Consider the following 57,493-nt stretch of genomic DNA (forward strand, 5'->3'; position numbering starts at 1 on the left):
CTCATATTTTTGCCGCGGGTGGGGCCGTTGTCTAGTTGGTGGGGGTGGGGTGCGTGTCTACTTTTGAATAAGCCTCATACATCTGATCGAGTGCTGAATAAAAATTTTGTTCTTGTGTGAAAGACTTGTCAACCATTGAACTTACTTGTTCAACATCCCCAGTCTGTAATGCGTAGTTTCGCATGTCATTCCAGTAGTTGATGAATAGAAGCATGGCTTCGGTGCTTTCAACGTTCATGCCTTCCGGAGCAACCGGTTTGGGCACGTTCTGGGCGGGGCCGTGCTCATCAGCAGCACGGTACTCACCTTCGGGTGCTTTCGAGCCGCCTGAATAATTGGTCTCTTCTGCCTTGGCGGTTTCCTCAGTGGCGCTCGCTGTGCTTGAAGCTACTGCGGAAGTCGTGGTGCTTGAACCTGGTTCGGGAACCGAGCCTGTTGCCTGAGCACTGCAACCTGTAAGAGCTAGTAGGGCGATAGCTGTTAGGGCGAGCTTGCGGGTGGAAGTGTGTTTCATAAGGGTCTCCTGGTGACATCTTTGTGACTAGGTCTTATGTGTGTTTATAGTGCTGGGTTTGTGCCATGGCAAGAGTTTCGGCCTGCTTGCCTGGTTTTTGACAGTAGATTACGCCGAAGATGGCTAGTTATCCACAGGTCTTGTGTCTGACGTGGGCTAATAGGCCTACAGTTTGCTTTGAGAAGTTAGTTTTATGGGGATCTGCCTTTTAGTGCACTGATCGATAGATTATTCCAGTAGTCCTAGGAAAATACTTGAGGAGTGTCTATGAGCCAAGAGGCGCCTGAATGGAGCACCCATCAACTTGTTGTGTATGCCCTCCAACCTGCCAATAGGTGTGAGGTGCATACAGACCTTGAAGAATGCGGAGATAGATTAGCTGAGTATTACAGGGTTGATAGCGAAACAGGTCAGTGTATGACTGATGGCTGGGTATTTCTAGGCGGCATGTACTACATTGCAGACGAGCTTAGAGCCGAAGCTTTATGCCGTCGCCTTTGGGGCCTGGGAATAGCAGAGGCTTATCACGATGAGACAGATGACGTCTACTACACAGAGTGGGAATAGCCGACACCCGGGCGGAAGGTTTTATCTTTAAAAGTCAGGTTCTACTTCAGAAAAACCTTATGCTGCATATATGAGCAATAAACAGGTTCTCCCTCTCGGGCTATACGAAACTCTTAAAACCCGCAGGACACTCTCTCAGGAACTTCCACCTGAAACTGAGTGGGTCGAATCAGAGATTCTAGGTGAGGATTCTGAGCATATTTCTTCTCTTGCTCGTTATGTAGCGCAGCAGGTCACGGCCAAACTTGAGCAGACCGAAGCTAATGAGCGTATCGCTTTGGTTAACACACTTCTTGCACAGCTAGAGGGTGCATCATGCCCTGATGAAGTGTTTGAGCTGGAGAACTCAAAAAATACTGGCTCTTTGGTGCAACTTACAGAACTTAAACCCCGCCATCAGGGAAAGCCATCGAACCGTCCCAGCACTCCACTGAGCAGCGTTGCACTTTTAACAAATAACCCCAAAGAGCCCCAGCTCGGTGAAGAAATAAAGAAAGAGCTTGAAAGTGCCGATAGGGTCGACTTGCTCTGTTCCTTTCTCAAACTAACGGGTGTTAACGTCCTTGCGCCTCAACTAGACATTCTTAAAAGGCGAGGCATCCCCTTCCGCGTCATTACCACCACATATATGGGAGCGACAGACCGTAAAGCGGTCGACAAGCTTGTTCAAGAATACGGCGCAGAAGTCAAAATTAGCTATGAAAAGAACTCAACACGTCTCCATGCAAAAGCCTGGCTATTTCACCGAAACACAGGCTTCTCCACTGGCTACGTGGGAAGCTCAAATCTCTCACACGCGGCACTTACGGACGGCCTCGAATGGAATGTGAGAATATCCAATACCGTTACCCCCGGCATCCTTGGGCAATTTAACGCCGCATTTGAAAGCTACTGGGAATCGCACCAGTTTGAAAGTTACACAGGGTCAGACAAAGACCGTGAGAAACTCGACAGATCGTTAGAGCAAGCGACGATAGGAACGGGAGCTTCAGCCCGCCCAAATCTTCAAATTAACTTTTCATATGTAGATGTTCACCCCTACCCGCACCAGGCTATTATGCTGGATGAGCTTCAGGCAGAGCGCCAGAAAGGGCATCACCGTAACCTCGCCGTGGCCGCCACGGGTACAGGTAAAACGATTTTTTCAGCTCTTGATTACAAGAGACTCTGTGAAGAATCCGGGAAAAAATTACGTCTCCTTTTTATCGCCCACCAAGCAGAGATTTTGAACCAGTCTCAGAGCGCTTTTGCCACCGTTATGCGTGATGCTAACTTCGGTGAACAGTACTTTGGGGGAGTAGTCCCTGAACATAATGAACAGGTCTTTGCCACAGTTCAAACCCTTGCAAGCACAGGCACCGAACGCTTCACACCTGACCATTTCGACGTCGTTATCGTTGATGAGTTCCACCATGCTTCAGCCCCCACCTACCAGAAAATTCTTAGTTACTTCCAGCCTCAGGAACTGCTGGGCCTGACAGCAACTCCTGAACGCACAGACGGCAAAAATGTTGCTGCTGAATATTTTGACGGACGTATTGCTACCCAGCTTCGTCTTTGGGACGCGCTTGAAGCTGACCTGTTGGTCCCCTTCCACTACTACGGCATCAACGATGCAACAGACCTTAGTGGGCTCACATTTGAGCGGGGAAGCTATCGTGACAGCGAACTATCACAGTATTACCTCGCCAATAAAAGACGAGTAGCGCTTATCTTGCAACAAATTGAGGAAAAAATAGCTAACCCTCGCAACATGCGAGCTATTGGTTTTTGCGTCGATAGGGAACACGCGCGCTACATGGCCGAAGAGTTTTGTAAGGCTGACATTTCAGCTACTTATCTTTTGGGTGACGATAGCGCAGAACGACGTCGAGAGGTTATTGCCCAGCTGAAAGACCCAGAACATGAACTCACCACAGTCTTTACGGTTAACCTCTTCAACGAAGGCGTAGATATCCCTGAGGTCGATACCTTATTGATGCTCCGTCCTACTCAATCGCCGACTCTCTTCCAACAGCAGCTTGGCCGTGGTTTGCGTAGGTCTCCTGATAAAGCTGTCCTGGTTGTACTGGACTTTGTGGGCAACCAGGCTAAAGGGTTCAGATTTGACCTAAAAATGCGTTCTCTGACTCGTGCAGGCGTTCTAACACCTGGCGAGGTCGAAAATCCTCATCTGCCTCCAGGGTGCAGCATTCAGCTTGATAAGAAAACTCAAGAGCAGGTGCTGAGAAGTATCAAAGAGGCCCTCAATCCCAAGATAGAAGTACTGACCGACAATCTTAAAATATTTGCTGAGGAGCAAAAGAGAAAGAATTTTGAAGTTGTCGTTACCGAGCTGCTAGAACCCTACCTTGATAGGTACGGCCTGGAACTTGCTCATATCTATGGGCGGAAGACCAAGAACGGTAAAGGGCTAACTTTTACTTTCTTACTGGATCAAGCGGGACAAATACCTAAAATATCTGGGCTGTATGAAAAGGGCTCGGTAACTGAACATCTTTCGAACCGAATTAAATCTTTAGCTAATGTCAATGATGAAGAGCGAATTGACGTTTATCAAAGGTTGCTGACGACCGATATATGGGAAGAAGACCTTAGCATGCGCGAAAGGCGTTTTGCGTGGATGCTTCTCTTTTCATTCTGGCCTAAGGGCAAGATACGGAGCGGTGAAGAGAAGTTCACGCTTGACCAGGGGCTGAGTGAGCTCCGTCAGCATCCGTACTTTATTCAAGAGCTCATACAGATTTGGGCGTATCGTCTTGGGACGGATAGACACGCGCCTCAGCGGCTATCTACCATATCGCCTGATATTCCTCTCAGCACCCATGCCTATTATTCGCGTGAGGAAATCTTTGCAGCTATAGGCCTTCATGAGAACGAAAAGAAATCGGTGCCAGCCGGTGCAGTACAGGGCGTCTATGAATCACGCGCAACAGATACTATTGCTCTGCTTGTTAACCTCAGTAAGTCTGAGAAGCACTTTACTCCTGAAACGATGTATAAAGACTATGCAGTGACCGAGAGCGAATTTGCCTGGGACTCCCAGAACTCAACCGCTCCTGATAGTCGTTTGGGAAAGATTTACCAGCATCATGGAGAGCTGGGCCAAATGCCCTTACTCTTTGTGCGTTATACCAAAGAGGACGGAATTGGTACCGCACCGTATTTGTTTGTAGGCCCTGTAAATTACCGTTCCCATAGCGGTTCAAAGCCGATGCATATTAAGTGGGAGCTTGAACGGCCTATGCCGGCCGACCTCTTTGCGCTGGCCCGTTCTACGGCCTAGTTGCCGACCGGCGTCCGTTCCTCGCCTACACTTTGTACCGGGTTCTGCCCACAAAAGGCTCTCTTGGTGGGCACCACCCGGTACAAACCTCCACGAACCCTTTGGCAGGGGGCCGGGGTGCGGCGTCCACCCGCTAAACTAGACCCCATGCGTTACACCTATCTTGGCCCGTCGGGCACCTTTACCGAAGCAGCTCTTCTCACCGTCCCCGGCGCGCCTGACGCTGAACGCATCCCCGCGACGTCCGTACCCGCGGCCCTCGACGCCCTGCGCGATGGCAGCGCCGACGCCGCCATGGTGCCTATCGAAAACTCCGTTGAAGGTGGCGTCACCGCAACCTTGGACGCTATTGCCTCGCTCGATGGGTCCCTGCGTATCGTCCGGGAGGTGCTGGTGCCCATTACCTTTGTGCTGGTTGCCCGTCCCGGCACCACCTTAGAGAGCGTCAAAACTATCTCAACCCATACGCATGCCTGGGCGCAGGTGCGCTCCTGGGTGGCTGAGAACAAGCCCAGCGTGAACTACCTGCCGGGCTCGTCCACTGCGGGTGCCGCCCTGGGGTTGCTGAATGAGAATCCCGGCTACGAGGCCGCTATCTGCTCGCCCGCTGTGGCCCAGGCCCACCCTGAGCTGCAGGTGCTGGCTCACAATATTGGCGATAACAAGAACGCCGTGACCCGTTTCGTGCTGGTTGCCCGTGACGCCGAACCCCCCGCACCCACTGGCGCAGACAAAACCACCCTGGTCATCCCGCTGCCCCAGGACCGCCCCGGCGCCCTGCTTGACCTGCTTGAACAGTTCTCAACCCGGGGAATCAATCTCTCCCGCATTGAGTCTCGACCCACCGGCGAATTTCTGGGGGCCTACTTCTTCTCTATCGACATCGACGGCCACCTCTACGACGCCCGCGTGCGTGATGCCCTGCGCGGCATCCACCGGGTCTCACCCGGTGTGCTCTACCTGGGCTCCTACCCGCGAGCCGATAAGCGCCTGGCAGCGGTAGACCCCATGCACGATGAGGCTTCTTTCAACGCCGCCCGCGACTGGGTCGAAACCCTCTTCCCCGGCGGACGGCCCGAAAGCCTCAAGCACAACATCTAGAGCCTCAGTAGCCGCTGCCACCAGAGGCGCTGCTGCTCTACCAGCTCATCACGGGCATTCACAAAATCACTGAGCGAACGAATCTGCATGTCATCGGGGTAAACTTGCACCTTCACCGCGGCGGGGAGCACCTGGGCATGAAAATCGCTCACCTCACCCAGAACGTCCCCGTCCACCTCAACGGGGAGGCAGGTGTTGGGGAAGTAGACGCGGACGTCCGTGCCCACAAAATGCTCCACCACCGGGTAACGCACGCGGGCGGGGCGCAAGATAAACTGCGCCGCCATACGAACCCAGCTGCCCAGGTTACGCGGGGTTAGCACAATCACCTCAAGCTGCCCGTCAGAGAGCTGAGCGGTCTGCGCCAGGCTCACCCCGCCCTGAATCTTGCCCGTATTAGCCACCAGCACAGCCCGAATCTTACGGCGAATCGGCGTACCGTTATTGACCGTAATCACCGCCGGTCGGAGGCGGGTAAACATGTGCCGGGTGCTGGCCTCAACATAGGCTAGCCAGCCGATACGAGCCTTCAAATCTTCGCGAGCATCAGTCATAATCTGGGCGTCGAACCCGGCCCCGCCCATGACCACAAAATTAACGGGGGGCAAATCCTGCTCACCCTTCATATCCATACGAATCATATCGATGGTGCGGCTCTGCCCGTGTAGGGCAATGTTGATGCAGGCGTGTAAGTCGTTCACATCCATATCGAGGTTGCGCGCCAGCAAATTACCGGTGCCCAGGGGCACAATGCCCAGGGGGACGTCCGTACCCGCCAAGCCGTCCGCAACCGCGCGCACGGTGCCGTCACCGCCCACAGCCAGAACAACCTCAGCCCCGTCAGCCATAGCCTGCTGAGCCAAGCCAAAACCGGGGTCGTCCGCCTCTGTCTCATAAAACCTAGCTTTGGGCCAGCCTGCCAACCCCAGCTCCGCGGTAATCATACGAATGATGGAGTCGGCCCGATCCTTGGTAGGGTTATACACCACCGCAACCTGCTTCGGCTCACCCGGCTCTAACATACGGTGCAGGGGCCGGTAGACAGGGAAAAGATCAGGGCGCTCCCGCCTGCCCCTCCGCACAGAAAGAGCCACTCCGCCCAGGGCTAGAGCAGAAGCAGCAGCAACAGATACACCGAGAGTCGAACGCGAAACCATATCACCAGCATACTGAAGAAAACCACGCGCCACCGCCCGGCGTCCGCGCGCCTGTCATCGCAGCGACAACTACGGTAAATTTAGAGGCATGATTGACATTAACCTCCTGCGTGAAAACCCCGACGCCTTCCGCGCCTCCCAGCGCGCTCGCGGCGCTGACGAAACCGTCATCGACCAGATTCTCGAAGCGGATGCCACCCGCCGCACCTCCATCAACGAGTTCGAGAAACTGCGCGCCGAACAGAACGTCTTCTCCAAGAAAATCGGCAAGGCCGCCAAGGAAGAAAAGCAGGCCCTGCTCGCTGAGGTTAAGGAACTCTCCCAGAAGGTCTCAGAAGCCAAGGCTGCCGCCGACGCCGCTGCCGCCCGCCAGGAAGAACTGGTCGCCGGCGTAGGCAACCTGATTATTGACGGTATTCCTGCCGGTGGCGAGGACGACTATGTGGTCGTCAAGCAGGTAGGCGAACCCCGCAACTTCGAAGCAGACGGCTTTGAACCCCGCGACCACCTTGAAATCGGCGAACTGGTTGACGGCATCGACATGGTGCGTGGCGCCAAGGTTTCAGGCTCCCGCTTCTACTTCCTCAAGGGCCACGTAGCCCGCCTGGAGCAGGCCCTCATGTGGATGGCCCTCGACCAGGCCACCGCCAACGGCTTCACCATGCTCACCACCCCCACTCTGGTGCGCCCAGAAACCATGAACGGCACCGGCTTCAACGTTGAACATGACGACGAAATCTACCGCCTTGAGCGCGACGACCTCTACCTGGTCGGTACCTCCGAGGTGGCTATCGCTGGCTACCACGCCGACGAAATCATCGACTTCGAAAAGGGGCCCAAGAAGTACCTGGGCTGGTCCTCCTGCTACCGCCGCGAAGCCGGCTCCGCCGGTAAGGACACCCGCGGCATTATCCGCGTACACCAGTTCAACAAGGCCGAAATGTTCGTCTACTGCCCCGTCGAGCAGGCAGAAGACATGCACGCCAAGATGCTGGCCTGGGAAGAAGAGATGCTGGCTAAGTGCGAGCTCTCCTACCGCGTGATCGACACCGCTGCGGGTGACCTGGGCTCCTCCGCCGCCCGCAAGTTCGACTGTGAAGCCTGGGTCCCCACCCAGGGCGCCTTCCGCGAACTGACCTCAACCTCCAACTGCACCACCTACCAGGCCCGCCGCCTGAACGTGCGTGAGCGTATGCCCGACACCGTTACCGCAGACGGCAAGACCAAGAAGGGCGGCACCCGCACCGTCGCCACCCTCAACGGCACCCTGGCCACCACCCGCTGGCTGGTCGCAATCCTCGAAACCCACCAGCAGGCCGACGGCTCCGTCCGCATCCCCGAGGCCCTGCGCCCCTACATGGGCGGCCTTGAGGTCATCCCCACCGTCGCTCAGTAGCTTATTTTTGGTTCCCCACGAGATACTGTTTGTACTTGTCAAGCAGGGTTTCGTGGGGAATTTTTGTGTTAATGAACGGGGGGCTTAGACCGCATCCCTTGAAAAGTTCGTCTAGGCGAACTTATGATGGTTGCACACACCAGACCATGAACAGGGCTTCACCGACTACAACGGCGTAAGTCAGAAGAACGCGCATCTCCAACGAAGGAACAACGCACCCATGAACAAGGCAACCCGCACCTCCCACACCCGCCGCCTCAGCCACCGCATGCTCGCTGCCAGCGGGGCACTCGCCCTGGGCGTCCTCACCGCCTGCACCCCAGGCGACGGCAGCGACACTACAGCGCAAAACGATACCCCCACCGTCATCGCCACCTTCACCGTGCTGGCAGATATGGCGCAGAACGTGGGCGGCGAACACATCACCGTAGAATCCCTCACCAAACCCGGCGCCGAAATACACGACTACGACCCCACCCCGTCCGACGTGAAAAAGGGGGCGGACGCAGACCTTATCCTCGCTAACGGACTAGGCCTGGAAGCATGGTTTGAACAGTTCTTACAGGACACCGACGCCCAGAGCGTGACCGTATCCGAGGGCGTACAGACCATCAACATCGCTGAAGCAGAATCCGCCGGTAAGCCCAACCCGCATGCCTGGATGAGTCCGCTAGTAGCACAGACTTACGTCGATAACATCGCAGACGCCTTTGCGGAGCTAGACCCCGATAACGCGGACGCATTCCGAGCCAACGCTGAGACCTACAAGAAGCAGCTACAAGCCGTCCACGACGAGCTAGTGGCAGATCTCTCCACCGTACCCGAAGGCAAACGGGCCCTGGTGACCTGCGAAGGAGCCTTCTCCTACCTAGCAGCAGACGCCGGGCTCACCGAAAAGTACCTGTGGGCGGTAAACTCAGACGGCGAGCCGAGCGCCTCCCGGGTAGCTGAGGTGGCTGTTTTTGTAGAGGAGAACAAGGTTCCCGCCGTGTTCTGCGAGTCCACAGTGTCGTCGAAAACCATGGAACAGGTAGCTCAAGAATCAGGCTCAACCTATGCAGGTGCGCTCTGCGTCGATTCGCTCTCTGAAGAAGGCGGAGACGTGCCCACCTACCTGGACCTGATTCGCTATGACGCAGAAACCATTGCAGATGCGCTCAGCAAGTAGCCCCGGCATATAACAAAACCTGGTAGATTCCCGCCCACTGACCTGCGGCTGCCGGCGCAGGACGCGGCCCCACCCAGGAGACCCGCAACCTGCCTTCCGGCGCCGCGTCCATAACTTCAAAAGAAACTGAGCAGCGTTAGAGTACAAGAATGAGCCTTTTAGATATCCGAGATGTAACGGTTACCTACGGCGACGTGCATGCTCTTCGGGGGGCGCACCTGGCAGTAGACGCCGGGAGCGTGTGTGGCTTGGTAGGCATGAATGGGTCGGGTAAGTCCACACTTTTTAAGGCGATCATGGGCGTTGCTCCCGCCAGCGGGTCGGTCATGATTGACGGTATGACCCCAAAAGCAGCGCGGAAAGCTGGCGTGGTGAGCTATGTGCCCCAACGGGAGGAGATTGATTTCTCGTTCCCCGTATCTGTCCGTGATGTGGTAGCACAAGGACGGTACGGGCGGCTGGGCTTCGCCCGACGGCTCCGGGCCGAAGACCACGCCGCTGTGGATAAAGCCCTGGAAAGGGTAGAACTCACCGACCTGGCCCACCGGCAAATTGGCAACCTCTCAGGTGGCCAGCGCAAACGAGCTTTTGTGGCACGCGGACTGGCACAAGGAGCTAAACTCCTGCTACTCGATGAGCCCTTCGCAGGGGTCGATAAACGGAGCGAAACCATGCTGGTAACCCTCCTGCGGGAACTACGGGACGCCGGGGCAGGGATCCTGATCTCAACCCACGACCTAGCCAACCTAGCAGACCTAGCAGACACCGCCGTCCTGCTCCGCAACCAAGTGCTGATGGCAGGAGACCCCGCCACCGTGCTCGCCCCCGATAACCTGGTGCGGGCCTTCGGCATGAACCCACTGACCCCAACCCAGGAGGGCAACCGTGCTTGACGTACTCCTAGAACCGCTGACCTATGGCTTTATGCAACGCGGATTCTTGGTGACAGTGATTGCCGCCCTCGTCTGCGCCCTGCTGTCCTGCTGGCTGGTGCTCATGGGCTGGTCGCTCATGGGCGACGCTATCTCTCACGCCGTCCTGCCCGGGGTGGTGCTCGCCTACATGGTGGGTGCGCCCTTCGCCGTGGGGGCGGTGATTGCCGGTTTGCTTGCAGTTGCCCTCATCGGGGCGGTGCGTGGTAGCGGGCGCATCAGGGAGGACGCCGCCATCGGCATCGTTTTTACGGTGATGTTCGCGCTGGGGCTGGTACTGATTTCCGTGACACCCTCCCAGACGGACCTGCACAGCATACTCTTTGGCAACGTGCTAGGGGTGTCCTGGGCTGAAGTCGCCCAAATCGCGGTGTTGGCGGTACTGGTAGTCACCGTACTCATAATCAAACGCCGCGACCTGGTGCTCTACGCCTTCGACCCCGGCTACACCCACGCCATTGGTCTGAGCCCGCGGCTGCTGGCAGGGATCCTGCTGGTGGCGCTCGCCCTGACCTCGGTACTCGCCTTGCAGATTGTGGGCGTGGTGCTGGTTGTCGCCATGCTGGTAATTCCCGGCTCCACAGCGCGTTTGCTCACCGACAGATTCAGCACCATGCTGGCGATCTCTGCCGGTGTGTCCCTAGCCGGTGCCCTGGTGGGGCTCTACGCCAGCTACCATCTAGACGTCTCCGCCGGTGGTGCGGTAGTAATCGCCTTAGGCACCTTCTTCGGCGCAGCCTACCTATGTGCCCCGCGCCATGGCCTGCTGGCTCGACGCCAGGCAACCGCTCAGGCGTCCAAGGGCTAGGCGTCCAGGGACGAGGGAAGCGCTCACCGGCACCTCCTCACAGGACGGGCAGGCCACGACGAGACCGCCCTGCACTCCTGCCTTCTACAGGTAAGAGACATACACGGCGGCAGCTGCACCCGCATCGAGGGAGAGCTCAGAATCATTAGGCAGAGCCAGATTCACGGCGGAACCCTGCCCCGCCTCTGCACTGTTAACAGCGGTAACTTCCAAGCGCGTACCCGGGGCAATGCCATGCCCCGCAAAGAACCGCAAAAGCTGGGGGTCGTCGTCCGAAATACGCTCTACCAGCACCCTGTCCTTCGGCGAACAATCAAGAAGGGTATGCGGGGCAATGGACTCTACCTCACCCGTGGGGGAGGGGATCGGGTCGCCGTGCGGATCGCGGGTTGGGTGCCCCAACAGGGCGTCAATCCGTTCAATCATTAAATCCGAGACGGCGTGTTCCAACACCTCCGCCTCATCGTGTACCTGATCCCAGGTGTAGCCCAGCGTCTTCACCAGAAAAGTCTCAACTAGGCGGTGGCGGCGCACCATCGACACCGCATATTCCCGTCCCTGCTCTGTCAGCTCAATTGTCCCGTATCGCTGGTGCTCCACCAGTCCGGCGGCAGCAAGCCGCTTCACCGCGTCCGATACCGACGACGGACGCAACCCTGCCCTCGCCGCAATGACAGAGGTAGATGCAGGTTCGGTACCGTGCTCGGTAATGCCCCAAATAATTTTGAGGTAGTTCTGGGTACTGTTAGACAGCTTGGCAAGAGACATACATACAAGTTTAACCTCCACTTCTGTACTGGCCCGACCCGGTAGATTCGCGAACTGCGGGGTTTCTTTCGAACTGCGGATATTCTTCCGCGTCTCGAAAGAAACCATGCAGTTCACCCTACGGACGCCCCCGCTGGGCGACCCTTCACCCCCTGCTCACCTTGCCTTAACCCGGCTTTTGTATAGTCTGGTCTACACGAGAGAAAAGAGACACCGATGATTTCAGAGATTAAAGACATGCAAACCCTGCCGCTGCGCCGCTCTGCCTGGCAGAAAGAAGAGGGTGCCAAGTACCTGGTTGCTATCGACGTTGATGGCACCCTAGTCAACCACGACGGGGCGATGAGCGAGGCCGTCAAAAAGGCCGCGCAGGATGTCGTGGACGCGGGCCACCACGTGGTCATTTCCACCGGACGCTCCCTGGGCGCCACCCTGCCCATCGTTGAGATGATTGGGCTGACGCGCGGCTACGCGGTGAGCTCCAACGGCGCGGTTACCCTCAGTATCGACCCCTCCCTAGAAGCTGGCTACCGCATTATCGACAAGGTCAGCTTCGACCCCTCCAACGCCATCACCCTGCTCAAGGCCAAGCTGCCGCACGCGTCCTTAGCCCTGGAAGCACCCGACGGAACGGTCTATGCCACCGATAACTTTGAGGACTGGTCCTTCGGCGTGAACACCGTGAAGACCACCCGCACCGAGATGGCCGCGATGAAGTCGGCCGTGCGCGTGGTGGTCTGCTCACCCACAGACACCCCCGACGATTTCAAACGCGCTATCTACGATTCGGGCCTGCACGGGGTTAACTACGCGGTGGGCTGGAGTGCCTGGCTGGACGTAGCAGCGCACGGGGTGTCGAAGGCAACCGCCCTAGAACAAATCCGCCGCAAGCTGCGCGTGGACCCCCGCCACACCATCGCCATCGGCGACGGCCTCAACGACAAAGAAATGATCCACTGGGCCGCCCGCGGCGTGGCTATGGGCCAGGCCCTGCCCGAGGTGGCGGAGCTGGCTACGGACGTCACCGGCTCGGTCTACGAGGACGGCACAGTGCCGATCCTGCGCGACCTGCTCTAAGTAAGGCAGAGCGGCACCGGCTGGCCCGTCATACCCGTTGAAATAATGCGCTCATCTCTGGTGCTGCTCGCCCCGCTTGCTATGGTGGTCTTACATCTGACCCGGAAGAGAAAGGGCCACCGTGACCACCTCTGTACCAGCTAAAGGCCTGCTGCTCTACGACCCCGACTGCGGCATCTGCCAAAAAGCTGCCAGAGTACTCACTCACCTCGGGCTAGAAGCCCAGGTGCGCCCCGGCCACTACGACCGCCTAGAAGAGCACGGCGTCGATTTTGAGCGCTTCATGCGCCAAATCCCCTTCATCACCCCGACCGGCCAGGTGGCCTACGGGGCGCTCGCCATCGCCCTAGCCCTGGCCACCAGCCGGTACGCGCCCGTGCGGGTGGCGGTGTCCGCCCTGAAGAACCCCCTGCTGCGCCCGCTGGCTGAGCGAGTCTACCTGCAAATCTCCACCAACCGCTCCACCGCCTGCCAGCTCAAGCCCTAACGGCTTGACGGCAGAGAGAAGCCCAGCATGCTCGCAGTCCTTGAAGGGTTTACCATCATCGCGGTCGTGGTGGGTGTAGGCTACCTGGTCGCCCGCCTTGACATTCTGCCGCCTAACTCCGGGCTCTCCCTCAACCGTTTTGCCTTCTTCGTAGCCCTGCCCCCGCTCATGTTCGTGACCATGGCCGGGGCTGACCTGCACGTTATCTTCTCTGGCCGCCTTCCCGTGGCTATTTTGAGCTTCGCTACGGTCGCCCTGCTTTTTGCCGTTATCGCCAGGTTCCTGCTCAAAAAGGACGCCGGCACCGTCACCGTGGGCGCCGCAGCCAGCGGCTATATCAACGCCAACAACATGGGCCTGCCCGTAGCAACCTACATCGTGGGCGACGCTGCCCAGGTAGCCCCTATCTTGCTCTTCCAGCTCCTGATCGCCGCCCCCATCGTGCTTTCAATCCTGGATGCCATCTCCCACGGCTCGGTCTCCATGAAAGCCGTTGCCACCCAGCCCATCAAAAACCCGCTGATTATCGGTTCAGCCCTGGGCCTGCTGGTCAACGTGTTCAACCTGCAGGTTCCCGATGTGGTCATGGAGCCCTTCCGCATCTTGGGCGGTGCGGGCGTACCTCTGATCCTGGCGGCTTTCGGCATGTCACTGCGGGGCTCCAAGGTGCTCGATACTCCCGGCCAACGCTTTGAAACCGTGCTTGCCGCCAGCTTTAAGAACCTTCTAATGCCGCTGGTTGCCTACCTGCTGGCCCGCTACGTTTTCCACCTCAGTGAGAGCGATATCTTCGCAGCCACCATTCTTGCAGCCCTGCCCAGCGCCCAGAACATGTATAACTACGCGGTGCGGTACAACGTAGCAACCACGCTCTCCCGCGATATCGTGCTGCTCAGTACCCTGGGCGCTATGCCCGTGATTCTGGTGATTTCACTCCTCTTGCACTGACAGTTTGCCGGTGCCCGGCCTACTGCTCCTGCCCCTCCAAGCCCTCAAGCAGCTCGGCGATGAGCTCGCGAGAAGCCAGCTCCTCATGCCAGTAGGACCGCACCAGGGTCTTACTCACCGCCTGGGAGGTAATTCCCAGAGCCTGGGCAACCGCCTTTTGCTGCCCGCGCACACCGGGCACGAGCAGGTCAAGCACCCGCCACTCGGCTTCGGTACGGGCGGACGCCACCCGGTAGAGCAGGCGTAACAGGCCGGTTACCTGGTCGGCCCGGACGCCCTGCCCTTCAGCGTGCACACAGATACCGCGCGGTGGGGCACCGGTCTGGGCCTGCTCCACGGCCGACCGGGACAGACTCAAGGCAGAGCCCGAACACTCCGGGGTAGAAACCGCCCCCAGGGCCGCTGCGAAGCGCGGCCGCACCAGCTCGCCGGCGCCGATGCCCACCCAAAACCGGGCAAAGCGGGCCCCGAGCAGGGCGGCGGCCAGGGCGTCCTGGGCATTATCGAACGCCCCCTGCACCTCATCAGGGTAGGTGCGGGTAAAAGCAACGGCAGGGGCCAGCCGCTCTAGACGGTTCTCCAGGTCGGCGAGGTGCTCCTGCACCGAACCCTGGGACGAGCGGGCAATGAAGGTCAGTACAAACATGCTTCTCAGTATGCCCTAGAGTCACCGGGCAGAAAACTAGCCCTCACCCCAGAGCAGGGTTTCGGCGTCCACCCCGGCAAGGAAGAGCTGCTCCTGTAGCGGCTGGGCGCACTCAATCGGCAGCCGGACGCTACTGCAGGTCAGGTCATAGCCCAGATAGGCGGTGGCAGTATCGAAGCCGGATAAATCGCGCCCCAACTCCCGGCACAGATGCACCACCTGTTTGAGATCGGGCGCCGACCCAAAGACCCAGAAATAATCGGGGCTCGTGAGCTGGAACAGCCCCAGGGGCGCACCCGCACCCGACTGATCCCGCACCCGTACCCAGCCGCCTGCCGGGTCGAGGTCGCCGGGGCCGTCCTGCGGGGCTAGAGGGTCAAGCGTCCAGGCCCGGGTGCGCTCTAGCCAGTCGGGCAGCTGGGGCATATAGAGGGTGTCGCCCTCCCCGCCCCAGGGCGTAGCGTCAAAACTGCGGGCATACATGGCAGACCAGAACTCGCTACTGCTACACGAAACCCCCACGCTGTTGAGCTGGGCCGGGTCGCTCGGCGCCGCAAACTGGCCGTGCTCGGCGTCCTCGGGGCTGGACGCTGCCAAATCAGCCAGGTAGGCCTGATCCCAGTAGGTGGGCCTGGTAGCATACCCCTGCTCGCGCAGGCGCTCGTCGATACGCTGCAGGTAGCGGGGCTCGCCCAGGGCCACGGTCTGCCCGTCAAAGTGAAAGAGATAGGGGGAACGCTTACGGTGGGTGGGGGAGAGGGGCATGCTAACTCCTAACGGTGGGGGTATCGGGGCGGACGCCCGCCTCCCCCTCATCGGGGAAGGGCAGGGCTGCCCGCTCAAGGCGGATAAAGGCACCCAGCAGGGCTAGCGCCTCGGGGCTGGTGGGCAGAAAGTCGGTAAACCGGGTTGAACACACCACTACCGCCGCCCACATGCCGCGGGACAGGGCAACATTCAACCGGTTGGGCGAGAGCAGAAAATCGGTTCCGCGGGGGCTATCACCGGCACTCGAAGCAGCCATCGACACCAGCACCACCGGAGCCTCCTGCCCCTGGAACTTATCAACCGTACCGACGCGCACACCCCCGCCGTCGGCGTCCGCTAGCCCCGCCTCCAGCAGGGCCGCCCGGATCGTATCAACCTGGGCGTTATAGGCTGCCACCACAATAATGTCTGAGGGGGCCAGGGGCGCTGCCTGCTCGGGGGCAGCCAGGTGGGGAGTCCACAGGTGCCCCAGGAAGCCGCGGGCCAAAGCCACAATCTCATCAGCCTCTTCGACTGAAGCCGTTGAGTTACCCCGGTGTTCTATCGTGCGCAGGTAGACCCCGGGCTCCCACCCCTCCAGGTGCCTCTCGGTGCCCGAAGGAGCGGACGCCAGCCGCCCCTCATACGACAGGGCCGAGACCGGGGCGCACAGGGCAGGGTGCATACGCCAGGTGACATCGAGAAAATAGCCAAACTCTTCGGGTAGCACCGTACGGCCCGCTGAAAGCCAGCCCAGGGCAGACTCGTCCACCGGGTAGGGGTGGGTGCCCTGCGTGACCTGGGGTAGCTGGGCGGGGTCGCCCAGGAGCAGCAGGTTCTTGGCCGAACGGGCCACCGCCAGCGTATTGGCTAAGGAATACTGGCCCGCCTCGTCAATGACCAGAAGATTAAGCCCCTCAAACCGGAACTTGCGGTCAGAGGCAAAATCCCAGGCCGTGCCGCCAAAAATACGACCACCGGGTTCATCCATAAACCTGGAAACATCGGGGTTGCGAACCTCGCGCCAGGGGAAATTCGGGGTCTGGCTCTTGCCCGCCCCCTTAGCGATCTGGTCAGGGTCTACGCGTCCGTTACTGATGCAGCCCAGCAGCATGTTTTCAACCACCGCATGAGACTGGGCAACAATACCCACCTTCCAGCCCGCAGCCACAAGACGGCCAATCACATGAGAACCCACGAAAGTCTTGCCCGACCCCGGAGGGCCCTGCACCGCCACATACGACCGATCGAACTGGCTCACCGCCTGATAAATAGCCTGCACCGTCGCAAGAGAACCGTGCGTCTCTACAAAATCCTGCGGACGCGGCAAAACACCGCCCCCAACCAGTCGAGGCGGAACGCGACGAATCATATCGGTACCCGCCGATGCCGGTAACTCAGGTAGCACCCGGGCGGTACGCGCCGCCAATTCAAGTAGAGCCTGCTCCTGGGCCTGCGTCGGAATAGGCTGCCCGGGAGTGAGCGCCATCGGTAGATGTGAGTAGGTTTCAGGTGGCTCACCGTCTGAGGTCTTCAAACTCTCCCGCACCGTAATCCGCACCAGGTTAGGCTGACCCGCCTCATGCTCCGGAATCTCCTCTAACTCCACAATCTCGGTATTAAAGGCACCGGCCCACTCAGCCTCCACCGGCAGTACCCCTTCATGCAGAGCCGCATAGGTTAAAGCCTGCTGCCGAGCCTCCCGCTCCAAAAAAGGCGGAAAAGGGCGCGTATACATGGCAAAGAGGTTGCTAGCGCCCACCTTCACCGACGAGCCCGGAGCGACCCTCGCCACCCCGCTCAGCAAACGCACCGTGGACCGTGCCCGCTCCGGACGATGCCAATCGGCAACCACCTGCAATCGCCCCAGCAAAACCACATCACGGGCGTCCTCCCAATCCTCACGGGGAGCCGTAAGCCGATTGAAATGATCCCACCAGAACTGACGGCGCTCGCGACGATGGTAGCCCGTCGCCGTAGCCACCATAGCAACAGCTTGCTTCTGCGGCTCCAATTCGCCACCGGTGTCCAGGGCCTCAACAAACCGGCGTAGAACCCGCTCGGTATCTGTCTCGTCTTCAGCCCTACCCGCCTGCACCAGCAGCTCGTTCAGATCAGCCAGGGGAGCGGGCTGCACCAGCTCATCGTCGACCGATCGGCCCGCCAACCCCAGTAACCAGGCGCGTAACTGAGATAGAGACAGACCCGTGCGATACAGACTACGAGCAAGTGCAGAGCGCATAGCTTCGGCCTGCTCAGCACGCCCTTCCTTCTCGGCCTGTACCACATCGGCAAAGGCCGTCACCGGAATATCAGGGGCAGGCTCAAGCCCCTGAGCGTAGAGGGGCTCAATAGCGGTCAGTGCCCGGGTGCCCTCGCTCAAACGCATCGACCGGCGCAGCACCTCAGAAAGGTCAATGAAAACACCCTCCCGCTGCATATCGGTGAGATAAGCTTCGCCAATCCCGTGCATCGACGCTAACTGCTGAAGAGCAGCTATAACAGACGCCCCAAAGTAGTAGACCCGCAAACCGGGGTTCAGCTGGCGCTGATGGTGCAGCATACCGAGAAAATCGGCTAACAGCCGCCCTTCCGCCGCCCGGTCAGACGCCCAAAACTGGCTAAAGAGGGGCTCCTCGCCAGGCTGATCAGCAAGGTGAACAGCACCTAAGGTATAGACCAGCCCCCAAGCTAACTCGGGGTGGGCTGCCTTCCCATCGCGCCAGAGTGGGTCAGACCGCAGACTTATAAAAAGGTCGCCCGCGCTCGCCCGAGGGAGCATCCGTAAGGAGTGCCGGGGCAGGAGCTTGTACGAGACAGTATGTTCCTGCCCCTCCCGCTCTACCACCACTGCTCCGTCAGGCTCCGACACGCCGGTCTGTAGGGCAGCCTGCTCTGCATAGCGGTGTACGAGAGCCGGAAGCTGAGGCTGGCCTGCCAGGGCCGCCAGCTCGTCAATACTCTGAACACCACAGCGCTCGTAGATAGTCTGACGTGACTTCGCCGTCATACCCGAAGTCAGGAGCATATCTCGGTGCTCTCGTACCATCACCTGGCAGGTATCACAACGCCCGCACCTGGTAACCTCTGGGCTACCGGCTTCTATAAACCAGCTCACCGGGGCAGCCCCTGGCTCCCGATGGGCGGTGAGGAGCTCTATAAGACGCTGCCGCTTCTGCTCGAATACCGGTGTAAGGGTAGCAAGCTCGTGTAGGGACTCCACGTTATTGCCCAGAATGAGCGAGACGTAGGGGTCACAGGGGATCCCCTCTCTATGCAGCTGGTCGGCATAGGCAGCGACCTGAAGGAGAGCCGGGACCCGAGCCGTACGTGCCAGTTTAGTATCAACTACCCGGTAGCTCCCATCTGGCTGCTTTACAAGGAAGTCGGCGCGCCCGTGAAAGGAACCGTCAAAGAAGCTGGCCTGGAAGACAACATCTGCACCTGCCCTCAGCACTTCGAGAGTTTCTTCCCGTTTTTCTTCGAGAGCCTGCCGAGTGTAGGTACGCGGGGGTTCAACCTGATACACCCCCCGGCCTGAGGCTGGGTCCCAGCTGCCGTAGGTTTGGAGAAAGTCAGCGAGGACGCGCTGTTCGTGGGCTTCACCCAGGGCCGCAGCTCTGCGAAGCTGGGGGTCTTCAATACGTTCGAGGCGGGGCACCCTACCCAGAGCCTGGTCAAGGGCGTAGAGGGTGGCGAACTGGCACTGGGCCGAGGTGACAAGATCAGTAGCTGAATAGATCAGAGACTGACCGAGAGGTTCGAGGTTCGTAGCCGGTAACGAGGGGGCAGAATCTGCATCAATGAAGAACATGGGGCTCCTTGGGGTTCGCTGTCTTCAAGGCTAGCAAGGACGGCTGACATTTTAGGGGCTGAGTAGGTGATGCAGCGATAACCATAAGTGGTTCGGACCAATAAAAGAATTTAGAACATACATTCTAAAAATTACTCACTGATATAGAACAAAAACTTTGAAAATGTAATCTGTGTCATATGTACAAATTTCCTTTTTGTTGCTCGGCTGTGGCAGGCGGGTTTCGCTTCTTGTGGGGTGCAGGTGGGATGTGTGTAAGTACAGTGGTGCCCAATAGGGGGCAGTCTGTGGGGTGTTTTGGCGGTGTGTCTAAGTTTTTTGGCCTTGTCATCCTCTGTTTTGCTAATCTGCCCGCACGGTCGTCAACACTCCTAAGCCGGGTGAATTTTTGTTGAAGTTAACTTTGGTGAAATAGCTGTGATGGTAGTGGGAAGCGGGGGCTGATGTGCTGGAACGCTGTAAGTAAGCAATCTTTATAATTCTCAGCCTGTATTCAGGCCTGAATTAAATCCCAAAAAAGTGTCACAAAACGGTCAAAAATAGGTCACGATTCTATAAAGTTGTGTTCAGCAAAATCCCCCTTTGCATCATTACCACTCGAAAAAGAGGAATCTGAATGAAGAGCATTCTTGAAACCGCGCGAGCTGTTCAGCCGACTCGCCGCCAGGCGGCCGTCCTTGCCCTAACCGGCCTGGCAGCTACCACTGCAATCACCGCAGCAACTGCCGCCGCATCAGACATTCGCACTGTCACTGCCGCCCAGCGCGCTGCCGACCAGCAGACCCTGCTCAACCTCATCAATGCCTACCGCGCCCAGAACGGCCTGGGTGCAGTCAAGCACTCAGCTACCGTGGCTTCCGTCATGGAGGGCGAGGCTATTCGCCAGTTCAAGGCTGGAGCTTTCTCCCACGGCACCGAGTTCCTCTATAACTCTAAGGTGCAGGGCTACAGCTTCGTCCGCGAAGTCATTGCTCTTTCCTACAACGACGACCTCAACCAGCTCCTCAACTTCTGGAAGAGCTCGCCTCCCCACCGTGCCGCCATCCTAGCCCCCCAGGCCAACGTCATCGGCATCGGCTTCTGCTACGGTCATGGCACCTCCCTGCCCTGGCGCGTCCTGGGCAACGTTGGTATCTACCGCTACGAAGCAGGCAAGGGCCCCAACGACTACGTCTCTACCATCACCAGCATCAGCACCTTCTCCAACGGCTCTTCTGAAGTAAGCGCCTATGCACTGAACGACAAGCTGGCCGACCACTACAACGCAAACGGTGGCGTGGCGACCTTCGGTCTACCCGCTGGCAACTTCTTTACCTCTGTTGACGGTGGCATCGTCCAGAACTTCACTCAGGACCGCACTATCTACTGGACTGCTGCAACTGGCGCTCAGAATGTTTACTGGGGAGGCGCCATTGGTGGCCGTTACGCAGGTCAAAACTACGAAAATGGTAGCTGGGGCTACCCCGCAAGCTCAGAGTATGAGTTTATTGGTAGCATGCGTCAGGACTTCATCAAGAACGGCTCTGTTACCTCGGTCTACTGGACCCCCTCCACCGGTGCCCGCGCCATCATGGAGACCGGAGCTATCTCTGCCCACTGGTACGCCCTGGGTGGCCCCGCAGCTATCGGCTTCCCTGTAACCGATGAGGTGCGCTGGATTGATGGCGTCACCCGTGTGACCTTCTCTAGCGGTACCACCATCAACTGGACTGAAGCCCGCGGCGTCTGGGTAAGCTAGTCCCCGCTTTTAGACCTACATGTGAAGGGCGGCCCCACATCTGTGGGGTCGCCCTTCTTGTATCCGCCTACAGCTACTGGTTACTGAGGGTTGCTGCGAACCGGTCAACGGTGTTTTTGGCGGCATCGGTGTCTTCAAGGTCGTTCATGATAACCGAGAAAACCAGTACCCGCCCTGATTCTGTGACGGTGTAGCCGGTGAGGGACAGTACGGAGTTCAGGGTGCCTGTTTTAGCGCGGACGACCCCGCGCCCGCCGACCTCGTCAGGGTCGTTGAAGCGGCTGGCTAGGCCCAGGGTGCCGCTGTAGCCGGCTACCGGCAGGCCCTGCAGGGTGAGGCGTTCGCTGGTGTTTCCATTGACCGCGCGCAGGGCAATGCTGGTGAGTAGTTCGTTGCTGACCTTGTTGTTCATGGAAAGGCCGCTGAGGTCAACCTGGGTGTAGTTGGTGGGTAACCCTGCGGTGGAGAGAGCCTCGCGCACGGCGGTTATTGCCCCTTGGCTAGAGCCGTCGCCGCCGGTGAGGGTAGAAAGGTTGCGCCCCAGAGTCTCTGCCAGAGAATTGTCTGATTCCTGCATCATGAGGGCCGACTGCTCTGCGGCAGTGGCTGACTGTACGGCCGCAATTTCCCGTCCGCTGCTGGGGGCAGTAACCTGCTCGCCCGCGGTGAAGGTGAGCCCGGCGTCCGCCCCCAACCTATTGAGAGCTTCTACCAGCACCTGCTGCACTTCTGCCGGGGCGTTGCTGGGGCGGTTGCCACTTGAGGCAGTTCCGTCGCCGGTGGGGGAGTAGTGGGAGTAAAAGGCGAGGGGGGTAACAGCGCTGATGAAGCCGGAGTCGATATCTTCCTGGGCCCATTCGGGGTTGAGGGAGCTGCCGGAAAAGATAGTGGTGTCCAGGTTGAGAGTAAGGGCCTTGCCGCTGATGCCCTGCTCTTTAAGGCCCTCGATGGTGCGCTCTGCTAGGGTCTCGATACCGGCGTGCCCCATCACCGCGGTGGGGTCGGAGTGCCCTGGCACCAGTAGGGTGTCGCCGCCGGCAACCAGGGTAAGGGTTGAGTCGTCGTTGAGGTCGACGGACGTGGTGAAGCGGGCTTGCGGCGCAGTGGTCAGTAGGGCGTAGTCCACGAGCAGCTTCATATTGGACGCCGGGGTTCGGCTCGCTTGGGCCTCACGGGAGTAGAGGCTCTGGCCGGTTTCTGCATCAAGAACCTGGGCCGAGAAAACCCCCTGGCCTAGACCGTCAAGGACGCTATCGAGCTCTGCGCTCAGGGCAGCTGAATCGAGGGCGTTGCCCGCGCTTGCTTCTGTTATCGCAACCGGCGAGGCCGTGATATCAGGGGCTACCGAGGCTTCGCGAAGGTCTTGGGCCTCCTGCCAGGCCGGTACGGCCCAGGCTCCTGCTGCTGCGCACCCGGCTGCGAGTAGGGCAGTAACCACCCATGCGGTCAGGGGGCGTCGGTGAGAAGTGGCCATGAAACCTCCACAGGTTAGCTCTTGGGCGAAGGGGTTCTTCTATATAGGGTATATGCCTGACCTTGGAAGCAGAGGCATGTAATACGGGTGACACTGGCGCGCCTGCCCTGTAAAAGGGGTACAGCCTGCCGGTTCTCGGTTAGACTAATATGCCGAACCACTCGCGCGCAGCGCGGGTCAAACACACCACTCAACCAGGAGGTTCCCCTTGGAACTCGACGTCACGATTGAAATTAACCGCGGCTCACGCGTCAAGTACGAAATTGACCACGAAACCGGTCGCCTGCGTCTGGACCGCGTACTGTTCACCTCCATGCAGTACCCCACCGCCTACGGCTACTTTGAGGACACCCTGGGCGAAGACGGTGACCCGCTCGACGCCATGGTTATTCTCGATGTTGACGTTGTCCCCGGTGTGCTGGTTGAAGCCCGCCCCATCGGTGTTTTCCGTATGACCGACGAAGCTGGCGGCGACGACAAGGTTCTGTGCGTTCCCGCAGATAAGCGCTACGACCACATCCAGGAAATCGGCGATGTCGCTGACCAGCTCAAGGAAGAAATCAAGCACTTCTTCGAGCGCTACAAGGATCTGGAGCCCGGCAAGTGGGTTAAGGGCGAGGGCTGGGAAGACCGCGCTTTCGCTGAGAAGCTGGTAGCTGAGGCTCAGGAGCGTTTTGAGAAGTCGCACTACGAGTCCGCTGCTGAAGCTGAAGCAGACGAGAACTAAAGACTTGGTGGGGTAGCGAAAGCTAACTAGTGCCCCCACCGGGATAGGAGGCTGGGCCCTGCACGGGGCCCAGCCTCCGCCCCTTTAAGGGTGCGGACGCCGGTGGGCGGCTTGGGTAGGCCGGGGCGGCTAGGAGCCGGTAGAGTGGGGTGGCATGAGCTCATCTTCTTTGCCTCTGAATTTTTCTTTAGCCCATAAGATTGCCGGTGCGCTGGCTCCGGCTGGCCCGCGCGCTGAGGCCGCGGCTAAGCGGCGGGCTGTTGAAGAGATGCGCTACGCGGCAACCGCTGCTGTTGACCATGTGCACGCTATTACGCAGCTGGCTGCGGCTGAGAACCTGCACGACTCTGAGCTACTGATTGTTGATAGGGCTACCTGGGTGAAGGCTAACACCCAGTCGTTTGAGGTTATGCTGGGCCCCATTGCCGAAGAGGTGCTGGGCCAGCGCTTAGCTAAACTCTCTGATGCCGAGCACGCTGTGACCGAGATTGGCGGGGCTGCAGAAATCGGGGGTGTGCTGGCCTTCCTGTCTACCCGCGTCCTGGGCCAGTACGACCCCTACGCGGCGCTGGCCGGTCACGGGGCACCTGGCGGCCGCCTGATGATTGTGGCTCCCAACCTGATGAAGCTGGAAGAAGAGCTGAACCTTGACCCGGCGGATTTCCGCCTGTGGGTTGCCCTGCACGAGCAGACCCACCGGGTGCAGTTTGCTGCTGCCCCCTGGCTGCGTGACTACCTGCTGGATCTCATGCACAGCCTGGGCCGCGAACTGGGGGAGACCACCGAAAACCTACCTGAGCGCATTGCTGCTGCCGCTACCGGGGCGGTGCGCGGCATGAAGAAGCAGGAAGCGCCCGGGGCTAGCCCTGAGGCTGCCACTAGCGGCGCTGCCCTGCTGCTCAGCGACGAGGGTAAGGAACTGCTGGACCGTATCACCGGCGTCATGAGCCTGCTGGAGGGCCACGCCAACGTGGTGATGGACGCCGTTGATTCCTCAATCGTCCCTTCCGTTAAAACCATCCGCCGCCGTTTTGAGCGGCGCAGCCAGACCCAGGGCTTCTTCCCCCGCTTTATGAGCAAGCTGCTGGGCATGGATGCCAAGATGGCCCAGTACAAGAACGGCCAAAAGTTTGTGCAGGCTGTAATCGACGAAGTGGGCATGGAGCGTTTCAACCGCATTTGGCAGGCTCCTGAGAACCTACCCACCGTAGCCGAAATTCACGCCCCTTCCCGCTGGATTGCGCGGGTACTGGGCGCAGACCTAGAGGAAGAGAAGAACTAGTGCAGCAGCGTAAAACCCGTCTGAACCCGGTGGTGGGAGCCGCTCGCCGCGAAGTCGCCGGTGTGCTGGAGCATGTATTTGGGGCAGGTACGGTTGCTCCCACCGGTTCGTCAGGACGTCCGGGCGCAGGCCCAGAAGTAGGGCAGGTTCCCCTGGTGCTGGCTGCCGTATCGGGTGGCCCCGACTCCTTGGCCTTAGCGGTTCTGCTGGCCCACTTCAACCGGCGGCAGGACGTGCGCGTGGGCGCGGTCGCGGTTGACCACCAGCTTCAGGACGGCTCCGCCCAGGTGGCCGAGCGCACCGCCCAGATTCTGCGGGAGCTGGGTCTTAGCCCGGTGCTGGTAGAAACCGTGACCGTTGAAGAGGGTAAGGAGGGGCCCGAAATGGCGGCCCGTACCGCCCGATACGGTGCTTTTGCCCGGGCTCTGGCCGCAACCGGGGCGGACGCTGTTGCCTTGGGCCACACCCTCGACGACCAGGCCGAAACCGTACTGCTAGGCCTGGCCCGGGGCTCCGGTACCCGCTCCCTGGCAGGTATGCCCGTGGACCGCACCGAAGAGCACCCTGCCGGCCCTGTGCGGGTCATCCGCCCCCTGCTCACCCTTCGCCGGGTAGACATCGAAGAGATCTGCGCTGACGCGGGCCTCACCCCCTGGCAGGACCCCACCAACACCGACCAGTCGCTCATGCGCGCCCGCGTGCGCCACAGCGTCCTGCCCTACCTCGAAGAACACCTGGGCGGCGGCGTAGCTGTATCCCTGGCCCGCACCGCGACCATTGCCGGTGCGGACGCCGACTACCTGGCGTCCGCCGCCCGCCAGGCCCTGAACGACATACTGGTGGACGCGGACGCCCTCGCCCCCGCAGGTACCGATATCGCGGGCCTGCTCGGGGTAGAGCCCAGCAGGGACATGGTTCTGCTCAACCGCGCCGCGCTCGTCGGCCTGCACCCGGCCCTGCGCACCCGCGTCCTCGCCCTAGCTCTCGAACAAGCCGGCGGCATCGCCCCGGGCTTCGAGCGTCTTGCCGCTCTCGATGCTTTCGCTGGCGACCACTCGACTGCCGGCCCCCTCCAGCTACCCGGCCATATTTCTGCCTACCGCCGCCGCCCCGGTACCACCATCACCCGGGCAGGTCAGAGCTACAACCTCAAGAAAACCGGCCTTATCGTTTTACTCAACACCGCCCCATAAACCATACTTAAAGATGAACACGCGCTTTGCCCTACCCAACAGGGCAGGGCGCACACCCTTTGAACCAGCAGAAAGCGATCAACCGTGGACGCACTCGACGTACAGAACGACATCAAGCACGTTCTCTTCAGCAAAGAAGAAATCGACGCCAAGATTAAGGAACTTGCCGCCCAAATCGACAAGGACTACGAAGGCCGCGACGTACTGCTGGTCGGCGTACTCAAGGGCGCCATCATGGTCGTAGCCGACCTCTCCCGCGCCCTCAAGGCCCACTACACCATGGACTGGATGGCCGTCTCATCCTACGGTTCAGGCACCAAGTCATCCGGCGTCGTCCGCATCCTCAAGGACCTCGACACCGACCTGACCGGCCGCGACGTGCTCATCGTCGAAGACATCATCGACTCCGGCCTGACCCTCAAGTGGCTCCAGCAGAACCTGGTATCCCGCGGGGCTGCCTCTGTAGAAATCTGCACCCTGCTACGCAAGCCCAAGAGCGTCAAGACCGACGTTGAGGTCAAGTACGTCGGCTGGGACATCGAACCCGAATTCGTAGTGGGCTACGGCCTGGACTTCGCCGAGCGCTACCGCAACCTGGACTGCATCGTCACTCTGGCCCCCCACGTCTACTCCTAAACAGCGAGCACGCGTCAGAGAGCTCCGGCAGACTCCCCTCCGCCGGTGCTTTAGCCCTGAGGTGAAAACCTTGAGGCATTAAGCGAGTACCCAGCAACTTTAGGTACATTAGATAGGTCTAGGCCCAACTGCACCCACTGCCGGGTGCTGGGGCTACCTTTGTGCGGGGCGCACACGGCGCCCCGCCCCGTTATTTTTGTGGAAGGCGCGGCTGTGCAGAATACGGATAATACCCCCGACCCCAAGAAAAAGGGGTTCTTCGGCAAGCTCATCTCAGGGCCCTGGTTCTGGGTCTTGCTGGCAGTTCTCATTGCTGTGCCCATGATCTTCGCAAACTCTCTGGCAGCCTCAACCCGCGTTGATACCAACGTGGGTATCGGTCTGCTGAATGACGAGAAGGTCGTCAGCGCCAAAATCTTCGACGGTGACCAGCGCGTAGACCTGGAACTCAAAGACGATTACGTGAACCCTGCCGGTGAAAACCAGGGCAAGAATGTAAGTTTCTACTACGTTCAGCCCCGCGCCACTGACGTTGTCGCGGCCATGGATAACGCCAACCTTGAGTCCTACACCGATCAGCCGGTGCAGACCAACTGGTTCACCTCCATGCTGTCCTTCATCCTGCCCTTTGTGATTCTGGTGGCCCTCTTCTGGTTCCTCATGTCACGTATGGGCGGCGGTAGCAATCAGATTATGAACTTCTCCAAGTCACGCGCTAAGAAGTTCAACAAAGACAACCCCACCGTGCGCTTTGCCGACGTTGCCGGTGTCGACGAAGCCCTGGCAGAACTCGAAGAGGTCCGCGAATTCCTCGCCGAACCCGAAAAGTTCACCCGCCTGGGCGCCAAGATTCCCAAGGGCGTACTCCTCTACGGCCCTCCCGGTACCGGTAAGACCCTGCTCGCTAAGGCAGTAGCCGGTGAAGCCGGCGTCCCCTTCTACTCCATCTCCGGTTCTGACTTTGTTGAAATGTTCGTGGGTGTGGGTGCTTCCCGCGTACGCGACCTCTTCAAGGAAGCTAAGTCCAACAAGGCCGCTATCATCTTCGTCGACGAAATTGACGCCGTAGGCCGTCAGCGTGGCGTCGGCATGGGCGGCGGTAACGACGAACGCGAGCAGACCCTCAACCAGCTGCTGGTTGAGATGGACGGCTTCGACGGCACCTCTAACATCATCGTCATCGCGGCAACCAACCGCCCCGATGTACTCGACCCCGCCCTGCTGCGTCCGGGCCGTTTCGACCGCCAGGTCGGAGTTGACGCCCCCGACCTGAAGGGCCGCCAGCGCATCCTCGAAGTGCACGCAGCCGGCAAGCCCATTGACCGCCGCGTTGACCTGGCCTCCGTTGCCAAGCGCACCCCCGGCTTTACCGGTGCTGACCTCGCCAACGTCATGAACGAAGCAGCCCTGCTCACCGCCCGCGACGGCGGCAACGTGATTGACGAACGCGCTATCGACGAAGCTATTGACCGCGTCATGGCAGGCCCCCAGCGATCCTCCCGCATCATGAGCGAGCACGAACGCACCGTCACCGCCTACCACGAAGGCGGCCACGCCCTGGTCGCGGCTGCCCTGCGTAACTCAGCGCCCGTCACCAAGATTACGATTCTGCCGCGCGGCCGCGCCCTGGGCTACACCATGGTCATGCCCCAGGACGACAAGTACTCCACCACCCGCCACGAACTGCTCGACCAGATGGCCTACGCTATGGGTGGCCGCGCCGCCGAAGAGCTGATTTTCCACGACCCCTCCACCGGTGCGTCCAACGATATTCAGAAGGCAACCGATACCGCCCGCAAGATGGTGACCGAGTACGGCATGAGCGCTAAGGTTGGTTCAGTTCGTCTTGCAGCTAAGGAATCTGACCCCTTCCTGGGCGGCGGTGCTGGCGGTGGCAACAACTTCTCCGACGAGATGGCCTACCTTGTTGACCAGGAGGTCGCAGCCCTGCTGGAGCAGGCCCACGATGAGGCCTACGAGATTCTGCGCGATAACCGCGACGTACTCGATGCCCTCTCCCTGGCCCTGCTTGAGAAGGAAACCCTGCTCGAGAACGACCTGGCAGAAATCTTTGCGGGCGTGCGCAAGCGCCCCGAACGCGACCACTGGTACTCCAAGTCCAACCGCGAACCCTCAGCTCTGCCCCCGGTCAAGGTAGCTAAGGCAGCGGCCGACGAGACCCCGGTTGCCGAGGAGCCCATCGTCCAGCAGCCTACCGTTGACCCCATGGATCCCGGTAACCCCCACCCCGGTGCCGCAGGCCCCGCAGGTAACCCCGACGTTGACCCCCTGGGAGGGCCCCGTTAATGGCAGTTGACCAGCCCCGTATCGAGGCCGCCGTCCGCGAGATTCTGCTGGCTATCGGCGAAGACCCCACCCGTGACGGTCTGCTCGACACCCCGGCCCGTGTAGCCCGCGCCTACGACGAGATGTTTGCCGGTCTACACCAGAGCGCCGGTGACATTCTGGGCACGACCTTCGACATTGACCACTCCGAACTGGTACTGGTGAAGGACATTCCCTTCTACTCAACCTGCGAGCACCACCTGGTGCCCTTCTTCGGGCACGCCCACATTGGCTACATTCCCGGTGGCGACGGCAAGGTCACCGGCCTGTCCAAGCTTGCCCGCCTGGTTGATATCTACGCCAAGCGCCCCCAGGTACAGGAGCGGTTGACTACCCAGGTGATTGAAGCTCTTGAAGAGCACCTGCAGCCTACCGGTGCGATTGTGGTGATTCAGGCTGAGCACATGTGCATGTCTATGCGCGGTGTACGCAAGCCCGGGGCGAAGACGGTGACGAGTGCCGTCCGCGGGGCCCTGCGCGATCCCGCTACCCGTGCCGAGGCAATGAGCCTGATTAACGCCTCCTGATTTCTCATGACTCTTCCCCACGCGCACGGATCCTACGAGAATCTACCGACCGACCGTACCCTGATTATGGGTATTCTCAACGTAACCCCCGATTCCTTCTCTGACGGGGGTCTGCACGCGGACGCCGCCACGGCAGTTGCGCACGCCAAGGCCCTGGTTGCCCAGGGGGCAGACATCATCGATGTGGGAGGGGAGTCCACCCGTCCCGGCGCTACCCGGGTGCCGCTGGCTGAGGAGCAGCGCCGCGTCCTGCCCGTCATTGAGGCCTTAGCAGCTGAAGGTATCGTCATGTCGGTTGATACTCTCAACCCCGAAACCGCCCGCGCCGCCGTCGCCGCCGGAGCCCACATTATCAACGATGTTGCCGGGATGAGCCTGCGCGAAGACATGATTGAGACCGTCGCTGAGCTGGGCGTGCCCTATATCCTCATGCACTCGCGCGGCACCTCCCTCACCATGGACTCCCAGGCTGTCTACACCGACGTTGCCGCTGAAGTGTTTAACGAGCTCTTTACCCTGCGCGAGCAGCTCATCACCGGGGGAGTGGCTCCCGAGCAGATCATTCTGGACCCCGGCCCCGGCTTCGCTAAACAGGGTGAGCAAAACTGGCAGATTCTGGCGGGCCTGCAGGCCCTGGCCGCCGAGGGTCACCGGGTGCTGGTAGCCGGTTCCCGGAAGCGTTTTATTGCCCGGCTGTTGCATGAGCAGGACGCTGCCGCCTCCGGCCTGCCCGCAGAGCAGGTTGCTGAGCGAGCGGCAACCGAACGGGACGTCGCCAGCGCGGCTCTTTCAGTCATGGCAGCTGAAGCAGGGGCCTGGGCCGTGCGCGTGCATAATGTGCAGGCAACCGCCGACGCCCTGGCCGTGCGCGCAGCCTGGCGGCAGGCGTCCGCCCGCTAGCGGTAGCTGGGCTGTAGCCGGGTGCGACACAGAAGCGTCATAAATGAAAATGTCTTTGTGACTTTAAGCGCTTTAGAGGTTGTACTTTAGGCCCGCTTAACTACCGCTTTTTCCAACAAATGCCCGGGTGAGGCTGTCTTTAGGTATGTCTAAGGGCACACACAGCGGTCACCGGGCAGTGCCCTCAGGGCGTGGATAATGGCTACAAAGCACCGGCGCTTCAACCCTGAACTACCACCGGTGAACCAGACTCGGTGAAAGGTGACCATGCACGATCACAGCTCATCGTCGGGCCAACGAGATTACTCCCGTACCGACCGCATTACGCTCACTGGCGTGGGTAGCGTGGGCTACCACGGCGTGCTCGACTCTGAGAAGCAGACCGGGCAGCCCTTCTTCGTCGATATCACCATGTTCACGGACTTCACCCAGGCTGCCGCCACCGACAACGTCGCGCACACCGTCAACTACGCCGAAGTAGCAGAGGTAATCCGCGAAATCGTAACCGGTGAATCCCTCGACCTCATCGAAACCCTGGCCGAGCATATCGCTACCGCTGTGCTCGAGAAGTTCCCCCTGCTCGCGGTTGAACTAACCGTGCACAAGCCCAAGGCCCCTATCGAGGTGACCTTCGCTGATGTGTCGGTGACGATTTTTAGGGAGAAGCATGCCGGTTAAAGCGATCCTTGCCCTGGGCTCTAACCTGGGCGATAGCGAAGACACCCTCATCAAGGCGATTGGTGATATCTGCTCCCACGAGAAAATCGCGGTAACCAAGATTTCCCCTATCGCTATCACGGCACCAGTGGGCGGCCCGGCTGGCCAGCCCGATTACGCCAACATGGTGGTCGAGATTGAGACCAGCCTTCGCCCCTTCCTGCTACTGGAATACACCCAGCAGATTGAGCAGAAGCACCACCGAACCCGCGACGTCCGCTGGGGCCCGCGCACCCTCGACATCGACATCATCGATATCGCCTCACTTGAGATGGACGACCCCGACCTCACCCTGCCCCACCCGCGCGCCGCTGAACGCGCCTTTGTGCTGGAGCCCTGGGCCCGCATGGACCCTTCAGCCCTGCTCCTCGGATCATCGGTCCGCCAGCTGGCAGATGACGCAGCGGACGCCGGTGGCATCCGCGAGTTCCACCCTGCCCCGGTGGTCTGCGCGTGAAACTGCGAAGCCGGGCCCTTGCCCTCTTAGCGGGTGTAGGCGTTGCAAGCGGGGCGGTCATCAACCTCCTGAGCGTTCAGTCAGGCGGCCCCGAGCTGTCCCTGCCCGCCCTCACCCTGGTTGCTGCCCTCATCCTGGCAGGTCTGGCCCTCTACTTCGCCCGGCAGGTCTACCGGTATAGCCGGGTGGAGACCCGTAAGAACGCCGGTTCCATGAATCCCCTCATGGCTGCCCGCGTGGCAGTTTTCGCTCAGGCCCTGGCTCTCACCGGCGCCCTGGTCGGCGGCTGGCAGGTAGCGATTGTGGTCTACCAGGTGGGGCTGGCGTCCGCCCGGGCCACCGCCCAACCTCTCATCGAGAGCCTGCTTGCCCTCGCTGGCGGCCTGGTGATGCTGGTTGCCGGTATCGTCGCCGAGAACTGGTGCAAGGTGCCTCCGGGGGATGAGGACGCCGGTGGTGGGGTCGGCGGGGCCCGCCCGCAGACCGGCCCCTTGGCTCGTAATAAGCCGGACGCCTCGTCATAAGGCAACCTTTGGTTTAGCTTTCTCACCTCCGTGCCATAATGGTGTAGACCACACCCTGACATGTATACGTAACGAGAGAGCACCATGAACGAGCCGCAATTTACACCTACCCTGCCCCCGCTCGACCTTGATGGCCTGGGCAAGCAGACCATAGATTTACCCGAGGTCAGCTGGAAGCGGGTTTCGCCCAAGTACGTTCGGGTTAAGCTCATCACCTCTCTCATCTGGTCTCTCATTCTGTTGGGGCTGGCGTCCCTACCGCTTATCATGACGCTTGTGGTGCAGAGCTGGAACTGGGCACCCTGGGCCTACTGGGGCCTACCTGCCTTGGTGCTCATCTGGCGGCTGTGGGCGCTGATACTGGTCAAGCGCCGGGTGCAGGCTATCGGCTACAGTGAACGCGCTGACCACCTGCTCAAGCGATCCGGCCTGCTCTTCCGTTCGGTCACCGCCGTACCCTACGGGCGTATCCAGTACGTCGATGTGTCCTCTGGGCCGCTCGAAAATGCGCTCTCACTGGCCAGCGTCGAGGTAAAAACCGCGGCGAACAGCATCACTATTCCGGGCCTGGCTAAGAGCGATGCTGACCAGCTGCGCGAGGTTCTCACCGACCTGTCGGACGCCAGAATGGCAGGTCTCTAAATGAGTGAACAGGTACCCACCTCAGAATCCCCGGCGGTTTCCACCGATATCACCGCCCGCGAAGAAGCAGCCCTCACCTGGCGTCGTGCCCACCCGCTCTCACCCCTGGTGAGGGCCTGGCTGATTATCGTTGTTTTCGTCTACACCGTCGCTAACAACCTGGTCGAGGACCTCTTCACCGGCGAAGAACCCCTTGACCTGCGCGAACTCGGGCAGAGCGGCCCGCCAGATACCGTCCTTCTCTCCTGGACGAGTATCTTCGGGGGCTTCTGGTTCCTGGGAGTGCTGGCCGTCTTCTTCCTGCTCTTGTTGCTGCCCTTCCTCTCAACCTGGTTCTTTTACCGGTTTGCGGTCGATGACCACAACGTTTACATCAAGAGCGGCATGCTCTTCAAAACCGAGCGCAAGGCCCGGCTGGACCGCGTGCAGTCTATCGATGTCAACCGCCCCCTGATGGCCCGCCTGCTGGGTCTGGCAGAGCTTAAATTCGACGTGGCAGACGGAGATTCTTCTGCCCTGCGGGTGCAGTTCCTCAAGTACGCCGACGCTCGCGCCCTGCGCGAGCAGCTTCTAGCCCGGGTGCGCACCCTCAAAGCCGATGCGGCAGATTCCCCGGCGCCGGTGTCCGCTCCTGCCGACCAGCCCGCCCACCGCGACATGGCAGACCGCCTGAGCGACCACCTCACCGAGAATTTTCTGGGTATTAAGGACGCCGGTGAGCAGCTTATCGTCAAGGTACCGGTTGCGCGGCTGTTGGGGTCGATGGTGCTGAGCTTGGGCTGGGCTGTGGGCCTGCTGTTCCTCTTGGGTATGGGTGGGCTGATGTTCTGGGCAGAGATGTCCCTGGGGGCTATTTTCGCTTCGAACGTGGCGGTTATCCTGACTATCGTTTCGAGCGCCTGGAAGCGCTTTAACACCGGCTTCAACTTTTCGCTTTCCACCAGCCCGGACGGTCTGAAAACCCGCTTCGGTTTTACCGATACCACCACCCAGACCCTGCCCGAGGGGCGTATTCAGCGTATTTCGGTGGAGCAGCCCCTGCTGTGGCGCATGGCCGGCTGGTACCGAATCAAGGTCACCTTGCTCGGTAAGGGCAGCGACCAGGGCGAATTCGCCGGGGAGCTGTTGCCGGTGGGTACGCTCGACGACGTGATGCGGGTGCTGCCCCTGGTGCTCCCTGCCCAGCAGGACGGTGGCGTGTCACCTGACCAGCTCTTAGCTGGCCTGGCGGGAAGCGGCACCGATCAGGGCTTTACAGTCTCCCCGGCGTCTGCCCGCTGGTTTGACCCGTTCACCTACCGCCGCAACGGTTTTGCGGTGACCCCTCTGCTTCTCTTGGTCCGCTCGGGTCGCTGGGTGCGCCGTCTAACCTTTGTGCCGCACCGTAAGGTGCAGAGTTTCGAGCTGGCCCAGGGGCCCCTGCAGAAGAAGGCCGGGCTGGCCCACCTGTCCTTGCGGGTCGCCGGGGGAACCCTGTCCTCCTCCGTGCATAATGCGGACGCCGAGGTCGCCCGCGCCCTGACCGTCCGCCTGGCCCAGATGGGAGTTGCGCCTGCATCAGTGCCGACGTCTGCGGACAAGGGGAAAGGCTCCGGTACCTCTTCGCAGATCCCGCCCTATGAGCTACTACCTCTGCCCGATACTGAGATAGGAAACTGATGGGTTTACTTACCAAGGTTCCTGCACTTCAACTAAATTAGGGGGCCAAAGCCTTTGACGAGAATGTTATTTTCTCTGGTGCTTCTGTCACGCTGGAGCCAGGAGTGTATTACACCTTGACCGGCCCTAACGGTTCCGGTAAGTCGACCCTCATGAGCTGCCTTCTTCTACATCAAGATTTAACCGAAGGGCAGGTGCTCATTGATGGGGCACCGGTGACCTCTGCGTCTGAGGCCTTCCGTTTACAGGTTTTTGGGCTCAACGACGCGCTGGGGTGGCTTCCCGGCCTAACCGTAGGGCAGCATCTTGAAATACTGGCCGGTGAAGGCCCTAAAATCGCTCAAAAGCTGGGAATGGCTTCTTCTCAGCGTATGAGCGTGCGTCAGGCGCTAGAAGAACTTGGAGTACCCCAGGCTTATGACAGAGAACCACACACCTTGAGCTCTGGCCAGGAGCAACGCTCCCGCCTTGCGTCCTTGTTGCTCCGGCCTGCCCGTTACTACTTTTTGGACGAGCCAGAAAAGCGTCTTGATACTGCTGGAGTGCAGTGGATTGCTCAGTGGGCGGAGTCTACAGTCTCTGCTGGGGCAGCGGTTTGTATAGCCACACATGACCCGGCGCTTAACGCGTTGCCAGGAACTAAAAATTTGGTGTTTCCATTGGAGACTGATGGGCTTGGTCTAGGGGCCGAGAACGCATGGTAGCGCTCAGGACGCTGGGGTACCGGCTCGGTGCGGTCTATAAGGTATTTTTCTACCTGGTTTTCTGGCTTGCTCTTGCAGGGTCATTCAGCGTCTCCCTGCGTCAGGTTCGAGGCTCCTACCTATATTTCACATTAGAAGATATCCAAGCGCCCGGTTTCTTTATGGGCAGTCTGCTGATTGCAGGAGCTGGGCTAGTCTGGCTCTTTCATCAGTTGGGACCGCTGGCTTACTCGCCGGCTGAACTCTTTTGGCGTTACTCTGGACTTTCATATCCCAGCCGTAACCCCTGGCATTTTCGGGCTATATGGGTTGCTTTAGGCGCGTGGACCCTGCTCTCCGTAATGCTAGCGACTATTTTTGCGCCGCTCTCGGTGACTTGGTTGGTGGGAACGGCGCTGGGCGCTGTAGCGTTTGGGGTACTTATGCTGCACGGTATGGCTGCGGCGCAGCTACTGGGACGGCTGAAGTCTCTTTTGGCTTGGGCAGGTCTGGCAGCGGTTACGGGTTTTCTATTGCTCATCGCTACGACCACCGACTCAGTCGTAAGTGCAAACGTTGCTTTAATTTACGGTCTTGGAGTGCTGGTTCTGTCCCTCGGAATACTTGGAGCTTTTGTGCTCGTTGTTTCAGCTCAGAATAGTCCTCTGGAACGGGTTGCTGCTACCCAGGGGTTTGGGAGAAGTACGCTGCTTCTATACGCCGTCCGTAATCTCAGCGGAGCACAGGGCTACCGCTACTATGGTGGGCAGAGCGGTACCTTCCGCAGAAAACTTGTGAACTCCCGTCCTTACCTTCTATCGTTGGCTGCTTTAGCTGATAGCCTGGCCCCGCTCGTTCTCATTACCCTACTGAGTATCCCTCTGGGAATCTTTGTGGGGGTCGGTTTCGGAGCATCTGGCATCGGTATCGTAACGATTGTAGGTGTCTGGTTGATTGCCTTCTTCTACCGCTGGCTACCGCGGGAATGGTCAGCACAGCTGCCTCTTCGGCAGTGGCTTACAGCTCCTTATTTTTCAACCTTGTTGGGGTTTATCGTGGGCGCTGGTGTTGCTACGGTCATCTATGCCGTGGCAATGACCATCATCTTTCAGCTTCCGGGCATTATTACGGGCGCTGCTCTCTTTTTCGGTATTGCCGTGGCACTAGGAGAGACTGACCCTCTACAGGAATACGACTATAGCCTTGTCGTTGCCCTACCGTCGGGATTAGTAGTTCCGGTTCAGCCTCTGGTAGCTGCTAGTACCGTTGCTTTTCAGATTGGGGTAGTTGCGCTGGCTGTTTTTAGTGGCACTATTCAAGGGCTACTTATTCCCCTAGCCTTCTGCCTGTGGCGTCTTGGGCAGCACTACAGTAAAGGCCGTACCCGGTAAGAGACGGCCCCCGGTAAACTAAGCAGGCAGGACGCAGACAGAAAGGGCCCCATGCAGAGCACCAACCACCTTAAGCCCGCCCGCCTGGGTATCGGCGTAATCTCCGCAGGGAAGGTAGGGGCCGTGCTCGGCGCAGCCCTCCGCGCCGCCGGGCACCTGATTACCGGCGTCCATGCCGTCTCAGAAGCCTCCCGCACCCGAGCCGAAGCCCTGCTCCCCGGCGTCCCGGTGTCTACCATCCCCGAGATCATTACCACCAGCGAAGTAGTGCTCCTGGCCGTACCCGACGACGCCCTACCCGACCTGGTCAAAGGTATCGCCGAAACCGACGGTTGGCGGCCCGGGCAAATTCTCATCCACACCTCAGGGCGCCACGGTGTGGGCGTCCTAGCCCCGGCTACCGCCCAGGGCGCCATCGGCCTAGCCATTCACCCGGCCATGACCTTCACCGGCCTCTCCCTCGACCTGCCCCGTCTCGCCAACACCAGCTTCGGCGTCACCGGCCCCGCCCCCTTCACCCCCATCGCCCAGGCCCTGATCGTCGAAATGGGCGGGGAACCCGTCCTCATCGCCGAAGGCGACCGTCCCCTCTACCACGCAGCCCTCGCCCACGGATCCAACCACCTGGTCACCATCACCGGCCAGGCCCTCCAAATCCTGGCCTCCATCGGCATCGAGAACCCGGCCCGCTATATCGAACCGCTCCTCAGAGCCTCCCTCGACAACGCCCTCGCCAACGGCGATAGCGCCCTCACCGGCCCCGTCGCCCGCGGAGACGCCCACACCGTAGCCGCCCACGCCCAAACCCTCGCCAGCTACGCCCTCGAAGAAAACGCAGACGACATCAAGGCCGCCTACCTGGCCCTCGCCCGCGCCACCGCCGAACGCGCCCACAGCCGCGGAGCCCTCACCGATGAGAGCTACCATGCTGTGCTTCAAGCGCTCGCCGGGTAAACTGGGAGGGCGCAAAACACGAAAGGACCCCTCACCACCGTGACGAGTCAAGCCCCTATCGCACACACCATCACCGATCTTGGCAACGAAATGCTCCTGGCCCTCACCACCGCCAGCCGCCGCCGAGACACCGGTGAAACCCCCGCCGCAGAGAAGCCCCTCACCGTAGGCTATGTAGCCACCATGGGCGCCCTGCACGACGGGCACGCCACCCTGATTCGCCGTGCCCGCGAACAGAACGATGTTGTGGTGCTCTCTATCTTCGTGAACCCCCTCCAGTTCGGGCCCAACGAAGACTACGACCGCTACCCCCGCACTCTTGAAGCGGACGCCGCCCTGGCGACCGAAGCGGGCGTCGACGTCATCTTCGCCCCCACCGTTGAAGAAATGTACCCCGGTGGTGACCCCAAAATCACCGTTGTCTCAGGCAAGCTGGGCACCCTCTTTGAGGGCAAGACTCGCCCCGGCCATTTCGACGGTGTGCTGACCGTGGTCAATAAGTTCTTCAACATTCTGAAGCCCCTGGTAGGGGAAGGCACCCTTAATGCTTACTTCGGGCAGAAGGACGCCCAGCAGTTGGCCCTCATTCAGCGCATGGTTAAGGACTTCAACCACGATGTCACCATCAAGCCTGTGCCCGTGGTACGTGCGGACGACGGCCTTGCCCTCTCCTCGCGCAACCAGTACCTGAGCGCTGAAGAACGCGAAGCGGCCTTGGTACTTTCCCGCACCCTGGCAACCCTGCGCGAAAAGTACATCACCGGTAGCTTCAGCCGCGAGGACGTCCAGGCGGCCCGCGACGCTATCGATAGCACCGAAGGCGTGCGCCTGGACTACCTCGAAGTCGTCGACACCGACACCTTTGAGGCCCCCCAGAGCGAACAGGCACGTGTGCTAGCGCTCGTGGCAGCCTACGTGGGCTCCACCCGCCTCATCGATAACATGGAAATCAACTAAGACCTCTATACCCAACCTAAGAACAGGTACATCATTGACTGAACAGGGCAACACCCCCGCCGAAACCACCGCCTTCGACCACGGCGTCTCAGAGCAGATGCAGATTCGCCTCGAAAAGCGCGCCAAGCTGCTCGAATCTGGCCGTGAAGCCTACCCCGTGGGCGTCCCCGTCACCCACACCATCACCGAAATCCGTGAGAAGTACGACGGCAAGCTCGAAGCAGACCAGACCACCGGCGACATCGTTGGTGTGGCCGGACGCGTCGTCTTCGTCCGCAACACCGGCAAGCTCTGCTTCGCCTCCCTGCAGCAGGGTAACGGCACCCGCATCCAGGCCATGATTTCACTGGCCAGCGTGGGTGAAGAATCCCTGGCTGACTGGAAGGCCCTGGTTGACCTGGGCGACCACGTCTTCGTCAAGGGCGAGGTCATCTCATCCCGCCGCGGCGAGCTCTCCATCATGGCGGACGAATGGCAGATGGCATCCAAGGCCCTGCGCCCCATGCCCAACCTGCACTCTGACCTGAACGAAGAGACCCGCGTCCGCCAGCGCTACCTCGACCTGATGGTGCGCGACGAAGCCCGCGACCTGGTCATCAAGCGCGCCAAGATCACCCAGACCGTGCGTAACGTGCTGAACGACCACGGCTACATCGAGCTGGAAACCCCCATCCTGCAGCTCATTCACGGTGGTGCGGCAGCCCGCCCCTTCGAAACCCACCTGAACGCTTTTGACCAGCCCATGACCCTGCGCATCGCCACCGAGCTCTTCCTCAAGCGCGCTGAGGTAGGCGGCCTGGAACGAGTCTACGAAATCGGCCGTGTCTTCCGTAACGAGGGCGTAGACTCCACCCACAGCCCCGAATTCACCACCCTGGAATGCTACGAGGCCTACGCCGACCAGTTCGTCATGGCCAAGCGCATGCAGGAAATCATCATGGCCTGTGCCGACGCTGTGGGCGTACACCAGATTGAAACCGAAGCCGGTACCATCGACCTGACCGGCGAATGGAAGTGGCTGGGCGTCTACCCCGGCCTGTCCGAGGCCGTGGGCGTTGAGATTACCCCCGCCACCACCGCAGAAGAACTGCGCGCTATCGCCGAGAAGCATGAGGTCCCCGTTGATCCCAAGTGGGACGCCGAGAAGCTGGTTGTTGAGCTCTTCGGTGAAATCGTTGAACCCACCCTCATCAACCCTACCTTCGTCTACGACTACCCGCCCTCAGCCCAGCCGCTGGCCCGCCAGCACCGCTCCGAGGCCAACCTCATCGAGGCCTGGGACCTCATCATCGGCGGTATGGAGCGAGGCACCGCCTTCTCCGAGCTCATCGACCCCGTGATTCAGCGTGAGCGCCTGACTGAGCAGTCCAAGCTGGCAGCAGGTGGCGACGACGAGGCCATGCAGCTCGACGACGACTTCCTGCGCGCCCTCGAATACGGTGCTCCCCCCATGGGCGGCCTGGGCCTGGGCATCGACCGCCTGATTATGCTCTTCACCGGCGTAGGTATCCGCGAAACCATCCTCTTCCCGCTTATGAAGCCTGAAGCCGAGTAAAGCGTCCTTACGCCCCTCTAGCCCGCCTGGCAGCCTGCCGGGCGGGCTTTTTTGTCAGCTATCTGGGGTAGATTGGAGGAAGCATAAACCCACGAAAGGTAAGGAAGAGATGGAATTCCTGATTGGCTTGGTTCCCTCAATTGGTGCGGGCCTGGTGCTTTATTTTATTTTGCGCTGGATGAACCGCGCTGACCGCACTGAGCGTGCCGCCCGGCAGAATATCGAAAAGGACGCCGAAGCCTGGTACCGATCTGTAAAAAGCGCGGACGGAACCCGGGACCCTTTTGGAACATCAGAAACTAAATAAAACTCTTTTTGTTCTCTAAAGCGTGACTTTATTTCCTTTTTGAGAAAAGAATATGTACTATTTATTTTAGTCATCAAGGGTGACTAACTCGATTGCGTACCCCACAGAAAAGGGTAGAAGGCGGATATTCCCTATACGTCTCCCTGCCCAAAAACGCGGTTGAGTTCATATTCCCTAAACAGCCTCATCCAAGGAGAAAATAATGGCTCAGAAGGTCAAGATTATTCTTGAAGACGATCTCGACGGCGGCCCCGCAGAAGAAACCGTACGTTTCGGTCTCGACGGCGGCCAGTTCGAAATCGATCTTTCTAGCGCTAACGCTGCCCGCCTGCGCGACGCCATCCGTCCTTTTGCTGCTAAGGCCCGCCGCGTGCAGGGTGCCCAGCGCACCCCCGGCCGCCCCGCAGGTTCACGCACCACTGCTAAGCGCAACCCTGAAATCGCTGAAATCCGTAAGTGGGCCCAGGAAAATGGCCACGAGGTTTCCAACCGCGGTCGTATTCAGCAGCATATTCAGGATGCCTACTACGCAGCTATGGGCAAAGAAAGCAAGTAAATAATCTTCTTCTTGTCTCTCTGAGGCGGAACCCGGTCAGCGGGTTCCGCCTCATTATTTATAAGCGGCCTATAAAGCACAGGCATGGAAAATGCTGGATAAACTCCAGGCGCATCTGATCGAGTAAATATAGAGGGGCATCTACACAAAAAGGTGGGCGACCTTGGAGTCGCGCAGCTGACTGAATACCAGCTCTCTTGTCGGCATAAGGCGCGGGAGCTTTCCCTCCCTGCGAACACCATTCATTCCGTGGCGAACAGGGCCCCGCAAGCTGAAAAACGCGCGTAATCTTTTGGGTAATAGTAAGTTTCCAAGGAGTGTTCAATGTTTGAACGGTTTACCGACCGCGCCCGCCGCGTCATTGTGCTTGCCCAAGAAGAAGCACGCATGCTGAACCACAACTACATCGGCACCGAACACATTCTGCTCGGTCTGATTCATGAGGGTGAAGGCATTGCCGCCCGTGCGCTGGAATCGCTCGGTATTAACCTCACCGCTGTGCGCGACCAGGTGCAGGACATCATCGGTTCTGGTCCCCAGGCCTCCAGCGGCCATATCCCTTTTACCCCCCGCGCTAAGAAGGTCCTTGAGCTGTCCATGCGCGAGGCCATTCAGCTGAACCACGGCTACATTGGCACCGAGCACATTCTGCTGGGCATGGTCCGCGCAAATGAGGGTGTTGGCAACCAGATTCTGACCAAGCTGGGTGCTGAGCCCGCCAAGGTCCGTCAGACCGTCATGGATCTGATTTCTGGCTACCCCGGCAACAACAATGGCGAGGGTGGCAAGGAGACCGCCGGTGTCGGCGCGGGTAACTCCCGCGAGGGCACCCCGGCTGGTTCTGCCATTCTTGACCAGTTCGGACGCAACCTCACGGCTGCGGCGCGCGAGGGCAAGCTTGACCCCGTGATTGGCCGTCACAAGGAGATGGAGCGCGTTATGCAGGTGCTCTCTCGCCGTACCAAGAACAACCCCGTGCTGATTGGTGAGCCCGGCGTGGGTAAGACCGCTGTGGCTGAGGGGCTGGCCCAGGCTATCGTCCACGGGGACGTCCCTGAGACCCTCAAGGATAAGCACCTCTACACCCTGGACCTGGGTTCCATGGTGGCCGGTTCCCGCTACCGCGGTGACTTTGAAGAGCGTATGAAGAAGGTTCTGAAGGAAATCCGCAATCGCGGTGACATCATCCTCTTCATCGACGAAATTCACACCCTGGTTGGTGCAGGTGCTGCCGAAGGTGCAATCGATGCAGCTTCTATTCTTAAGCCCATGCTGGCCCGCGGCGAGCTGCAGACCATCGGTGCAACTACCCTCGACGAGTACCGCAAGCACATCGAGAAGGACCCTGCCCTGGAACGCCGCTTCCAGCCTATCCAGGTGGACGAACCCAGCCCCGAGCTGGCCGTTGAGATTCTCAAGGGTCTGCGCGATAAGTACGAAGCTCATCACCGCGTCACCATCTCGGATGAAGCTCTGGAAACCGCTGTTAACCTGGCCCACCGCTACATCTCTGACCGCTTCCTGCCCGATAAGGCCGTTGACCTGATTGACGAGGCCGGTGCTCGCCTGCGCATTAAGCGCATGACTGCCCCGCCGGAAATCAAGGTACTTGAAGAGCGCATCGCCAAGCTTAAGGGCGAGAAGGAAGAGGCTATCGCGGCTAACGAGTTCGAGAAAGCAGCTGACCTGCGCGACAAGGAGCAGAAGCTGGCTGCTGAGAAGGAAGAGGCTGAGCAGCAGTGGCGCAACGCTGGCGACGCCTTCGGCGAGGTGACCCCCGAGGTTATCGCCGACGTCCTTGCCTTCTCCACCGGTGTTCCGGTCTACAAGATCACCGAGGAAGAGTCCGGCCGTCTGCTCAAGATGGAAGAGGAACTGCACAAGCGCGTCATTGGCCAGGAGAACGCTATCAAGGCTCTCTCCCGTTCAATCCGCCGTACCCGTGCGGGTCTTAAGGACCCCAAGCGTCCCGGCGGCTCCTTCATCTTCGCCGGCCCCACCGGCGTCGGTAAGACCGAGCTGGCTAAGGCCCTGGCTGAGTTCCTCTTTGGTGACGAGGACGCCCTCATCACCCTGGACATGTCGGAGTACCAGGAGAAGCACACTGTGTCCCGCCTCTTCGGTGCCCCTCCCGGCTACGTTGGCTACGAGGAGGGTGGCCAGCTGACCGAGAAGGTCCGCCGCAAGCCCTTCTCCGTTGTGCTCTTTGACGAGGTCGAAAAGGCTCACGCTGACCTCTTCAACTCCCTGCTGCAGATTCTGGAAGACGGCCGCCTGACCGACTCCCAGGGCCGCGTGGTGGACTTCAAGAACACCGTCATCATCATGACCACCAACCTGGGCTCCCGCGAAATGGCTCGCCGCGTACCCGTGGGCTTCCAGCAGGTCGGTGACGACCAGGGCTCCTACGAGCGTATGCAGGGCCGCGTGATGGAATCCCTCAAGGAGCACTTCCGCCCCGAGTTCCTCAACCGCGTGGACGACATCATCGTCTTCCCCCAGCTCTCCGAGTCTGAGATTCTGCAGATTGTTGACCTCTTCGTTGCCCGCCTGGCCAAGCGCCTGGCTGAGCAGGATATGTCAATTGAGCTGACCGATAAGGCTAAGGCTCTCATGGCAGCTAAGGGCTACGACCCCTCTATGGGTGCCCGCCCGCTGCGCCGCGAGATGCAGCGCAACCTGGAAGACCCGCTCTCTGAGAAGATCCTCTTCGGCGAGATCAAGTCCGGCGAGAAGATCACCGTGGACGTTGAGGGCGAGGGCGACCTGGCCAAGTTCACCTTCTCGTCAGCTCCCCTGGGTGAGCTGGACGCCGAGGCCTTCGACAAGGCCTTTGGCGAGGACGAGAAGGAACTCCCCGCAATCCCCGAAGCTGAGGTAGCTAACGAGACTGCCGAGCAGCGTTTCGAGGCTGAAGAGGCCCGCGAGGCCGACGAGCGCTAAGTCGCCTCTGCAAGTGCAAGCCGCCTGCGGCGTCCTGATACCAAGGCCGCCGCCGGCGGCTTTGTGCTGCACCGGGTAGTTTTGTGGTGCGATGGCTGGTTCTGTGATGCTTTTGTTATGGGCGGTCAAAAATGTAACCAAAGCTTGACCAACCTTTCAGCTTGCGCCCAGCTCTTTAAGGCTTGCGCTCAAGGCTGGCTTGCCATACTTAAGTCATACGGTTCGACAGAGCCCCTGAAGCTATAAAGCCCCGGTGTGTGGGGCAACTTTAGGACAAGAAGACTCTTGTGTGTATGTGTGTGTAATGATGTAAATCAGCTCCCGCGCCGGTTGGCGGTCGGGGGCTGATTTATTGTTTAAGCGGCTTCGCGTCTCACGGGGCTTTGGCTCCCGGGTGGGCAGGGCAGTAGCCTTGAGGAATGACAGATGTGACCGTCCGCCCCGCCACCGTGCACGATGTGCCCGCTATCCAAGCCCTGGTGCGCCCCCTGGCACTTGAGGGGATTCTGCTTGATAAAGAGGCCGTGGCCTACTACGAGGCTATCCAGGAGTTCCTCATCGTTGAGGACGCCGCCGGGCAGGTTCTCGGCTGCGGGGCCCTGCACGTGATGTGGCAGAATATCGCTGAAATTAGGACGCTGGCGGCAGCTCCTGCTGCGCGCGGTCGGGGAGTGGGGCACGCCCTGGTGGCCGCTCTGGTGGAGCGGGCCCGGCGGCTGGGCGTTGCCAGTGTTTTTTGCCTGACCTTTGAGGTGGATTTCTTCAAGCGCCAGGGGTTTAGGGTGATGGAGAACCAGGATCAGATTGACCCTGAGACTTTTATGGAGCTGCTGCGGTCGCACGATGAGGGTGTGGCTGAGTTTCTTGACCTTGCCCGGGTGAAGCCCAATACGCTGGGGAATACCCGGATGATTCTGGAAATCTAGGGGGCTGGGCTGGAGGTTTTCCTTCTGCAGGTCTGGAATATGCCCGGCTTTTAAGGTAATCTAGTTCACAACTTCTGAAAGGTGTGAACCATGAATCGTCAGGATTTACAGGGAACATACCGTCAGAAAAAGCGACCCGGCATCGTTGCCGGCGCCGCACTCGGCTTGAGCCTCTTGCTCGCCGTTGTTGCCTCGTTTTTCCTGGCGGGAACTTCAACTTTAGGGCGCTCACCGAGCAGTGAGCCTATTGAACACATTACGGTCACCCGCAAGGCAGCAGTACCCGGCTATTCCGATGCCCAGTGCTGGCAGGCCTTCACCCGCGTGGCTGAAACCAACATTCTGGACAAGGAACTTTTGGCCCATACATTTTCCGTTATCTGGTGCGCGAAGGACGGTGGCATCGTCTACCAGCAGGACGCCACCACGGTTGACTACGCGGGCCCCAACATGCGCTCAGAGCCGCCTGCTAACCCCGATTACTCACTGGCCTATGAGCTGGATTCCCTCGAGTCATACCGCACGGTTATTAGCCGCATGGTGAATAACAGTAGCGGGCTGCCGAGCTACGGTTTCGAACGGTGCGTGGCCTTTACCCTTGATGCTGAGGGTACTGCGGAAGGAGAGCTCTCATGCGTCCCCAACTAGACCTAGAGCAGGTACCCGGTACGGTTTTGGCAGAGAATGGTCGCCCGGTCTTTTTGCAGACAGTCCCCGGCCTCTTTGCGACCTGGGTTTATCCTCTAGCTCTGATTCTGCTTTTGCTGGTGAACCAGCCCCCGGCTCTGTGGTTGGTGCTCGCAGCTGGCGTTTACGCCCACGGGGTGCGCTACCCCAGGGTCTATGAGGTCTTTTACCCGGTCTACTTCTATCTTTCGGTGGTGCTTGTGGCCCTCCTGCCCGTGGTGCATCTGGTGCTTACCCTGGCAACCGGGGTGAGCGTGACGGACGGGCGCCCCTAGCCCCAGCGAGAAAGCGAGAAGAACCATGAAAACGAGGCATCACACCATCGTGCTAGGGCGGGTATGTACTGCGGTGCTGGTTATTCTGCCCCTTGCGCTGAGTTGGCTTGTCTCTAGCCAGCAAATGAAGAACTGGGACCACATGCAGAATAATGACGGTGCCCTACCTGTATCGGTGAGCTCCTGGAGCGTCAGCAACCTGGTGACGGGATCAACCCGAGATAAGATCACCGAAAAAGAAGCCGCTCTCTATGCAGACCATCAGTGCTGGCAGGCGAGTACCCCGGTGACAGAAGAAAACCTGCTGGGGTCTGACCTAACCACCACGGTTTTCTCGCTGGGATGGTGCACCGACGGCTCTGCCATCACCTACCTAAGCAACCTCACCTACACCTCATCCAGCTTCTCCTTGCTTGGCGATAATTCGGTCTGTGACAGGGAGCCTGAGATATGGGAAGAAAAGGGGCCTGCAGCCCGGGTATCGGTGGTGCGGGAGTTCAACCGTACCAGCCTCAACAGCTATGGCTACACCCGTTGCGTGAACTTCTCCATTGACAGTGAAGGTACCGCAGAAGCGAGGCTGACATGCTAAAGAGAACAGACACTCACTACGACACCACCGGCCGTCAGGTCTACCTCAACTACCGACCGGGCTTCTTCGCCCAGCCCTGGTACCCGGTGCTGGTTTTTGTGCTCCTTGTTCCCTCTGCCCAACTCTTGTCCCTTATTCTGCTCATCGCAGGCACATACGCTAACGGGGTGCGCTACCCCCGCCAGCACGGGGTCTTCAAGCGAGGCTACTTCTTCTTCTCCTTCATTGCCGGAGTGGTTATTCCCTTCGCAGCGATTTTCTGGGGCAGCGCAACGACCGTGAGCTTCGGTTAAAGGCTGACCCTATCGCCCTCAACCTGCCGGGCGAGGCCGTCCGCTAGGAGCCCCGAGAAACAGCGCTCAACCTGCTCCGGCGGGGGAGTGAGCGCCCGCAGCTTGGTAACAGCAGGAACAAGGCCCTCGGGGAAGACAATATCGGCCCGCCCCACACTGGTCAGCAACTCAACCGGAACCGGCTCCTGGGCAGCGCGCAGCACGCTCATCATGGCACCCCGCAACTGGCGGTCGGTACCGGCCCAGGCCTGGCCCTTAGGTACATAATCGGCCTCGGGGCGTCCTGCCGCAACCCAGGCACAGGAATCCACCACCGGGCAGCGCTCGCAGCTCGGGGATTTAGCGGTGCAGACGAGCGCTCCCAGCTCCATGACCGAGACATTCCACAGGCAGGACGCCGCCAGGTCAGCGGGCATCAGCTCGTCGGCTAAGCGGGTTTCGGCAGCCGTAAGCGCCTTAGCCGGCAGCGCCTTGCCCGAGATAAGGCGGGCATGAACCCGGCGGATATTGGTATCAATCACCGTGGCCCTTGCACCAAACGCAAAAACAGATATAGCTGCCGCGGTATATGAGCCCACGCCGGGTAAGGCCAAAAGCTCCTCATAGCTACCCGGAACCTGGCCACCGTGCTGCTGAACAATAGCCTGCGCCGCAGCGTGTAGGCGAAGTGCCCGGCGGGGGTAGCCCAGACGTCCCCACGCTCGCACAGCCTCGCCCGAATCTTCAGCCGCCAAATCAGCGGGGGAGGGCCAGCGCTCTAACCAAGTTTCCCAGACCGGCAAGACCCGCTTAACCGGAGTCTGCTGCAGCATAAACTCGCTGACCATCACCTCCCAGGGAGTATTGCTCCCGGTGCGCCAGGGCAGATCACGGCGGTTCTCTAAATACCACCCATTAATCTCGGTGTGCAGGTTCTCAAGTTCCTGGGGAGTCAGCTGGCTCAGCGGCAAAGTAAAAGACACCCCAACACTCTAAAACATCGGCCTTCACGAGAGCTAATACGGCGCAAAAGTTCCGCAGGCGGCATAGAAAAAGGTACTCTAGATGTATGTCTGAAAACGTTGATTCACAGGTGGAAGAGGTCTCACCCGAGGTCTACCGCCGCCGCCGCATTGTTGCCCTGCTTATTCTGGTCCTAGTTCTGCTCCTCATTATCGGTCTCATCAGCTGGTTAGCAGGTCGCGGTAACAGCTCCGACAACGCAACCGCCACCGCAAGCACCTCAACCAGCGCTGAAGCCTTCAGCGACTTTAGTCAGCGCGCCACCGAATCAGCGACCCCCTCAGAAAGCGCTGAGCCCAGCGACTCCGCAAGCGCCAGCGAATCAGCGTCAGCCGAAGCAAGTGAATCAGCCACCACCAGCGAGAGCGCCTCAGCAACCGCGTCCGCTGAACCTACCGAATCAGCTGAACCCACTGCGTCCGCCTCACCCACCGAGGTTGTTGCGGCTGCCTGCACCGCAGCCGACCTGCAGGTAAGCCTGACCGCCGACCGCAACAGCTACGCAGCGGGCCAGAACCCTGCCCTGGCCGTTACCTACACCAACACCTCGGGTAACCCCTGCATCGTGGCCGGAGGCGCCAACAACGTAGACGTTAACATCACCTCCGGCCCCGCCCAGGTCTACAACTACGCCCAGTGCTACGCCAACCCCGTAGAAGACGCCGAAGTTGCCGCAGGTGCCACCAACACCACCGCCCTGACCTGGAACCGCTCCCTCAACGTCCTGGGCTGCAACACCTCAGCAACCATCCAGCCCGGCTACTACTGGGCAACCGCAACCGTCAACGGCGTGACCTCACAGCCCGTCCGTATCATCGTCACCGGCTAAGACCCCTAGCCCCACAGACCGCTACCGCCCCGGCCCGCCCTGCGCGTGCCGGGGCGGTGCCGTTTCTAGCCCCTCTGTGCACTAAAATTGGTGGAGTGCTAACGGTTTATAGTGAATCCCTGCTGAAAACAATCGCCCAAATTGCCCCCGGTACCGAACTCCGCGAGGGCCTGGAACGAATCTTGCGCGGCCGCACCGGTGCGCTGATCGTGCTGGGTAGCGATAAGACCGTAGCGCAGATGTCATCGGGCGGGTTTGCTATCAACACCGAATTCTCTGCCACCCGCGTGCGGGAGCTCGCCAAGATGGACGGCGCGATTGTTTGCGACAAGGACGCTTCCACCCTGCTGGCTGCAGGAGTGCAGCTGCTCCCCGACCCGTCCATCGACACCAATGAGTCGGGTACCCGCCACCGCACCGCAGAACGCGTGGCAAAGCAAACCGGCTTCCCCGTCATCGCGGTGAGTGCATCTATGTCCCTGATTTCGGTCTATACCGAGGGAATCCGCTACACGGTCGAAGACACCCAGTCGCTCATGAGCCGCGCCAACCAGGCTATCCGTACCCTCGATAGCTACACCGAACGTCTTGAACAGGTGCTCCACCAGCTGTCCTCCCTCGAAATCGAAGCTAACGTAACCCTGCGCGATGTAGCCAGCACCCTACAGCGCATGGAGATGGTTCGCAGAATTACCGTCGAGGCGGGCCACTACGTGGTGGAGCTGGGCAACGTGGGCCGCCTGGTTGCTCTGCAGCTTGAAGAACTGACGACCCACGACCTGCCCGCCACCTGGGTAGTGCTGCGCGACTACCTGCCGTCTGAGACTACCCCTGAAGAGCTTCAGGCCGCTGTAGATGCCCTGGCTCAGCTTGACGATAAGGAAATCGTTGACCCCCTGACCATCGCCCGCACCGCAGGGCTGGGTGAAGAGTTAGACGCCCCCCTGCACCCCCATGGCCACCGCCTGCTGGCCGGTATCAAGTCCATGCCCGGGGCGGTTGCTGACCGCCTGGTCGACCGCTTTGACGGCTTACAGTCGCTGATGGCCGCCAGCCTCGATGACCTGCGGGCTGTTGAGGGTATCGGTGAACAGCGTGCCCGCGTCATTCGAGAATCCCTCTCCCGCATGGCCGAAAGCTCGCTCTTAGAGAGATTTATGTAGGCTTTAGCTGCTGGCGGCAGCTGGCCGCGCTTAAAGTGTCAGCCACCGGCCTTATGCTGTTGATATGGCTACCCGTAAAACAACCCGCTCACGCTCCGCTAACGCCTACCGCTGCACCGAATGCGGCTGGACCACCGCTAAATGGGTGGGGCGTTGCGGTGAGTGCCAGTCCTGGGGCACCGTAGAAGAAGCTGTCGGGCCGGTTGCCGCGAAAACCACCGTGGCATCGAGCGTGCAGACCCCCGCCCAGCCCATTGGATGGGTTGATTCTACCGTGGCCCAGTACATGAGCACCTGCAACCCGGAGTTCGACCGTGTCTTAGGCGGCGGCCTGGTGCCCGGGGCAGTGATTCTCATGGCCGGTGAACCCGGCGTCGGTAAGTCCACCCTGCTGCTCGATGTAGCCGCTACCTTTGCCCGCGGTGAGTCAACGGGAAAGCCCCACAACGTCCTGTATGTGACCGGCGAAGAATCAGCCGCCCAGGTCAAGCTCCGCGCCGACCGCATCGGGGCTCTGGCCGATACCCTCTACCTGACCAGCGAAACCGATCTCGGCACCGCCCTGGCCCATATCGAACAGGTCAACCCCGACCTACTGATTGTGGACTCGGTACAGACCCTGGCCTCATCGGAGGTCGAGGGGAGCGCCGGTGGCGTCACCCAGGTGCGAGAGGTTGCTGCCTCGCTGATTGCTGCCGCTAAACGCCGCAATATGTGCACCCTGCTGGTGGGCCATGTGACCAAGGAGGGCACTATCGCTGGCCCCCGCCTGCTGGAGCACCTGGTCGATGTGGTCTGCCAGTTCGAGGGCGATAAGCACACCCCTATTCGTATGCTGCGGGCTATCAAGAACCGCTTTGGCCCCACTGACGAAGTGGGCTGTTTCGATATGCACGAGGACGGCATCGCCCCCGTCACCGACCCCTCGGGTCTCTTTGTCTCCCGCACCCCGCACCCGGTCTCGGGCACCTGCGTCACCGTCACCATGGAGGGCCGCCGCCCCCTACTCGCCGAGGTTCAGGCCCTGCTCGACACCAGCGCCACCCCGCAGCCTAGAAGAACCACCAGCGGCCTCGACAGCTCCCGTATCTCTATGCTGCTGGCTGTGCTCCAGAAGCGGGCCGGGTTCAACGTGGGCAAGCTAGACTGCTATATCTCAACGGTAGGCGGGGCTAAGATTTCTGAGCCGTCGGCCGACCTGGCCTGCGTCATCGCCCTGGCCTCCGCCGCCCAAGATAAGCCCCTGCCCCGCAAGCTGGCGGTCTTTGGCGAAGTCGGTCTCGCGGGTGAGGTACGAGCTGTTCCCGGCATCCGCCAGCGTATCGCCGAGGTCGGGAGGCTGGGCTTTACCCACGTGATTGTGCCTGCCTCACCGGCCGGTGTGGGTGATGTACCCGCCGGGGTGTCGGTACGCGAGGTCGCCTCACTGGGGGAGGCTCTGGCCCTGCTCTTCCCCGGCCAGGGCTAGTCGCCCTTCTCCTTCGTGAGGTTCTGCTCGATTACGGTCAGCTGGGCTGTGTTCAGGGCCTGCTGCTTCTCAACCCTAGCGGCGCTGTCGAGCATCTGGGCGGACGCGTCCGCCCCGGTTCCCGCAGGCGGTACGGCAGGCATACTGCGGGGGTCGCGTACCGAGGCTTCGCGAATCTCCCGAATGGGGGCGCGGTCTTTTGCGCGAAGAACCGTGGTGAGCTGACGGGTATCGTCCCGGTGCTTCTGCTCCACCCGCTGCCGTTGGGAACCCTGCTGACCACCGGCGTCCGCATCAGCCTGCACCGGGAGCATCGTAGTGGTGGGGGCGTGCTCCGTCATGGAATCACCCAGGGGCACCAGCATATCGACCGCCTGCTGGTGGGTCAGGCCCGAAGCCTCCAAAAGGTCGACCACCAGAGGGCGGAGCATCAGCACCAGGGCCTCAGCCTCCATGGTGCGCACACCCATCATGTGCGGCTCCAGGCGACCAGCCAGATGTGAGAGATCACGGCGGGCCTTCATCTTCCGCTCGGTACGGACGTCCGCATCGGGGGCAGACATACCCTCACCCAGCGCCTCCACCGCGTCACCAATACTCTTGAGCGCCTCAGCGATAGAGGTGATAGCCTCTTGCGAAATATGCACGTTATTGATGGTTGAAGCGAGTCGGCGGTTAAGCACCCGGGTGTTGCGGATAGCGTAGTCAATCTTGCTCAGGGCCTGGGAATAGCGGTCGAGCTCCTTCATATGAGACCGGCCAGTCCAGGCCAGCTGGGCCATGCCCTTTGAAGTAATAATGTCCTTCTCACAGGTGTTATAGAGAGGCTGTAGACGACGGGCGGACGCCAGGGCATGCCAGGCCTCCTTGCCGTCGTAGTGCTCCATCGCCTCACCGGCATCGCGGAAGACCGCAGCAAAAGCCCCCATCATCGTGCGGGCATTCTCACGCGGGATGCGACGCGGGTCTTTAGGGAAGAGGAACATGAGCAAGAAAGCGCACAGGCCACCGACAATACCGTCTAGGCTTCGGGCAAAAGGCCCGTCAACATTCGGCGGGAGCAAGACCACCAGGCAGGACTGCAGACCCATCTGAATCGTGAAAATAATACCGTTATCCAAAAAACGGGCCAGCATAATAGACAGGAACATCACAAGCCCTGCCTGCCAGATGCCCCGACCCAGGGCCAGCATCATCATGTCACCCATCAAGATACCCAGGGTCACACCAAACGACACCTCAAGGATGCGGCGGGCGTGGGTAGCGCCGGTGATATAACCCAGAGAAACAATGGCAGCGGTTGCCGCAAAAATCGGTTCGGTATGCCCCAGCACCTTCTCCGCAAAAAGATAGGCCCCGATACCCGAGACCACAATCTGAAGAGACTGGAAAAAGCCGTCCTTCATACGCTGCCAGCCCAGGCGACTATGATCCCGAGCTCGCTTCTTTAAACTTTTAACCTGCTGACCAAAACCCATACCCACTATTCTAAACCCGCGGCCTCAACTCGACCGCCGGCGTCCTTAACCCTAACTGTGCGCCCCCTGTTCACCCACCGTTCACCCACTGCTAGCCCACCTGCTACCTAACGCTCCTAAAGTCAGATGCGTTAGACACCGTTCCCTTCCTACTCACCGTCTCACACGAGACAGGGTAGGGCACACAAACTCAAAGGAAATCACCTGTGAAGGCTAAGTCACTTGCTCGTTGGGGCTCACTTGCAGCTGTAGGCGCACTCGCATTCACCGCTTGCGGTTCAGACAACGCAACCGGCACTGCCACCTCCTCAGACGCAGGTTCCAGCGCAGCTTCCCTGCCCTCCACCCCCCTGACCGGCGTCGGCGCCTCATCCCAGCAGGCAGCAATCACCGCTTGGGAAACCGGTTTCGCTAACCTGGGCGGCACCGTACAGTACTCACCGGACGGCTCCGGTGCAGGCCGCGAGGCCCTGCTCGCTGGTGGCGCTAAGTTTGCCGGCTCAGACCGCGCTCTCAAGGCTGAGGAATGGGAACAGTCCAAGGAGGTATGCGGCGACGGCGGCGCCATCAACATCCCCGTCTACATCTCCCCCGTAGCCGTAGCCTTCAACCTGCCCGGCGTCTCATCACTGAACCTGGACGGCGAAACCATCGCCAAGATCTTCAAGGGCGAAATCACCACCTGGAACGATGCCGCTATCGCCTCACAGAACGAAGGCGTTACCCTGCCCGATACCAAGATCACCGTCGTCCACCGCTCGGATGACTCCGGCACCACCCAGAACTTCACCGAATATCTGGCTGCCGCCTCTAACGGCGCCTGGGACGTAGAAGCAGACGGCAACTGGCCTTCCCAGTATGCCGGTGAATCCAATAAGGGTACCTCCGGTGTTGTCTCCACCACCTCATCCACCGAGGGTGCTATCACCTACGCGGACGCCTCAGCCATCGGCGACCTGGGCAAGGTCAACGTCAAGGTTGGCGACTCCTACGTTGAACTGTCAGCAGAAGCCGCTGCCAAGACCGTTGAACTCTCAGAGCGCGTCGGCGGCATGAACGAGAACGATATGGCGATCAACATCAACCGCACCCCCGATGACTCCACCGCCTACCCCGTTGTTCTGGTCTCCTACCACATCGTCTGCTCCGGCTACTCCTCAGAAGACGACGTCACCCTGGTCAAGGCCTACGAGAACTACGTAGTCTCCGAGCAGGGCCAGAAGGACGCCGCTGACGCAGCCCACTCAGCCCCCCTGACCAGTGCACTGACCGCTGACGCCCAGAAGGCTATCGAATCCATCACCGTTACCCAGTAACACCGCGTTCATCAAGGTGCGGCCAGGTCTCCCACCCGGCCGCACCTTGAACCGCGTCAAAACGACAAAGGTTTCACATTCCCATGTCAACCACAGCAGCACCGCAGTCGGGCACCAGCAGCGCCCGCGCGAAAACCAAGGACCTTCCCGATGTAGGAAACCCGGCGGCAGATAAAATCTTCTCGGGTATCTCCCTCGGCGCCGGCGTCCTTATTCTTATCGTCCTGGCAGCTGTCGCTATCTTCCTGGTCGCCCAGGCCCTGCCGGTTTTCACCGCAGACCCAGCAGACCTCACCAGCGGCAGCTTCATCCAGTACATCATCCCGCTGACTATCGGCACCCTCATCGCCTCGACCATTGCCCTGCTCCTGGCAACCCCTATCGGCATCGGCGTGGCTCTGTTCATCTCCCACTACGCCCCCCGCAAGCTGGCTAAGGGCATCGGCTACGTCATCGACCTGCTGGCCGCTATCCCCTCCGTTATCTTCGGTGCCTGGGGCGCTTCGGTACTGGCCCCCAAAATCGTGCCCTTCTACGACTGGCTGGCCACCTACCTGGGCTTCATCCCTATCTTCGAAGGCCCCGCCTCACAGACCGGTAAGACCATCCTGACCGCGGGCATCGTCCTGGGCATCATGATTCTGCCCATCATCACCTCTATGTGCCGCGAAATCTTCATCCAGACTCCCACTCTGCAGGAAGAAGCAGCCCTGGGTCTGGGTGCCACTCGCTGGGAGATGATTCGCATGACCGTCTTCCCCTTCGCCCGCACCGGCATCATCTCCTCCGTCATGCTGGCCCTGGGGCGTGCCCTCGGTGAAACCATGGCAGTGACCCTGGTACTGGCGTCCGGCCCGCTGACCGCCTCCATCATCAAGTCCGGGAACCAGACCTTCGCCTCAGAGATCGCCCTCAACTTCCCCGAGGCCTACGGCCTGCGCATGTCAGAGCTTATCGCCGCAGGTCTGGTGCTCTTCGTCATCACCCTCATCGTCAACATCCTGGCCCGCATGATCGTGGCCCGCTACAAGGACTTCTCAGGAGCTAACTAATGTCTGTAGCTACCACCTCATCCCGCTTCGCCAGCCGCCAGGCCCCCAAGTGGCTGCCCCTGGCCGTCGGCGCAGGCTCCCTGATTCTGGGCGCCGCCGCCAGTGCCCTTACCGGCTTCTCCATCGCAACCTTCGCCCTCTTTGCAGGCATCATCTTCGTGATTGCCGGCCCCCTGGCCGTCACCTCCTTCGAGGGCAAGCGCAAGGGCCAGGACGCCTTCGCCCGCTACCTGGTCTACGGCACCTTCCTGGTGGCCCTCATCCCCCTGGTCTCGGTGCTCTACACCGTACTCGCCAAGGGTATCCCCGGCCTGTCAGGTAACTTCCTGAGCACCTCTATGAAGGGTGTCACCGGCGTACACGATAACGCCGCTGCTGCCGGCGAAGGCCCTGTGTTTGGCGGTATCTATCACGCCATCATCGGTACCCTCGAAATTACCCTGCTGGCCACCGTCATCTCGGTCCCCATCGGCCTGCTCACCGCTATCTACCTGGTGGAATACGGCCAGGGCAAGTGGCTCTCCAAAGCCATCACCTTCTTCGTGGACGTCATGACCGGCATCCCCTCCATCGTGGCGGGCCTCTTCGCGGCCTCCTTCTTCGCCCTGGTATCAGGTAACCCCATGAACCGTATGGGCCTGGTGGCTGCGGTCGCCCTGTCCGTCCTCATGATCCCCACCGTGGTGCGTAACGCCGAAGAAATGCTGCGTATCGTGCCCAACGAACTGCGCGAGGCGTCCTACGCCCTGGGCGTCCGTAAGTGGCGTACCATCATGAAGGTCGTTATCCCCACCGCTATCTCGGGTATCGCATCGGGCGTGACCCTGGCCATCGCCCGCGTCATCGGCGAAACCGCCCCCATCCTGGTGACCGCAGGCTTCGTCACCTCCATCAACTGGAGCGCTTTCAGCGGCTGGATGGCAACCCTGCCCACCTACATCTACTACCAGATCATGACGCCCACCAGCCCCACCGCCGCCTCGGTCTCAGAGACCCGTGCCTGGGCTGCCGCACTGATCCTAATCATCATCGTGATGGTACTCAACCTCATCGCCCGAGCCATCGCCAAGATCTTCGCCCCCAAGACCGGCCGATAAACCCAGCAGCGCACCAGCCTAGCGCACCCACCGGCCCCCACAAGACTTTTAGAAAAAGGAAAACTCCATGTCAAAGCGTATCGACGTTGAAAACCTGAACGTGTACTACGGCGACTTCCTCGCGGTAGAAGACATCTCCATGGAAATCGAACCCCGCACTGTCACCGCCTTCATCGGCCCCTCAGGCTGCGGCAAGTCAACCTTCCTACGCACCCTCAACCGCATGCACGAGGTTATCCCCGGTGCCCGCGTTGAAGGTAAGGTGTTGCTCGACGGCGAAAACCTCTACGGCAAGGGTGTTGACCCCGTGGTCGTCCGCTCCCAGATCGGTATGGTCTTCCAGCGCCCCAACCCCTTCCCCACCATGTCCATCCGCGAAAACGTGCTGGCGGGCGTCAAGCTCAACAACCGCAAGATCTCCAAGACCGATGCAGACGAGCTGGTCGAGTCCTCCCTGCGCGGCGCCAACCTCTGGAACGAGGTCAAGGACCGTCTCGATAAGCCCGGCTCAGGCCTATCCGGCGGCCAGCAGCAGCGCCTGTGCATCGCCCGCTCCATCGCGGTCAAGCCCGATGTGATCCTCATGGACGAGCCCTGCTCCGCTCTTGACCCCATCTCAACCCTGGCCGTTGAAGACCTTATCAACGAGCTCAAGGAAAACTTCACCGTCGTCATCGTGACCCACAATATGCAGCAGGCAGCCCGCGTCTCAGACAAGACCGCCTTCTTCAACATTGCGGGTACCGGCAAGCCCGGCAAGCTCATCGAGTACGCCCCCACCCAGGAAATCTTCAACAACCCCAGCCAGAAGGCTACCGAAGACTACGTCTCAGGCCGCTTCGGCTAAGCCTAGCGCCCCGCTAGCGCCCGCTCTAAGCGGGCCTACAAAACTTCCCTCACCCCGTAGCTGTGCGGGGGAGGGAACACCATGGGAATGTGTGTGCCGCCCGGCCCCGTAACTCCTTTCGCTGCTGGAAAGGACGGGGTCGGGCGGCTTTTTAGTGTGGCACTCCGGCTTATACCGGGGTGCTGCGTATCTGCCGGTGCTTGGCTACTCGCCGCGCATCTTGCGGCGCATCCAGCCGCGCAGGGTGGCGTTTTCTTCGGCCTCAATGAGGGAGTCAGCCAGCTCGGCGTTACGACGCTCTAGCTCATCGGCACGAGCCTGGGCCCGGTCGCGCTGGAGTAGACGCTGGTAGTCCCAGGAGAGGGCCCGGTCGGTCTCTGCACTGGCACGGGCAGCCGCCAGTGAAATCTCGGCAATATCGTCGCGCACTAGCAGATTGGTTATGTTCCACTCGCCGGTAAAGATGGTGGGGGTGTTGCCCAGCTCGCGGACGGCCGGGGCAGCCTGCTCTGCTCCGTGCAGGAGGACGTGGGAGGCGGCGTCCCACCAGCTGGCGGAGAAACCGCGGAGCTGTTCGGCTCGCGCCAGCAGGGTTTCAGAGAGTTCATTGCGCAGCTGAATGACCTCGTGCAGGGCTTCAGCCGGGGCATCAGAGTTGAGCAGAGCCAGGGGAATAGCGTAGTTTTCAGCCCCGTACTGTTCCATCATGCCGCGCACCCGCATATCGGTGAAGGCATCGGGCAACAGGGCCACAAAGGGAACACCCGCTGAGAGGGAGAAGACGCCGGGGTGGTAGCGGGTAGAGACCGCGATGAAGGCGCCGCGGTGAACCTGCACGGCGTCGTCCGCGTGCACCATGGGTAGCTGCACGGGATTGGAGAACA

The 57,493-nt window shown here is 60.2% G+C and carries 53 protein-coding genes (1 of these 53 cut by a window edge); 43 read left to right on the forward strand and 10 right to left on the reverse strand.

What is annotated here, in order from left to right; genetic code table 11:
- Window positions 1-31 precede the first annotated feature (31 nt).
- Window positions 32-514, reverse strand: coding sequence for a DUF6318 family protein (locus tag ACFP6B_RS03480; protein ID WP_377126877.1), 483 nt, complete (start codon window positions 512-514; stop codon window positions 32-34).
- Between the two features lie 267 nt (window positions 515-781).
- Here ACFP6B_RS03480 and ACFP6B_RS03485 point away from each other — a divergent pair, with 267 nt between their 5' ends.
- The 3 genes from ACFP6B_RS03485 to pheA all read left to right on the forward strand — a co-directional run bounded on the left by ACFP6B_RS03485 (window position 782) and on the right by pheA (window position 5,468).
- The gene (locus ACFP6B_RS03485) at window positions 782-1,081 is read left to right on the forward strand and encodes a hypothetical protein (protein ID WP_377126880.1); all 300 of its coding nucleotides are present in this window, start codon (window positions 782-784) and stop codon (window positions 1,079-1,081) included.
- Window positions 1,082-1,151: 70 nt separating this feature from the next.
- Window positions 1,152-4,367, forward strand: coding sequence for a DUF3427 domain-containing protein (locus ACFP6B_RS03490; protein ID WP_377126883.1), 3,216 nt, complete (start codon window positions 1,152-1,154; stop codon window positions 4,365-4,367).
- A 147-nt stretch (window positions 4,368-4,514) separates the two neighbouring features.
- Complete coding sequence (pheA, locus tag ACFP6B_RS03495; protein ID WP_377126994.1) at window positions 4,515-5,468, forward strand: prephenate dehydratase; 954 nt, start codon at window positions 4,515-4,517, stop codon at window positions 5,466-5,468.
- Here pheA and ACFP6B_RS03500 read toward each other — a convergent pair.
- Window positions 5,465-6,625: a diacylglycerol/lipid kinase family protein gene (locus tag ACFP6B_RS03500; protein WP_377126886.1), complete on the reverse strand. Its 1,161-nt coding sequence runs from the start codon at window positions 6,623-6,625 to the stop codon at window positions 5,465-5,467. The genes pheA and ACFP6B_RS03500 overlap by 4 nt on opposite strands.
- A gap of 88 nt (window positions 6,626-6,713) precedes the next feature.
- Here ACFP6B_RS03500 and serS point away from each other — a divergent pair, with 88 nt between their 5' ends.
- The 4 genes from serS to ACFP6B_RS03520 all read left to right on the forward strand — a co-directional run bounded on the left by serS (window position 6,714) and on the right by ACFP6B_RS03520 (window position 10,929).
- On the forward strand, window positions 6,714-8,021 hold the full coding sequence (serS, locus tag ACFP6B_RS03505; RefSeq protein WP_377126888.1) for a serine--tRNA ligase: 1,308 nt from the start codon (window positions 6,714-6,716) through the stop codon (window positions 8,019-8,021).
- 220 nt (window positions 8,022-8,241) lie between these two features.
- Window positions 8,242-9,189: a metal ABC transporter substrate-binding protein gene (locus ACFP6B_RS03510; RefSeq protein ID WP_377126891.1), complete on the forward strand. Its 948-nt coding sequence runs from the start codon at window positions 8,242-8,244 to the stop codon at window positions 9,187-9,189.
- Window positions 9,190-9,338: 149 nt separating this feature from the next.
- Window positions 9,339-10,082, forward strand: coding sequence for a metal ABC transporter ATP-binding protein (locus ACFP6B_RS03515; RefSeq protein WP_237207325.1), 744 nt, complete (start codon window positions 9,339-9,341; stop codon window positions 10,080-10,082).
- Window positions 10,083-10,113: 31 nt separating this feature from the next.
- Entirely contained in the window at window positions 10,114-10,929 is an 816-nt protein-coding gene (locus tag ACFP6B_RS03520) for a metal ABC transporter permease (protein WP_237185286.1), read from the forward strand.
- An 84-nt stretch (window positions 10,930-11,013) separates the two neighbouring features.
- Here the strand turns inward: ACFP6B_RS03520 and ACFP6B_RS03525 are convergent, their stop codons facing one another.
- Entirely contained in the window at window positions 11,014-11,697 is a 684-nt protein-coding gene (locus tag ACFP6B_RS03525) for a metal-dependent transcriptional regulator (RefSeq protein ID WP_237185258.1), read from the reverse strand.
- A gap of 216 nt (window positions 11,698-11,913) precedes the next feature.
- Here ACFP6B_RS03525 and ACFP6B_RS03530 point away from each other — a divergent pair, with 216 nt between their 5' ends.
- From ACFP6B_RS03530 to ACFP6B_RS03540, 3 genes are all read left to right on the forward strand, one after another.
- Complete coding sequence (locus ACFP6B_RS03530) at window positions 11,914-12,774, forward strand: HAD family hydrolase (protein WP_377126895.1); 861 nt, start codon at window positions 11,914-11,916, stop codon at window positions 12,772-12,774.
- Window positions 12,775-12,895: 121 nt separating this feature from the next.
- Window positions 12,896-13,261 (forward strand): thiol-disulfide oxidoreductase DCC family protein, encoded by a 366-nt coding sequence (locus ACFP6B_RS03535; protein ID WP_377126898.1) that lies wholly within the window; start codon window positions 12,896-12,898, stop codon window positions 13,259-13,261.
- Between the two features lie 27 nt (window positions 13,262-13,288).
- Window positions 13,289-14,209 carry an AEC family transporter gene (locus ACFP6B_RS03540; RefSeq protein WP_237199645.1) on the forward strand — a complete coding sequence of 307 codons (921 nt, stop codon included), beginning with the start codon at window positions 13,289-13,291 and terminating at the stop codon, window positions 14,207-14,209.
- A 19-nt stretch (window positions 14,210-14,228) separates the two neighbouring features.
- Here ACFP6B_RS03540 and ACFP6B_RS03545 read toward each other — a convergent pair whose 3' ends face one another.
- Genes ACFP6B_RS03545 through ACFP6B_RS03555 form a run of 3 tightly spaced genes read right to left on the reverse strand, consistent with a single transcriptional unit; the run spans window position 14,229 to window position 19,416 of the window.
- A complete protein-coding gene (locus ACFP6B_RS03545; protein ID WP_377126902.1) occupies window positions 14,229-14,855 on the reverse strand; it encodes a recombinase RecJ in 627 nt (208 codons plus the stop codon).
- A 36-nt stretch (window positions 14,856-14,891) separates the two neighbouring features.
- Window positions 14,892-15,620, reverse strand: a complete 729-nt coding sequence (locus tag ACFP6B_RS03550) for a hypothetical protein (protein WP_377126905.1) — start codon at window positions 15,618-15,620, stop codon at window positions 14,892-14,894.
- 1 nt (window position 15,621) lies between these two features.
- On the reverse strand, window positions 15,622-19,416 hold the full coding sequence (locus tag ACFP6B_RS03555; RefSeq protein WP_377126908.1) for an AAA domain-containing protein: 3,795 nt from the start codon (window positions 19,414-19,416) through the stop codon (window positions 15,622-15,624).
- A gap of 616 nt (window positions 19,417-20,032) precedes the next feature.
- Between ACFP6B_RS03555 and ACFP6B_RS03560 the strand changes: the two genes are divergently transcribed.
- Window positions 20,033-21,154, forward strand: a complete 1,122-nt coding sequence (locus ACFP6B_RS03560; RefSeq protein ID WP_377126911.1) for a CAP domain-containing protein — start codon at window positions 20,033-20,035, stop codon at window positions 21,152-21,154.
- Window positions 21,155-21,227: 73 nt separating this feature from the next.
- Here the strand turns inward: ACFP6B_RS03560 and dacB are convergent, their stop codons facing one another.
- Window positions 21,228-22,628 carry a D-alanyl-D-alanine carboxypeptidase/D-alanyl-D-alanine endopeptidase gene (gene dacB / locus ACFP6B_RS03565; RefSeq protein WP_377126914.1) on the reverse strand — a complete coding sequence of 467 codons (1,401 nt, stop codon included), beginning with the start codon at window positions 22,626-22,628 and terminating at the stop codon, window positions 21,228-21,230.
- A gap of 208 nt (window positions 22,629-22,836) precedes the next feature.
- Here dacB and ACFP6B_RS03570 point away from each other — a divergent pair, with 208 nt between their 5' ends.
- The 25 genes from ACFP6B_RS03570 (at window position 22,837) to ACFP6B_RS03690 (ending at window position 46,357) form a co-directional block, all read left to right on the forward strand.
- On the forward strand, window positions 22,837-23,355 hold the full coding sequence (locus ACFP6B_RS03570) for an inorganic diphosphatase (protein WP_237207315.1): 519 nt from the start codon (window positions 22,837-22,839) through the stop codon (window positions 23,353-23,355).
- 154 nt (window positions 23,356-23,509) lie between these two features.
- Window positions 23,510-24,637 carry a zinc-dependent metalloprotease gene (locus tag ACFP6B_RS03575; RefSeq protein WP_377126917.1) on the forward strand — a complete coding sequence of 376 codons (1,128 nt, stop codon included), beginning with the start codon at window positions 23,510-23,512 and terminating at the stop codon, window positions 24,635-24,637.
- Window positions 24,637-25,830, forward strand: coding sequence for a tRNA lysidine(34) synthetase TilS (tilS, locus tag ACFP6B_RS03580; protein ID WP_377126920.1), 1,194 nt, complete (start codon window positions 24,637-24,639; stop codon window positions 25,828-25,830). Before ACFP6B_RS03575 ends, tilS begins: the two co-directional genes overlap by 1 nt.
- Before the next feature lie 84 nt (window positions 25,831-25,914).
- Complete coding sequence (gene hpt / locus ACFP6B_RS03585) at window positions 25,915-26,466, forward strand: hypoxanthine phosphoribosyltransferase (RefSeq protein ID WP_237222136.1); 552 nt, start codon at window positions 25,915-25,917, stop codon at window positions 26,464-26,466.
- A gap of 213 nt (window positions 26,467-26,679) precedes the next feature.
- Window positions 26,680-28,773: an ATP-dependent zinc metalloprotease FtsH gene (ftsH, locus tag ACFP6B_RS03590; RefSeq protein WP_377126924.1), complete on the forward strand. Its 2,094-nt coding sequence runs from the start codon at window positions 26,680-26,682 to the stop codon at window positions 28,771-28,773.
- Window positions 28,773-29,339: a GTP cyclohydrolase I FolE gene (gene folE / locus ACFP6B_RS03595; protein ID WP_237242758.1), complete on the forward strand. Its 567-nt coding sequence runs from the start codon at window positions 28,773-28,775 to the stop codon at window positions 29,337-29,339. Before ftsH ends, folE begins: the two co-directional genes overlap by 1 nt.
- A 6-nt stretch (window positions 29,340-29,345) precedes the next feature.
- On the forward strand, window positions 29,346-30,239 hold the full coding sequence (gene folP / locus ACFP6B_RS03600) for a dihydropteroate synthase (protein ID WP_377126928.1): 894 nt from the start codon (window positions 29,346-29,348) through the stop codon (window positions 30,237-30,239).
- Between the two features lie 267 nt (window positions 30,240-30,506).
- Window positions 30,507-30,917, forward strand: coding sequence for a dihydroneopterin aldolase (gene folB, locus ACFP6B_RS03605; protein ID WP_237185240.1), 411 nt, complete (start codon window positions 30,507-30,509; stop codon window positions 30,915-30,917).
- Window positions 30,907-31,413 (forward strand): 2-amino-4-hydroxy-6-hydroxymethyldihydropteridine diphosphokinase, encoded by a 507-nt coding sequence (gene folK, locus ACFP6B_RS03610; protein WP_237185239.1) that lies wholly within the window; start codon window positions 30,907-30,909, stop codon window positions 31,411-31,413. The genes folB and folK overlap by 11 nt, the downstream gene beginning before the upstream one ends.
- Complete coding sequence (locus ACFP6B_RS03615) at window positions 31,410-31,937, forward strand: DUF3180 domain-containing protein (RefSeq protein ID WP_377126932.1); 528 nt, start codon at window positions 31,410-31,412, stop codon at window positions 31,935-31,937. The genes folK and ACFP6B_RS03615 overlap by 4 nt, the downstream gene beginning before the upstream one ends.
- A gap of 84 nt (window positions 31,938-32,021) precedes the next feature.
- Window positions 32,022-32,579 (forward strand): PH domain-containing protein, encoded by a 558-nt coding sequence (locus ACFP6B_RS03620; RefSeq protein WP_237199658.1) that lies wholly within the window; start codon window positions 32,022-32,024, stop codon window positions 32,577-32,579.
- Window positions 32,580-34,238: a PH domain-containing protein gene (locus ACFP6B_RS03625; RefSeq protein ID WP_377126935.1), complete on the forward strand. Its 1,659-nt coding sequence runs from the start codon at window positions 32,580-32,582 to the stop codon at window positions 34,236-34,238. It abuts the gene before it with no gap.
- Between the two features lie 68 nt (window positions 34,239-34,306).
- Window positions 34,307-34,942 (forward strand): ABC transporter ATP-binding protein, encoded by a 636-nt coding sequence (locus ACFP6B_RS03630; RefSeq protein WP_377126998.1) that lies wholly within the window; start codon window positions 34,307-34,309, stop codon window positions 34,940-34,942.
- Window positions 34,936-36,312, forward strand: a complete 1,377-nt coding sequence (locus ACFP6B_RS03635) for a hypothetical protein (RefSeq protein WP_377126938.1) — start codon at window positions 34,936-34,938, stop codon at window positions 36,310-36,312. The genes ACFP6B_RS03630 and ACFP6B_RS03635 overlap by 7 nt, the downstream gene beginning before the upstream one ends.
- A 51-nt stretch (window positions 36,313-36,363) precedes the next feature.
- The gene (locus tag ACFP6B_RS03640; RefSeq protein WP_377126941.1) at window positions 36,364-37,266 is read left to right on the forward strand and encodes a Rossmann-like and DUF2520 domain-containing protein; all 903 of its coding nucleotides are present in this window, start codon (window positions 36,364-36,366) and stop codon (window positions 37,264-37,266) included.
- A gap of 90 nt (window positions 37,267-37,356) precedes the next feature.
- On the forward strand, window positions 37,357-38,223 hold the full coding sequence (panC, locus tag ACFP6B_RS03645; protein ID WP_377127001.1) for a pantoate--beta-alanine ligase: 867 nt from the start codon (window positions 37,357-37,359) through the stop codon (window positions 38,221-38,223).
- 97 nt (window positions 38,224-38,320) lie between these two features.
- On the forward strand, window positions 38,321-39,778 hold the full coding sequence (gene lysS, locus ACFP6B_RS03650; protein ID WP_185174710.1) for a lysine--tRNA ligase: 1,458 nt from the start codon (window positions 38,321-38,323) through the stop codon (window positions 39,776-39,778).
- Window positions 39,779-39,887: 109 nt separating this feature from the next.
- The gene (locus ACFP6B_RS03655; protein ID WP_377126944.1) at window positions 39,888-40,085 is read left to right on the forward strand and encodes a hypothetical protein; all 198 of its coding nucleotides are present in this window, start codon (window positions 39,888-39,890) and stop codon (window positions 40,083-40,085) included.
- A gap of 202 nt (window positions 40,086-40,287) precedes the next feature.
- Window positions 40,288-40,641, forward strand: a complete 354-nt coding sequence (locus ACFP6B_RS03660; RefSeq protein ID WP_377126947.1) for a histone-like nucleoid-structuring protein Lsr2 — start codon at window positions 40,288-40,290, stop codon at window positions 40,639-40,641.
- A 324-nt stretch (window positions 40,642-40,965) separates the two neighbouring features.
- Entirely contained in the window at window positions 40,966-43,584 is a 2,619-nt protein-coding gene (locus ACFP6B_RS03665; protein WP_237185229.1) for an ATP-dependent Clp protease ATP-binding subunit, read from the forward strand.
- A gap of 419 nt (window positions 43,585-44,003) precedes the next feature.
- Window positions 44,004-44,510, forward strand: a complete 507-nt coding sequence (locus ACFP6B_RS03670; RefSeq protein ID WP_377126950.1) for an amino-acid N-acetyltransferase — start codon at window positions 44,004-44,006, stop codon at window positions 44,508-44,510.
- Window positions 44,511-44,600: 90 nt separating this feature from the next.
- Complete coding sequence (locus ACFP6B_RS03675) at window positions 44,601-45,158, forward strand: hypothetical protein (protein ID WP_377126953.1); 558 nt, start codon at window positions 44,601-44,603, stop codon at window positions 45,156-45,158.
- Complete coding sequence (locus ACFP6B_RS03680) at window positions 45,143-45,472, forward strand: hypothetical protein (protein WP_377126956.1); 330 nt, start codon at window positions 45,143-45,145, stop codon at window positions 45,470-45,472. Before ACFP6B_RS03675 ends, ACFP6B_RS03680 begins: the two co-directional genes overlap by 16 nt.
- Before the next feature lie 25 nt (window positions 45,473-45,497).
- On the forward strand, window positions 45,498-46,064 hold the full coding sequence (locus ACFP6B_RS03685) for a hypothetical protein (protein ID WP_377126959.1): 567 nt from the start codon (window positions 45,498-45,500) through the stop codon (window positions 46,062-46,064).
- Window positions 46,058-46,357 (forward strand): hypothetical protein, encoded by a 300-nt coding sequence (locus ACFP6B_RS03690; protein ID WP_283490221.1) that lies wholly within the window; start codon window positions 46,058-46,060, stop codon window positions 46,355-46,357. Before ACFP6B_RS03685 ends, ACFP6B_RS03690 begins: the two co-directional genes overlap by 7 nt.
- Here ACFP6B_RS03690 and ACFP6B_RS03695 read toward each other — a convergent pair.
- Window positions 46,354-47,319 carry an HhH-GPD family protein gene (locus ACFP6B_RS03695; RefSeq protein ID WP_377126962.1) on the reverse strand — a complete coding sequence of 322 codons (966 nt, stop codon included), beginning with the start codon at window positions 47,317-47,319 and terminating at the stop codon, window positions 46,354-46,356. The two genes, ACFP6B_RS03690 and ACFP6B_RS03695, sit on opposite strands and share 4 nt — an antisense overlap.
- Window positions 47,320-47,405: 86 nt before the next feature.
- Here ACFP6B_RS03695 and ACFP6B_RS03700 point away from each other — a divergent pair, with 86 nt between their 5' ends.
- From ACFP6B_RS03700 to radA, 3 genes are all read left to right on the forward strand, one after another.
- A complete protein-coding gene (locus ACFP6B_RS03700; RefSeq protein WP_377126965.1) occupies window positions 47,406-48,188 on the forward strand; it encodes a hypothetical protein in 783 nt (260 codons plus the stop codon).
- Between the two features lie 95 nt (window positions 48,189-48,283).
- Window positions 48,284-49,351, forward strand: a complete 1,068-nt coding sequence (gene disA / locus ACFP6B_RS03705; RefSeq protein ID WP_237199735.1) for a DNA integrity scanning diadenylate cyclase DisA — start codon at window positions 48,284-48,286, stop codon at window positions 49,349-49,351.
- Between the two features lie 64 nt (window positions 49,352-49,415).
- On the forward strand, window positions 49,416-50,819 hold the full coding sequence (radA, locus tag ACFP6B_RS03710) for a DNA repair protein RadA (RefSeq protein ID WP_377126970.1): 1,404 nt from the start codon (window positions 49,416-49,418) through the stop codon (window positions 50,817-50,819).
- On the opposite strand, the gene ACFP6B_RS03715 is transcribed toward radA, so the two are convergent.
- Entirely contained in the window at window positions 50,816-52,225 is a 1,410-nt protein-coding gene (locus tag ACFP6B_RS03715) for an FUSC family protein (RefSeq protein WP_377126973.1), read from the reverse strand. The two genes, radA and ACFP6B_RS03715, sit on opposite strands and share 4 nt — an antisense overlap.
- 278 nt (window positions 52,226-52,503) lie before the next feature.
- Between ACFP6B_RS03715 and ACFP6B_RS03720 the strand changes: the two genes are divergently transcribed.
- From ACFP6B_RS03720 to pstB, 4 genes are all read left to right on the forward strand, one after another.
- Window positions 52,504-53,613: a phosphate ABC transporter substrate-binding protein PstS gene (locus ACFP6B_RS03720; RefSeq protein ID WP_237196383.1), complete on the forward strand. Its 1,110-nt coding sequence runs from the start codon at window positions 52,504-52,506 to the stop codon at window positions 53,611-53,613.
- An 83-nt stretch (window positions 53,614-53,696) separates the two neighbouring features.
- A complete protein-coding gene (gene pstC, locus ACFP6B_RS03725) occupies window positions 53,697-54,665 on the forward strand; it encodes a phosphate ABC transporter permease subunit PstC (protein ID WP_237196385.1) in 969 nt (322 codons plus the stop codon).
- Window positions 54,665-55,762, forward strand: coding sequence for a phosphate ABC transporter permease PstA (gene pstA, locus ACFP6B_RS03730; protein ID WP_237210248.1), 1,098 nt, complete (start codon window positions 54,665-54,667; stop codon window positions 55,760-55,762). Before pstC ends, pstA begins: the two co-directional genes overlap by 1 nt.
- 67 nt (window positions 55,763-55,829) lie before the next feature.
- On the forward strand, window positions 55,830-56,609 hold the full coding sequence (gene pstB, locus ACFP6B_RS03735) for a phosphate ABC transporter ATP-binding protein PstB (RefSeq protein ID WP_135011575.1): 780 nt from the start codon (window positions 55,830-55,832) through the stop codon (window positions 56,607-56,609).
- Between the two features lie 204 nt (window positions 56,610-56,813).
- On the opposite strand, the gene ACFP6B_RS03740 is transcribed toward pstB, so the two are convergent.
- Window positions 56,814-57,493, reverse strand: partial view of a polysaccharide pyruvyl transferase family protein gene (locus ACFP6B_RS03740; RefSeq protein ID WP_377126979.1) — the 3' end only. The gene runs 805 nt beyond the window's last position; only the last 680 of its 1,485 coding nucleotides appear in the window; its start codon lies beyond the right edge, outside the window; it ends in the stop codon at window positions 56,814-56,816.

Source organism: Rothia nasimurium (assembly GCF_042660305.1).
Taxonomy (GTDB): Bacteria; Actinomycetota; Actinomycetes; order Actinomycetales; family Micrococcaceae; genus Rothia; species Rothia nasimurium.

Bases quoted from the DNA above. Each gene is read 5' to 3' on its own strand.
- ACFP6B_RS03640 (WP_377126941.1), top strand. From the start codon at position 36,364: ATGCAGAGCACCAACCACCTTAAGCCCGCCCGCCTGGGTATCGGCGTA.
- serS (WP_377126888.1), top strand. From the start codon at position 6,714: ATGATTGACATTAACCTCCTGCGTGAAAACCCCGACGCCTTCCGCGCC.
- ACFP6B_RS03690 (WP_283490221.1), top strand. From the start codon at position 46,058: ATGCTAAAGAGAACAGACACTCACTACGACACCACCGGCCGTCAGGTC.
- ACFP6B_RS03620 (WP_237199658.1), top strand. From the start codon at position 32,022: ATGAACGAGCCGCAATTTACACCTACCCTGCCCCCGCTCGACCTTGAT.
- ACFP6B_RS03715 (WP_377126973.1), bottom strand. From the start codon at position 52,225: ATGAAGGACGGCTTTTTCCAGTCTCTTCAGATTGTGGTCTCGGGTATC.
- panC (WP_377127001.1), top strand. From the start codon at position 37,357: ATGCTCCTGGCCCTCACCACCGCCAGCCGCCGCCGAGACACCGGTGAA.
- pstC (WP_237196385.1), top strand. From the start codon at position 53,697: ATGTCAACCACAGCAGCACCGCAGTCGGGCACCAGCAGCGCCCGCGCG.
- ACFP6B_RS03555 (WP_377126908.1), bottom strand. From the start codon at position 19,416: ATGTTCTTCATTGATGCAGATTCTGCCCCCTCGTTACCGGCTACGAAC.
- ACFP6B_RS03550 (WP_377126905.1), bottom strand. From the start codon at position 15,620: ATGCCCCTCTCCCCCACCCACCGTAAGCGTTCCCCCTATCTCTTTCAC.
- ACFP6B_RS03560 (WP_377126911.1), top strand. From the start codon at position 20,033: ATGAAGAGCATTCTTGAAACCGCGCGAGCTGTTCAGCCGACTCGCCGC.
- pstB (WP_135011575.1), top strand. From the start codon at position 55,830: ATGTCAAAGCGTATCGACGTTGAAAACCTGAACGTGTACTACGGCGAC.
- ACFP6B_RS03660 (WP_377126947.1), top strand. From the start codon at position 40,288: ATGGCTCAGAAGGTCAAGATTATTCTTGAAGACGATCTCGACGGCGGC.
- dacB (WP_377126914.1), bottom strand. From the start codon at position 22,628: ATGGCCACTTCTCACCGACGCCCCCTGACCGCATGGGTGGTTACTGCC.
- ACFP6B_RS03685 (WP_377126959.1), top strand. From the start codon at position 45,498: ATGAAAACGAGGCATCACACCATCGTGCTAGGGCGGGTATGTACTGCG.
- ACFP6B_RS03480 (WP_377126877.1), bottom strand. From the start codon at position 514: ATGAAACACACTTCCACCCGCAAGCTCGCCCTAACAGCTATCGCCCTA.
- ACFP6B_RS03635 (WP_377126938.1), top strand. From the start codon at position 34,936: ATGGTAGCGCTCAGGACGCTGGGGTACCGGCTCGGTGCGGTCTATAAG.
- folB (WP_237185240.1), top strand. From the start codon at position 30,507: ATGCACGATCACAGCTCATCGTCGGGCCAACGAGATTACTCCCGTACC.
- pstA (WP_237210248.1), top strand. From the start codon at position 54,665: ATGTCTGTAGCTACCACCTCATCCCGCTTCGCCAGCCGCCAGGCCCCC.
- ACFP6B_RS03680 (WP_377126956.1), top strand. From the start codon at position 45,143: ATGCGTCCCCAACTAGACCTAGAGCAGGTACCCGGTACGGTTTTGGCA.
- ACFP6B_RS03700 (WP_377126965.1), top strand. From the start codon at position 47,406: ATGTCTGAAAACGTTGATTCACAGGTGGAAGAGGTCTCACCCGAGGTC.
- ACFP6B_RS03510 (WP_377126891.1), top strand. From the start codon at position 8,242: ATGAACAAGGCAACCCGCACCTCCCACACCCGCCGCCTCAGCCACCGC.
- lysS (WP_185174710.1), top strand. From the start codon at position 38,321: ATGCAGATTCGCCTCGAAAAGCGCGCCAAGCTGCTCGAATCTGGCCGT.
- folP (WP_377126928.1), top strand. From the start codon at position 29,346: ATGACTCTTCCCCACGCGCACGGATCCTACGAGAATCTACCGACCGAC.
- ACFP6B_RS03515 (WP_237207325.1), top strand. From the start codon at position 9,339: ATGAGCCTTTTAGATATCCGAGATGTAACGGTTACCTACGGCGACGTG.
- ACFP6B_RS03530 (WP_377126895.1), top strand. From the start codon at position 11,914: ATGATTTCAGAGATTAAAGACATGCAAACCCTGCCGCTGCGCCGCTCT.
- ACFP6B_RS03525 (WP_237185258.1), bottom strand. From the start codon at position 11,697: ATGTCTCTTGCCAAGCTGTCTAACAGTACCCAGAACTACCTCAAAATT.
- ACFP6B_RS03575 (WP_377126917.1), top strand. From the start codon at position 23,510: ATGAGCTCATCTTCTTTGCCTCTGAATTTTTCTTTAGCCCATAAGATT.
- ACFP6B_RS03675 (WP_377126953.1), top strand. From the start codon at position 44,601: ATGAATCGTCAGGATTTACAGGGAACATACCGTCAGAAAAAGCGACCC.
- ACFP6B_RS03485 (WP_377126880.1), top strand. From the start codon at position 782: ATGAGCCAAGAGGCGCCTGAATGGAGCACCCATCAACTTGTTGTGTAT.
- folE (WP_237242758.1), top strand. From the start codon at position 28,773: ATGGCAGTTGACCAGCCCCGTATCGAGGCCGCCGTCCGCGAGATTCTG.
- radA (WP_377126970.1), top strand. From the start codon at position 49,416: ATGGCTACCCGTAAAACAACCCGCTCACGCTCCGCTAACGCCTACCGC.
- ACFP6B_RS03665 (WP_237185229.1), top strand. From the start codon at position 40,966: ATGTTTGAACGGTTTACCGACCGCGCCCGCCGCGTCATTGTGCTTGCC.
- ACFP6B_RS03540 (WP_237199645.1), top strand. From the start codon at position 13,289: ATGCTCGCAGTCCTTGAAGGGTTTACCATCATCGCGGTCGTGGTGGGT.
- ACFP6B_RS03655 (WP_377126944.1), top strand. From the start codon at position 39,888: ATGGAATTCCTGATTGGCTTGGTTCCCTCAATTGGTGCGGGCCTGGTG.
- ACFP6B_RS03490 (WP_377126883.1), top strand. From the start codon at position 1,152: ATGAGCAATAAACAGGTTCTCCCTCTCGGGCTATACGAAACTCTTAAA.
- ACFP6B_RS03520 (WP_237185286.1), top strand. From the start codon at position 10,114: ATGCAACGCGGATTCTTGGTGACAGTGATTGCCGCCCTCGTCTGCGCC.
- folK (WP_237185239.1), top strand. From the start codon at position 30,907: ATGCCGGTTAAAGCGATCCTTGCCCTGGGCTCTAACCTGGGCGATAGC.
- pheA (WP_377126994.1), top strand. From the start codon at position 4,515: ATGCGTTACACCTATCTTGGCCCGTCGGGCACCTTTACCGAAGCAGCT.
- ACFP6B_RS03545 (WP_377126902.1), bottom strand. From the start codon at position 14,855: ATGTTTGTACTGACCTTCATTGCCCGCTCGTCCCAGGGTTCGGTGCAG.
- ACFP6B_RS03670 (WP_377126950.1), top strand. From the start codon at position 44,004: ATGACAGATGTGACCGTCCGCCCCGCCACCGTGCACGATGTGCCCGCT.
- ACFP6B_RS03500 (WP_377126886.1), bottom strand. From the start codon at position 6,625: ATGGTTTCGCGTTCGACTCTCGGTGTATCTGTTGCTGCTGCTTCTGCT.
- ACFP6B_RS03625 (WP_377126935.1), top strand. From the start codon at position 32,580: ATGAGTGAACAGGTACCCACCTCAGAATCCCCGGCGGTTTCCACCGAT.